The following is a 57,671-nucleotide window of genomic DNA, read 5'->3' on the forward strand; positions in this document are numbered from 1 at the left end:
TCGTTCAGCAAAATAATCTGTACGTTCCATTTGTTGTTCTAATTGATGTTTTGGACCATTTAAGATTAAATGTTGTTTTAGTTGCTCTAATAATCGCTCTTTTCTTTCTAGTAATTGCCTTGTGACAGCTAGCAAACGATATTTTCGTTCTGCGAGTCGTTCTTCTAAATCACGATAGTCTGGCACAGCTAGTTCAGCTGCGGCAGTTGGTGTTGCAGCTCGTACATCCGCAGAAAAATCACTTAGCGCAAAATCGGTTTCATGACCTACTGCAGAAATTACAGGCACATCGGAATCATACACTGCACGAACAACTGGCTCTTCATTAAATGCCCATAATTCTTCCAGAGAACCTCCACCACGCCCAATAATCATAACATCAATGTCATTCCGCTGATTTATCCGGCCAATGTTTTCGACTATTTTTTGGGCTGCTTTCTCCCCTTGAACTATTGTCGGATAAACAATCACCTCCACAGAAGGCATTCTCCGATGAATCGTTGTTAATATGTCACGTACAGCTGCACCAGTTTTTGAGGTAACAACTGCGACTTTAGACGGGAAAGAAGGAAGCACTTTTTTATGCGTTTCCGCAAAAAGTCCTTCCTTTTCTAATTGTGATTTCAATTGCTCTAATTGAACATATAGAGCTCCAACACCATCCGGTTCCATGTGTTCTGCATAAAACTGATAACGTCCAGCTTTTGTAAAAACACCAATTCGACCTGTGATAAGTACATTCATACCATCTTCAGGAACAAAACCAATTTTTTGAACTGCTTTTTGAAACATGACAGAACGAAGCATTGCAAATTCATCTTTTACCGTAAAATATAGGTGTCCACTCGCTGGTTGTTTTAAGTTAGAAATTTCACCGCGCACAAAAACTTGCTTCATGTAGGGATCCACTTCAAACTTTTTCTCAATATATTTGGTTATTGCTGCCACCGTCAAATATTTATCTTGCTCCATCATTTCACATCCAATTAATCAATTCATTTTCCAAATGCGTTTTGCTGCTTTTAATGTGTTCGCAAGTAGCATCGTGATTGTCATCGGACCAACGCCACCTGGAACTGGTGTAATAAATCCTGCTTCTTCTACCACGTCATCAAAGTCAACATCGCCACATAATTTATTATTTTCGTCGCGATCCATACCTACATCAATAACAATCGCACCAGGCTTAATATAGTCTTTTTTCACAAATTTAGCTAAACCTGTTGCCACAACAAGAATATCTGCTTCTTTCGCCACTTGTGGTAAATCTTTCGTACGGCTATGCGCAATGGTTACTGTCGCGTTTTCATTTAACAATAATTGTGCTACTGGTTTACCTACGATGTTGCTTCTACCAATAACGACAGCGCGTTTACCTTCTATTTGAGTGCCGGTCGATTTTATTAGTTCAATAATTCCTGCTGGTGTACAAGGAACAAAAGAATCTTTTCCGATAAATAAATTGCCTACATTTACCGGGTGGAAACCGTCCACATCTTTATCATAGCTAATAGTATCAATTACTTTTTCTTCTGAAATGTGTTCTGGTAGTGGTAACTGCACGAGTATGCCGTGAATGGTATTATCTTCGTTTAGTTCTTCTACAACAGATAGTAATTTTTCTTCTGTTACATTTTCTGGAAGCTCAATTAAAACGGATTTCATACCCGCTTCTTCTGTTCTTTTTTGTTTATTTCTTACATATGTACGGGATGCTTGATTATCGCCCACGAGCACAACAGCAAGACCTGGTTTCTTACCTTGTTTTACTAATTCAGCTACTTCTGTTGATACATTTTCTTGAATTTCTTTCGCTAATTTTTTGCCATCAATAATTTCTCCCATGAGTATTGCCCCCTTAAAAATACTTTCCACGTAATTATTCTTAAAAAATCACGAAATAAGGGAGTGCAAGAGAGTTCTCCTGCACTCAATCAAGTTTATTTATCCTCAGGTGCAATATTAGCAAGTACGCCATTAATAAATTTACTTGATTTTTCATCGCTGTAAATTTTTGCAATTTCGATAGATTCATTCAAACTAACTCTATTTGGTACATCTTCCAAATATTTAATTTCATATACACTTAAACGCAGTAAAGATAAATCAACTTTACTCAAGCGATCCATACGCCAATTATCTAAGTTAGGCTCAATGATAGCATCAATTTCAGCTTTATTGGCCATAACACCTTCTACTAAATTTTCCATGTAGTCGTCTTGCTCGTCTTCCATGATGTTTTTGATTGCTTGATCTAGCGACATTTCGTTTAGCTCTATTTGGAATAGTGCCTGAAGTGCTTTCTCGCGCGCCTCTCTTCTTTTCATTTTAAAGCTGCTCCTTTTGTTCCTTGAATTTTATAGTTCAAAATCATCGAAGGAAAGTGTTTCTGTTTTTTCAAATTGTACGCCAACGATATGCACGTTGATTTCAAGAACATTCAACCCTGTCATATTAAAAATAGTATCTCGAACAACATCTTGAATATTTTGAGCAACAAGTGGGATAATTGCTCCAAATAGAACAGAACAATAAAGTTCGATTAGAATACCTTCTTCAGTTAGTTCTACTTTTACGCCCTTACGATAGTTAACAGCACCACTAAATTTCTCGCGCATTTCTGTCGCAAAGCCGCCTTGCATGTAAGCAACATTTTCGATTTCACTTGCAGCAAGACCTGCAATTACGCCAATTACTTCAGGCGCAATCTCAATTTTGCCGAGCGGCGCATCATTTTGTTTACGTAAATCTTTTGTATAAGCCATTATTTAGCCCTCCTTAGAAAGATTCATTACATCATTTTGCTCCAAGAATTTTGTGTTGAAGTCGCCTGATAAAAATACGTCATTATCTAATACACGTAAATGGAATGGAATTGTCGAAGGAATGCCGTCAATTGCAAACTCGGACAATGCTCGTTTCATTTTTCGAATAACTTCTTCACGTGTTTCTGCATAACAAATTACTTTGGCAATCATTGAATCATAAAATGGTGGAATTTTGTAGTTTGGATACGCTGCCGAGTCAATTCGAACACCTAAACCACCTGGAGGAAGGTAAAATTTAATTTCTCCGGGAGCTGGCATAAAGTTTTTCTCAGGATTTTCAGCGTTAATCCGACACTCCATCGCCCAACCTGTTAATTTCACATCTGCTTGTTTAATTTGTAGTTCTTCCCCGGAAGCCACTAAAAATTGTTGTTTAACTAAATCAACTCCGGTAACAAGTTCCGTTACCGGGTGTTCTACTTGGATACGAGTATTCATTTCCATAAAGTAGAAATTATTTTCGTGATGATCATAAATAAATTCAATGGTACCTGCGCCAGAATAATTTACGGCTTTGGCAGCTTTGACAGCCGCTTTACCCATTTTTTGGCGTGTTTTTTCATCAATGGCAGGTGAAGGTGATTCTTCAATTAGCTTTTGCAAGCGACGTTGAATACTACAATCACGTTCTCCCAAATGAATCACGTTACCATGGTTATCAGCAAGCACTTGAATTTCTACATGACGGAAATCTTGAATGTATTTCTCAAGATAAACACCTGGATCTCCAAATGCTGCTTCTGCTTCTTGTTGGGTAGTTTGTATTCCAGAGATTAGTTTCTCTTCATTTTCTGCTACACGAATACCTTTACCGCCACCACCTGCTGTTGCTTTGATGATTACAGGATAACCGATTTTTTTAGCAATTTTTTTACCATCTTCCACATCAGCAACGATTCCTTGTGAACCAGGAACGATTGGAACACCAGCCTTACGCATAGTTTCGCGGGCAACGTCTTTTGTCCCCATTTGCGAAATAGCGGAAGCGCTTGGCCCGATAAACGTAATATTACAGTCTTCGCATAACTCAGCGAAATCTGCATTTTCGGCTAAGAAACCATAGCCAGGATGAATAGCATCACAGTTCGTTAAAACAGCAAGGCTAATAATATTGGACATATTTAAATAACTATCTTTTGTCGCCGCAGGACCTACACAATAAGCTTCATCCGCCAGCTGAATATGTAGCGCTTCTTTATCTGCTTCCGAATAAATCGCCACTGTCTCCACTCCAAGTTCTTTTGCAGCGCGAATGATACGGACAGCGATTTCACCACGGTTCGCTACCAGTACTTTTTTAATCATGTTTTTCGACCCCTTATTTTTTTCTAACTTTGAAAAGTGGTTGTCCAAATTCGACTAATTCGCCACTTGAAACAAGAATTTCTGCGATTTCCCCGTCGATATCAGCAGTGATTTCGTTGAATAATTTCATTGCCTCTACAATACATACAACGGACTGCGCGGATACTTTAGACCCAACGCTAACAAAATTAGCATCTTCTGGTGAAGCGGATGCATAAAAAGTCCCGACCATTGGAGATGTAATTACTTCTAAGCTCGCATCTTCCTCTGCACTTGCCTCAACTTGAGGAGCAACTGCTTGTGCTACCGGCGCTGCTTGAGCTGGTGTTTGTGTGGCAGCAATTGGAGCTTCTTGGACAGCTGCTGCAACAACTGTTTTATTCTTTTTAAGCAAAATCTTACTATCTTTCGTTTCTAACTCAAATTCATCTAGGGTTGACTCGTCAATCAGCTCAATTAGCTGTTTAATTTCATCTATTGATAACATACCTTTTACACTCCTTAATAATACTAAAAATAAAAAATTGCATGAATCACGCATTGTCCTTATTGTACCATACTTTTTATTCAAAAGGTGTACCGGAAGCGCTGAGGAATAGAAAAACAGCTGAAGAATTAACTCCAGCTGTAGTAAACGATTCTTGCTTACGCCCGAGAAACATACGCTGCTTCGGTTGTATTAATAACTAGTTTGTCTCCTTCATTAACGAAAAATGGTACTTGTACAACAAGACCAGTTTCAAGAGTGGCTGGTTTAGAACCGCCTGAAGAAGTATCACCTTTAATTCCAGGATCAGTTGCAGTAACAACTAATTCTACTGTGTTGGGTAAATCAATACCGATTGTTTCACCTTGGTACATGATAATATTAATTTCCATATTTTCTTTTAAGAATTTAAGCTCATGAGCAATTTGGTCTTCCGGAAGCTCAATTTGTTCATAAGACTCATTATCCATGAATACATGATTTGTGCCATCTGCGTACAAATAGGCCATTTTGCGATTGTCGATTTGCGCTTTTGCTACTTTTTCGCCACCACGGAATGTTTTTTCTTGGATTGCTCCTGTACGAAGGTTACGTAATTTGGAACGAACGAATGCTGCTCCTTTTCCAGGTTTTACATGTTGGAAATCTAGCACGCGCCAAATACCGTTATCTACTTCTATTGTTAACCCTGTTTTAAAGTCATTTACTGAAATCATGTTTTTCCTCCTGTAATTTGCAAAGTATCTTTATTTGGAGCATATTAAAACTGCTCATTCTTCCTTATTTAACCATAAAACACACAAAGTTACAAAGAAATTTTATAAAATAATCAATTCTTTTGGTGAATGAATTAGAATCTCATTACCTGTTTCAGTAATTAATAGATCATCTTCAATTCTAACGCCACCGATTCCTGGTAAATAAATTCCTGGTTCATCTGTCACAACATGTCCGACTTCCAGTTTTTGAGGGCTCTTAAAGGATAGATTTGGTCCTTCGTGAATTTCAAGTCCAATTCCATGTCCTAAAGAATGTCCAAATGCATCACCATATCCAAAGGAAGAAATATAATCACGTGCAATAGCATCTGCTTCAATCCCAGTCATGCCCGGTTTTAAGCTATCAATTACTTTTAATTGAGCATCTAAAGTGATTTGGTAAATTTCTTTTAATTTTTCTGCAGGTTCACCGACCGCGATTGTTCTTGTCATATCCGAACAATAACCATCATAATAACAACCGTAATCCATTGTGACGAAATCGCCAACTTCAATTTTTTTATCAGAAGCGACGCCGTGTGGTAAAGCCGAACGAACTCCGGACGCAACGATTGTATCAAACGATGATGAGGTAGCTCCAGCACGTCTCATAAAGAATTCTAGTTCATTAGATACTTCGATTTCAGCCATGCCTGGTTTAATAAATTGAATGATATGTGCAAAAGCTGCGTCAGCGATATCACATGCTGTGCGTATTGCTTTAAGTTCACTTGCAGTTTTCACTTTACGCATTTCTTCAAAGAAACCCGTAAGCGGGATTAACTGACGGTTAAATACGTGCTCCATTTGTTTAAACTCGGATACAGTCACATAATCCGCTTCAAAATGCAGTGTTTTTGTGTCGTTTTTAATTAATAAATCTTCTACTGCATCAAAAATCGGACCAGTATGTTGTATGATTTCATATCCTTCTGCTTGTTTCGCTGCTTGTTCTGTATATCTAAAATCTGTTACAAAATAAGCCTTGTCTGGTAAAATTAAAGCCACACCACTAGTTCCAGTGAACCCCGAAACATACCTTCTATTAAACTCACTTGTGACAAGGACTGCTTCTATCTTTTCCTTGCCCAGTGTTTCTTGAATTTTAGTTAATTTAGACATTTTTATTCCCCCACTTTTATCAAATTTTAGGCGTGCAAAAATCGCTTTATTAAACGCGTTCGAAACTATTTTATCACAATTTAGAAAAAATAACTTTTTTTAGGCGTTTAGCGCTATACGAAAAACTATTTTTAGCGTAAAATAACATATTAGTAAACATGAATAGGCTGGTGAAAACTTTGAGCAAACAAAACGTACCATCTTATGGTGGTCAAGCTGTAGTTGAAGGTGTTATGTTTGGCGGCAGAAAACAGACCGTAACAGCAGTTAGACGTATAGATGGTTCATTAGAATATTTTTATTTAGAAAAAAATAGTCCAGTTTGGGTTATGCGTATGAAGAAAATCCCTTTTTTAAGAGGGATTGTTGCATTAATTGAATCTAGCGCTATCGGTTCCAAACACCTTGCGTTCGCTACTGACCGGTACGACGAAGATCCAAATAATCCAGTGGAAGAAGAAAAAATTGAAAAGAAAGAATCAAAAGTCGCAATGTGGCTTGGTGTTGCCGTCATCGGTATTTTATCTTTTGTTTTTGCTAAATTTGTTATGACGCTTATCCCTGTGTTCTTAGCGGAATTATTCCGTCCAATTGTTCCAGGCGACACTGCCCAAGTATTTTTAGAAAGCTTTTTCAAATTAATTCTTCTATTAACCTATATTTTTGCTGTTTCTCAGACTCCGATTATTAAACGAGTTTTTCAATATCACGGTTCTGAGCATAAGGTGATTAATTGCTATGAAGAAAATTTACCTTTAACAGTTGAAAATGTACAAAAACAATCACGACTTCATTATCGTTGCGGTAGTAGTTTTATTTTATTTACGGTTATTGTTGGGATGTTTATTTATTTGTTAGTACCAACTGATCCTCTTTGGCTCCGTGTGGTCGACCGAATTTTACTTATTCCAGTCGTACTTGGCGTAGCATTTGAAGTACTTCAATTAACTAATAAATGCCGAAATATCCCTATCCTTAAATATTTAGGTGTACCAGGGTTATGGCTACAACTACTTACAACCAAAGAACCGTCTGATGATCAAGTGGAGGTTGCTATAGCATCCTTTAATGAACTTCTACGCGTTGAAAAAGAAGGCGCACCAGCAGATGCAGCTGAACCGGAGAATCTGGAACTTTTAGAATAGGAGTGGATTAATTTGAAGAAGTATCCCCTCATTGTTATTTTTTTACTTGCACTTGTTGGTATTGGGCTTTTAATGGATGGCTTTCAATCATTTTTTGTCTTAATTATTTCCGTTTTAATTGGAACGGTTATTTTTACCCTCCTACTGCGGCTTTTCACAAATAGAAAAACAGACAGTAATTACCAAAAAGCAGTGAAACAATCAAAAAATTTACATGATCCGAAGAAAAAAATGAAGAAAAAACGAAAATCTTCTTTCAAAGTGATTGATGGTGGCAAAAAATAAGTTATAATAGAAAAGGATGCTTTAAAAAAGCAGTTTTCAGGATGAAAGGGGTTTACACAATTGATTAGTTGGATTATAGCAATTATCATTCTGGTTATTCTTTTAGGATACGAAATTTACCAGTTTGTAATGCGACGTAAAGCACTAAAAGTTTTAACAGAAGAAGAATTTAAAAAAGGTTATCGTAAAGCACAATTAATTGATGTTCGCGAGCCAAATGAATTCGATGCTGGACATATTCTTGGAGCTAGAAATATTCCAGTTACCCAAATGAAAAACCGTACAACAGAAATTCGCCAAGATTTACCCGTTTACTTATATTGCCAAACAGCACAACGTAGTAACCGTGCAGCAATTATGCTTTATAAACGTGGATACAAACAAGTGTATCAACTTAAAGGTGGCTACCGTAAATGGACAGGAAAAACTAAGTCTAAATAAGAAAAAGAAGCCTTGCTACGAAACTTCGCAGCAAGGCTTCTTTTTATACTTCTTTTTGATAACGTAAAATCGGTTTTCTAGCAGCCCGTGTTTCATCTAGTCGTTTTACATAGGTGCTATGCGGCGCTTCTTGAACGATTTCAGGGTTTTCTTCTGCTTCTTTAGCAATTTTCAACATTGTATCGATGAAAGAATCTAATGTTTCTTTAGATTCTGTTTCTGTCGGTTCAATCATGATTGCTTCGCCTACAATTAACGGGAAATAAACAGTTGGCGGATGGAAATTATGATCTAGTAACCGTTTTGCAATATCAACGGTTCTTACACCAAGTTTCTTCTGTCTATTACCACTTAAAACAAATTCGTGTTTACATACTTGGTCAAATGGTAAATCATAGGCTTCTTGCAGTTTACGCATCATATAGTTAGCATTTAAAACGGCATATTCTGTCACCAATTTCAAGCCGTCTGGTCCCATTGTACGAATATACGTATATGCTCGAACATTAATACCAAAGTTACCATAATAAGGTTTCACGCGTCCAATAGAATCAGGATAATTGTAATCAAATGTGTAAATATCTCCTTTTTTCGTAAGGACTGGTGTTGGTAAGAATGGTATTAATTCCTTTTTCACGCCAATCGGACCAGAACCAGGGCCACCACCACCGTGAGGACCAGTAAATGTTTTGTGTAAATTTAAATGAACAACATCAAAGCCCATGTCTCCTGGTCGAACTTTCGCCATAATAGCATTTAAGTTGGCACCATCATAGTACAACTTCCCACCAGCTTCATGAACAATTTCCGCCATTTCGACAATATCTTTTTCAAAAAGACCAAGTGTATTTGGGTTTGTGAGCATTAGCGCGGCTGTATCTTCTCCAACAACTTTTTTCAAATCAGCTACATCAACAAGACCTTTTTCATTTGATTTCACTGTTACCACATCAAAGCCTGCAACCGCTGCTGATGCAGGGTTTGTCCCATGTGCGGAGTCAGGAATGATAACTTTAGTACGTTTTGTATCACCATTTTTTTCATGGAATGCACGAATAAGCATTAATCCAGTCCATTCACCGTGTGCTCCAGCGGCTGGTTGTAACGTCACTTCATCCATTCCTGTAATTTCCACTAAGCTTGTTTGTAAATCGTACAGTAGTTCTAGTGCACCTTGGACAGAGCTTTCTGGCTGATTTGGATGGATATTAGCAAAACCAGGAAAACGTGCAACTTTTTCATTGATTTTGGGGTTATATTTCATCGTACAAGAGCCAAGCGGATAAAAACCAGAATCCACACCAAAGTTATGATTGGATAAATTAGTATAATGGCGCATGATTTCAAGCTCACTCAGTTCAGGCAAATCTGCTGGTTCAGAACGAATATATGCTTGATCAAAATAATTACTGGCATTTGTTTCTGGAACATCGCTTTCTGGCAAACTAAAGCCAATTCTACCCGGAATAGAGCGTTCAAACACTAATGGCATCGTTTCTTCTAAATTCATTTTGCACCCTCCAAGCTCGCCACAAAGGCATCAATTTCCTCTTTTGTACGCATTTCTGTCACTGCTACAAGCATATGATTTTCGTATTTTTTTTCATAAAAACCAAGGTCATATCCACCAATAATCCCCTCATCTAAAAGCGATTCGTTCACTTCTTTGATTGGTTTCGAAAGCTTTACTACAAATTCATTGAAAAAGCCATCTGAAAATAGAACTTCAAAGCCATTTTCGCGGAATTTTTGTTTTGCATAATGAGATTTATCTAGATTTTGTTTTGCCATTTCTACAAGGCCTGTTTTTCCAAGTGTAGCCATTGCGACAGAAGAAGCTAAAGCATTCAAAGCTTGGTTAGAGCAAATATTAGATGTCGCTTTGTCACGGCGAATATGTTGTTCGCGCGCTTGTAATGTCAATACGTAACCACGCTTCCCATTTTCATCCACAGTTTCCCCAACTAAACGTCCAGGAACTTTACGCATTAATTTATTTGTTACTGCAAAGAATCCACAATGCGGTCCACCAAATGATTCTGGAATACCAAATACTTGTGAATCACCTACAACAATATCTGCACCAAATTCTCCTGGTGGAGTTAACAAACCAAGGGATAGCGGATTGCTTGAAACAAGTAATAAAGAATTATTTTCATGCACTAATTTTTCAAGTTCTGCCAAAGGTTCCACTTGACCATAAAAATTTGGATATTGTACAACAAAACCTGCGATATCATCTGAAAGAGCTTTTTTTAGTGCCTCGATGTCTGTTTTGCCATCTAGCTCTGGAATAACTTCTACTTCAATGTGTTGGCCAGTTGCATATGTTTTTAAAACATTGCTGCTCTCTGGATGAACTGCTCCAGAAATGAGAATTTTTTTTCGTTTTGTATGCCCGCTTGCTAGCATAGCCGCTTCCGCAAGAGCTGTTCCCCCATCGTACATTGATGAGTTCGCTAAATCCATTCCAGTAAGTTCTGCAATCATTGTTTGGAATTCAAAGATTGCTTGCAATTCACCCTGCGAAATTTCTGGCTGATAAGGCGTATATGCTGTATAAAATTCTGAACGAGAAATAACGTGATCCACAACTGTTGGAATGTAATGACTATAGACCCCCACTCCTAAGAAAGAGGCATAGTCTGCTGTATTGGCATTTTTAGAAGCGAGTTTCGATAATTCACGTAAAAGTGCGGGTTCTGATTTTGCAGGTTTTAAATCATAATCTCGTTTAAATCTAATTTTTTCTGGAATATCTTGAAATAAGTCATCAATTGACTTAACCCCTATTACATCAAGCATTTCCTTTTCATCTTGTTCCGTCATTGGTAAATAACGATGTTTCGCCATATTATTTCCTCCTTTTTACTTCGCGCGTTTATAAAATGGTGTTGGTACTATTTTTGCTTTTACTTTTTTATTTCTTATGCCCACTTCTACTTCTTGACCTAATTCTGTGTAAGCTGTATCAATTAAAGCGAGACCAATATTCGTTCCAAGTGTTGGTGATTGCGTCCCAGAAGTAACTACCCCGATTTCTTCCTCATTTAAAAATACTGGATAATCGTGACGCGGAATACCTCGTTCGATTAATTCAATGCCAACTAGTTTTCTTTTCAATCCTGCTTCTTTTTGTTTAATTAGAGCTTCTTTACCTATAAAATTTGCTTCTTTTTTCAATTTAACAGCAAAATTGAGGCCAGCTTCGAGTGGAGTAATATCTTTGCTCAATTCTTGTCCATAAAGCGCAAGTACAGCTTCTAATCGCAAAGTATCACGTGCACCTAAACCAATTGGAGCGACACCTTCCGCCAAAATTGTTTCAAATACTTTTCCTGCATCAGCGCTTGGCATATAAATCTCAAATCCATCTTCTCCAGTATATCCACTTCTTGAAATAATTGTTTTCACACCAGCTATATTCGCATCCAAAACAAATCCGAAGAAGCTGATGGAGCTTAAATCTACATCTGTTAGCTTAGAGAGAATTTTTTCAGCATTTGGCCCTTGCAGAGCTAATTGAGCATATTCCGAAGATACATTAGTAACTGAGACATCACCGCGTATATTTTTTACCATCCACTCAAAATCTTTATCTGTGTTTGCTGCGTTCACAACAAGTATGTATTCTGTTTCTGATTTTTTGTAAACCACTAAATCGTCCACTGTTCCCCCTGTTTCATAGCACATAATATTATATTGGGCTTTACCAACTTTTATTTTTTCAATATCATTTGATAACAAATATTGTAAATAAGAAGCACTGTCAGGCCCTTTCACCAAAATCTCTCCCATGTGAGACACATCAAATAACCCTGCGTCCGTCCGCACGGCCTCGTGTTCTGTTTTTATCCCAGCAAATTGCACTGGCAGATCCCATCCCCCAAAATCAATGGTTTTTGCACCATATTTTGCATAATAAGGGTGAATCGGTGTTTTTAGTAACTCTGTCATAATTATATCCTCCTTTTTCACATAACAAAAAGGCTTATAAAGTTCATAAGCCCTGTCGTAACATAAAAATGACTCCAGAGTTGCGTCCCGTAAACATCCTTTTGCCTGAGAGTTTCACATAATATATGCTTTCCCCGTCGGCGCTGCTTTTCGCAGTCTCTCTGTTTACATTCACCCGCTAATTCTATTATGTATTTGCCTTTTCTATAGCTTATCACGAGTTGTATTGTTCGGCAAATAATTAGTTTTATTCCTAAAAAATTCTTAATCCAACAGATTCGTTCGGAATGTAAGGGCTTTATCTCATTTTCACTTTCCAATTATACGTTTGTTATCTTTCGCACAAAGATTGTGAAAATCTAATAAAAATAAAAAAGTTTTTTCTATACTTAAAGGTAGCTTAAAAATATTTTTTACTAATGTTTTTTCTAAAATACTACTATTTCCAACTAAGAAAATCACTTTTTAGTTTTTTGTGAAAATAATTCTACAAAGGAATTTTATAATATACCGTAGAATATAACTTGTAAGGAGGTCATTATGCCACAAAAACTAATGGATCATATTACATCTCAAGCGCTTCGAGTCAATGCAAGTGATATTCATATTCATCCTTTAAAATATCGTTATTTGCTTCGTCTGAGAGTAAATGGGACACTGATACCCCTTCTCTATCTTTCATATGATACTGGAGAAAAGTTAATATCATTTCTTAAATTTCAAGCTGCTCTAGATATAAGCGAGAAACGCAAACCTCAATCCGGTAGCTATGAGAAAGAAATTAAATCCGAAAAAATAGCTCTAAGACTTTCTACTATGCCTAATAAAGACTTTCATGAAAGTATGGTAATTCGCATTTTCCGCTATAAATATCCAATCCCTTTTTTAAAGTCTTGTCTATTTCCTAAGGTAACTAAACAAATTTTGCACTTATGTAATAACCAAACTGGATTATTCCTTTTTTCAGGTAGTACTGGTAGCGGAAAATCAAGCTCAATGTATAGTTTAGTGTCAGCTATAGAAAAGCAAACTGAACTTCAAGTAATTACAATAGAAGACCCTGTTGAACATTATTCCCCTGGTTTTCTTCAAGTGGAAATTAACGAAAAAGCTGACATCACATATGCCCCTATCATTCGTTCCATTCTGCGTCACGATCCCGATATCCTTATTGTAGGAGAAATTCGCGACTTAGAAACAGCAAAAATAGTAGTAAGAGCTGCATTAACAGGTCATTTAGTATTTAGTACAGTTCATGCAGGTGATAGTTATGGAGTTTTACTGAGATTACTTGAGTTTGGTGTTAGCAAAGAAGAATTAGCTCAATGTTTGCTTGGTATAAGTTTCCAAAAATTATCTCATTTATATTGTGTCTATTGTGGTTCAAAATGTCATCCATATTGTAGCCATTTAAAAAGAAAAAGAACAGCCATCTATGAAATGATTACAAAAAATGATATACGAAATTATTTTGACTCAAATTATCAACAAAACAAACCTCAATATACATTAGACGAAATTTATCAGAAAGGGGTTATCTATGGCTTTTTTCCACCGGATTAATTGGAAAGATGATGGTGAATTTTTAATAAGAATTGCTATTTTACTTGAAAAAGGTTTTTCACTTGAGTCTGCAATTAGTTATTTAAGTATCACAACGCCTAAACATAGCGAGAGATATAGAGAAATTATCGCTTCTCTTGCAATTGGCAATTCTTTTTCTTTTGCTCTTCAACAAAGTAAGTTTCCAGAGTTTATTTGCTCACAGCTTCATTATGCTAGTAATCATGGTTTTTTTATTCAAACAATCCGAGAAACTGGCATTCATATGAAAAGAAAAGCCGAAGAAAAAAACGCCTTAATGAAAACATTTCAATATCCTCTCGTTTTATTTGCAACCGTTATCGTAGTATTTTTCTTACTTCGGATATTCCTTTTACCCAAATTCGAACTTTTATTTTCACAACTCGCTAGTAACGGATCTCTTGGAACCAGTTTCACTTATTTTTTACTTGAAAAAGTCCCCATTCTATTAGGTGCTATTTTGCTCTCTCTTTTTCTATTAGTAGGTTTTATTATTCGAAAACAAAATAAAAAATCAGCATATGAACAAGCCTGTTTTTATTGTCGTATTCCTTATATTAAGCAGTTTGTAAAGATTCATTATTCTCAATATTTTTCACGCGAAATAGGTTACCTATTAAAAAGCGGCCTTTCTATTACACATATTATACAATTATTTGCTCAAGAGGATTCTCCTGCTTTCTTCCGTTCTATAGCAAAACATATTATTCCTTCACTTGAAGCTGGCTTACCTTTAACAGATGCATTAGAAAAAATGCCTATTTTTGAAAACGAACTATATTACATTGCCTTACACGGTGAGAAAAATGGTAATCTAGCAGAAGAATTTTTATTCTATTATCAGCTATGCCATCAAAAAGTATTCCAAAAAACAGAAAAATTATTTTCATTTATCCAACCGATTATTTTTATAATTATCGGCATTTTAATCATATCTATTTATTTATCTATCTTGTATCCAATGTTTTCTATGGTAAATCAAATTTAGAGGAGGAGTTTTAATGTATAAAATTAAAATAGATTGGAAAGATGATCGAGGGTTTACTTTAGTAGAAATGCTTATTGTTTTATTAGTTGTCAGTGTATTGTTACTTCTAACCATTCCTAACATCGTTACACAGAGTAAGTCTATTAATAATAAAGGTTGTGAGGCTTTTATTTCGATGGTTCAGGGACAAGTTCAATCATATCAATTAGATAAGAATTCGATTCCTTCAGTAAGTGACTTAGTTAATGGTGGTTATTTGAAATCAACTCAAAAATCTTGCCCAAACGGAAATAGTATTAAGATAGATAGTTCAGGCAACGTTTCTGAGAATAAATGAAAAAGAATGCCTTTACCTTATTAGAAATGTTACTAGTCTTATCCATTAGCTTAACTATGATAACTCTAACTATTTATCCAATTTCAACCACTATCTCTGGACTTGCAGAAAGACAATTGTTAGAAGAAATAAAAGCCGCTATTTATCTTAGCCAAATAAATGCAATAACATCTAATCAAGATACAATTATTTCCTTTATTCCTGTTGAAAATCAATTCCTTGCAAGTTCAAACAAACAACCGGTTACCACTATTCCATTTGGTGATACATTAAATTTACAACACACAAAAGTTGAAAATTATCGTTTTTCGCACCTAGATGGAACTATCAATCGTTTTTCTACAATTCATTTTTCAGGCTTAAATAGAAGTTATAAGCTTGTATTCCAAATTGGGAAAGGACGTTTTCGGATTGAACAAGATTAATGGATTTTCGTTAGTAGAAAGTATAGTTTCTTTATTACTTTTCTCCCTTGTTTGTAGTTTTTTATTACCTATTTCTATGACTATTTTTCAAAAGCTTGATCAACAGAAAGAAACTAGTCAACTATATCAGCAAATCTTTGAGCATAGTGAGCTATTACGTTATAGAAGTGTTCCAATTCTTTTTAACGATGGACAAGTAAAAAGTTTTTATTATCAAGGAGGTGTCCAAATTTGTGCAAAAAAAAATAAAACCGAAAAATGTACGTTATAGAAAGAGCTCATCTGCCTTCACCTTACTGGAAACTATACTATCGATTATTATCGTTTTAAGTATTAGTTCTCTTATTCCTTTATTTTTTGAATGTTATCATAAAACTATCGAGCTTAGTAATCTTGATCAAACGAGTGAATGGCAGTTATTTTTGATGCAAACTCGTTTAGAACTAGAAAAAGCTACAAATATGCAAGTAAATCCGGAAAAACTATCTTTCAAAATAAATGATAACCTTGTTACTTATTCAAAATACAATAATATGCTACGACGACAAGTAAATGGTAAAGGACATGAGCCTCTACTGTACAAAGTAACTAATTGGCAAATTATGGAGGAGGAAACTCAACTTACTTTAAAAGTTGAGTTTTCCAATAATAAGTTTTATACTTCAAAATTCCCTTTAACGAAAGCGAATGAGTTTTAATGAAACACAATGGATTCACGCTACCCTTTACACTTTTCATAGCCTTTATTACGATTTTAATTGTTACAGGCAGTACCTCAATTTTTAAAACTCAAATTCAATATGAAAAACAACTTCAGAACTATTATTTAGCATCTGCAGAATTGAATTTAGCTTTGTTAGTAGCAAAGAATGATTCGAAACTAGCAAGCCAATTTAGCATAAAGTATGGTAACTCAATAATAAGATGTCAATCTACTAACGAAGCTTTATCTACTTTTACTTGCAACATTACTTTAGAAAATGGTTACACGCTCACAAAAACAACGAATCCATAAGCATGAATTCGTTGATTAAAAAGTTTTAGTTGGTGTATTAATTAAATTATACATTTTACCTGTTTTTGTATCAATAACCTTATCAAACAAATAACCATAGAGAACTAAATCACCCGTTTCATAAGATAAAATAGGTTGATTATCCGTTAATTCTAATACAGTAGTCTCCTTTTTGTTTGTTGGATCAACTTTTACTAATTTATATTCATGGGGGCCACTGCTAATTTTTTGACTTTTATAAGGCACGAAGGTTAAAAAAGTATTTTTATCGAAATTTGTATCAAAATAAGGGATAAAAGTTCCTAATTCATCATACTCTCTTGCTGCTTCATAAGAGAAAAAATTTTGAAAACCTATTGTCCTAAAAACATACAATAATTTTTCATTCGAAGATTTCTCAATCGTAAGTAAAACATTATCATGTACAGCAAATTGCATTATATTAGCAACAATTAAGCTTTTAGTAGCTTTATCTCTAATATCTTGTAAATATAAGTTTCCTAATTCATCATCTGGTTTATCTTTATTATTTGAAATAATCAAATTATCACCATACCAAGAAATAAAAGGAGATATTACATCTACATTATCAACTTGATTAGTCGTGTAATCCCAATTCTCAATATGAAAATTCCACTGAGGACTATAAGTTACAAACATTATTTTTTCAGGCGATTCATTATTCCAATAAAAAGTGGTTGTTAATGGTTTAGTATCTCTGGACGCTAGTATGGAACCATCATTTAATGCAATGATTCGCATAGTTGCTTTTTTATCTGATTCAGCAGAATAAAGCAATATGTTTCGATAATCCGGACTAATTTGGACTTCTGAAATAGATTCTTTTGTATTAAAGATAGCCCGTTTTTTTTCATTATAAATATTTAATTCTTCAAAGTAAGTTGTGCCATGTTTTTTTGTTTGTAACAAAACAGTATCTTTTGACAACCAACCAACGACACGTTGAAATTCTTTCGTTTTAATTTGAACACCCTGAACTTCTTTTGCAGTCTTTTTTGGCGTTTCTTTTTCCTCCGAGCAACCAAAAGAGATAAAAACCAAGCCCATTAACAAGGTAATTAGCAAAAAAGCATTTGATTTTTTCATCTCTGGCCTCCAATCTCTCTATGCTAAAATTTTACCCTTTTCATAGGAAGCTAAAACAATGCGTGATAGAAAGATCATCTTAAGTAAGATAAGCTACAATAATGGAGTGTTATTGTAGCTTATGAAAAGTATTAATCTTCAACTGGTAATGCTAACCAAGCAGCACCTATTATCCCAGCGTCATTCCCTTTTGTCGCGATAGATAATTTAGTAGATTCTTTAACTGCTGGAAATACCATAGTTTCAAAATAATTTCTGACAGGTGTTAAAAGTTGATCTCCTGCAGCCGAAACTCCCCCGCCAATAATAATTTTTTCGGGATTTAGCATATTACCTATATGACTAAGTGCTAGGGCTAAGTAGAAAGAAATTTTATCAATCGTTTCATTAGCTAATTTATCATTTTCAGCGCCCAATTCAAAAATCAACTTAGAAGTAATAGTAACTTGTTTGTCGATAGCTTCCTTAAGCGATGATTCGCCAGTGAATTCTTTTGCCAAATCTTTTGCTACGCGTACAATACCAGTTGCAGAAGCTACGGTTTCTAAACATCCTTTTTTACCACAAGTACAATCATAGCCATTCTCGGGGACAACTGTCACGTGACCAATTTCGCCTGCTGCGCCACGAATTCCGTGCAGAATCTTACCCTCTGCAAAAATTCCGCCACCGACACCTGTTCCAAGTGTTACGAACACAACATTCGCACCACCTTCGCCAGCACCTTTCCAGCGTTCACCTAATGCTGCAACATTCGCATCATTATCTAATTCTATTTTTAAACCAGTAATTTTTTCCAAGTCTTCGCTAACGTTTTGTTCTTCTGCCCAGCCAAGATTATATGCACCTTTAACTGTTCCTGTTTCATAATTCACTGTTCCAGGAGTTCCCATCCCGATACCATAAAAAATGTCATTATCTAGCTGTAAATCAGTTAACTTTTGATTAATAGAATCACCAATATCTTTCACAATATGGGCACCTTTATTCTCAATATTTGTATCAATAGTCCATTTTTCTTCAATGTCACCGTCTTTTGTTAAAATAGCTAATTTTGCAGTTGTCCCGCCTAGATCTACACCAATTAATTTTTTGTTCATTCTGCTGTTCTCCTTATAATCAATTTAATTTAAACTACTATTTTTTCGTTGTTCTTTGATTAATTCTTGTTTCAATATACTTCGAGCTCTAGCAAAAACTTCTCTATCTAAAATATTATGCTTAAAAAGTTCTGTGACTTCGTATTCCATCATTTCGATATCATATTGTCGCTTTCCTAAATAAACAATTATGCCATGCTTTCGTAGTAATTGAGCAACATCATAAACTGTTTTCACATTAAAAACCTCTTATTCTTTGCTTTTTTGTAACTCATCATAATAAGAATCAAAAAACGTATTACTGGATAATTGTTTAGCAGTATCGGCTTCTTTAAGGGCGCCCTCTATATTACCTTGTATTCTATAACAAAAAGATAAATAATAATGAGCTTCTGGGATATCTTTATCCAGACTAATTGCTTCATTCGCCATATCTTCTGCTTTATCTATTTGCTTATTTTGTAAAGCAATAGACGATGCATAAGTATAAGAATAGCCATCAGCACTTCCGCTTTCGATTAAATTATCTATAATTTTTGTAGCTTCTTTTTTGTTATGATCTTGCAAATATTGTTGAACTGCTATATTGGCTGGCATGGGATCATAAGGTTGTTCTCCTTTTTGGAAACCAAAATATAAAAAGAGAATAGTTATTGCAACAAGCGAAACTCCATATACAAGTCTACGCCAATGGAAAAATTGTTTCGGAAGCGATAATGCTCCTGCAAGTAAAAATCCGCCAACTAAGCCTCCAATGTGCCCAGCAATGTCAATTTGTGTAGAAAAGACATCTATTAATAAATTAATCGCTACTAAGGAAGCAATGCTTGTTCCAATTGTTTTTGCATAAAGATTTGGCTTTAATACAACTAAATATAGTAATGCACCCATTACAGCAAAAACTGCCGTGCTAGCTCCAACAGATAAATTCATATTTAACGTAAAACTCGCTATATTACCACAAATACCACCTAAAAGTAGTATAAGAATATATCGCCATTTACCATAAATACGCTCTGCCCATGCACCAACAATATAGAGCATTACTGCGTTTGATGCAAGGTGGATTAGACCACTATGAAGAAAAATAGGTGAAATAAAGCGCCACCATTCACCAGCATAAATAAGAGGGTTGAATTTCCCACCCCATTTAATTAAGTTAAAAGTATCGGTTGAACCACCTTGTAAGGTCACCCAAAGGAATGCCGCAACAATAAGCCCAATGAACGAATATGTGACAATTGGCTTAGAATTTCTAGCTACTTTTTGTTCTTCATTAACTTTAGCAGTAATATAAGTGATTACTTGCTCGCGTTCTTTTGCTACCATCTCTTTTGTTATTTCGTTTGAAAGGATAAATGTTTCTTCTGGTATATCTAATTTTTTAATTAGTAATTCTAGGTGCTCCTGCATTTGTTCGTTTGCAAGTAATATATTTTCTAATTTCACTTTTTCGTTTGGTGACGTAATGGTTTGTCCAAAAAAAGGCGAAATATCACCCATGGGCTCAAATGGAGTTATATAAATATTAATAAGAGGCAATTTTAAGCGTCCCATTTGCTTGCGAAGGTTTTCAGTTACATGTAATGTATGTGTCACATCACGTTCCACTACATTTACCCAACTTAATTCTTTCATTTGAATACGGATAACTGGTCTTTTTTTCTGGCTGATATTTTCTAACCAAAGTTCTTGTTTTTCCTCATGAAGATGGATTAAACGGTATTTTTCCACACCCAAGAAATAGTTAGTTAGGCGCCAGAAGACATATTGTTCTTGGAAGCTCAAAAAATTCCCTGCTTTCATTACAAATTATATTTACTACTATACGCAAAAATAGGGGCGTTGTAAACAATCCACCCTATTTTCTATAGAATTATTTTTCTTTATCCTTCAATCAGAATAGAAACTGGTTTATCATGGGGTTCTGGAGTGAATTCTATTTGTTGCTCATAAAAACACAAAGAGACTGTTTCTCCTTTAAAATCAGTTAAAAATCTATCATAGAATCCGCCGCCAAAACCTATTCGATAATGTGCTTTGTTAAAAACAACCCCTGGAACTAGTAACAACTCTATTGCTTCTTTTTCGACTGTTTCTGCTAATTCATTAGGCTCTAAAATACCAAATTTTGTTTTAATAAGCGGATGATTAGAATCCATTTTTTTAAATTCCATTTTTCTACTAGGATAAATTGTTTTTGGAATTAAAACGGTTTTTCCTTCTTTTTTAGCCTGGAGAATAATCGTTTCAGTTTCAATTTCAGGATGTCTTGCTAGTGTAATTCCGATTGTCTTTGCTTTGTTCCACTCTGGTAACAGAAATAATTTTTCTGCAAGTTTAATCGAGCGTTCCTGGTGCTCAAATTTATCAATACTATTTAAGTTTCGCAAAACTTTTTCTCGAATAAGGTGTTTGTCTTCCATCTTGACTTCCCCCTTTTTTATAATAAAAAAAGCAACAGAATGGAGATCCTGCTGCTTACTTAGTTTCGCGGTGTAAAGTTACACGGCGCAATCTTGGACAATATTTTTTTAATTCAATACGTTCCGGATTTTCACGCTTATTTTTAGTAGTGATATAATTACGATCACCGCATTCAGTGCATTCTAAAGTAATATTAACGCGCATTATTTTTCCCTCCAACTCTGACTGACGAATTTATTTACTAAACCTGTATAATAATATCATTTTTACACAGTTGTTGCAAGGACTCTATGCATTTTCTTTTTAATTTCTTTACAAAACCTTATTTCGGATGGTGTTTTATGTTAAATTATGCTATAACTAGTAGTAGAGTTTATGGAAGAGAGGTGTTTATAAAACCCATGACCACAGTCATAATTATCTTATTAATTGCTGCTATTGCGCTGTTTGTCATTTCATTTTTACAAAAAGGTGATAATAAGCAATTAGAAAAAGAACTAGAAGATGTTGCTGCTCAGTGGATGCAAGAAAACTTTGAATTAAAACAACGTGTCTCTGAATTAGAAAAAGCAATGAAAATGGATGCCCCTATCGTTGAGGTGGAGCAAGTTCCTGAAAGTCCTAAAGTTCGCGAATTAATGAAAAAACAAGTGATTACCCTTTATACTTCTGGAATAGTAACATCAGAAATTGCAGAACAATCATCCCTACCAAAAGAAGAAGTAGAAAAAATCATTGAAGAATATTTAAAACATTGATTTAAATTTTAAAGGAGGAGCCTATCTGTGAAGAAAAACTTACGGATGTTGGCATTAGGTTTCTTAATTTCTGCCGTTGTCTTACTGGTTTATAATCAGTTTTTTTCAACTCAGACCAAAGCAGAAGAAACTAAAGTCACATCAACAAAAACTGGTTCTGATGAAAACTCAAAAACATGGAAAAGCAAATATGAAAAATTATTAGCTCAACAAGAATTGGATAAGCAAGCAGAAGCAGATGCCAAGAAAAAAGCGGAAGAAGCTGCTAAAAAGAAAGCAGAAGAAGCTAAAAAAGTAAAAAGTTATAAATTAACGATTTCTAAAGGAGATCCTTCTTCTAAAGCTGGAGATGAACTTCAAGCAAATGGTATTATTAAAAGCGCTTCAGAGTTTGATAAATACTTAAGAGATAACAATTATGAAAAATACATTCGTGACGGTAGTTATACGCTCAAAAGTGACATGAATTATGAAACAATCGCAAAAATATTGACACATAAAAATTAGTTAAAAAAGGAAATAAGTCTAGAACTTATTTCCTTTTTTATGTTATTATTTAAGAAAGAAAGGATGATGAGATATGGAAAATGTAACAATGAAAAACCTCATAAATAATACGGGGGTATTTTACAAATAGAATGCTCCCTTTTTACAAAGGAGCGAAACAATTGATACTTGAAAAATATGGTTTTACAAGTTTTTTTGAAGAACAAAAAATTGCTACTACTTCTTCATATGGAAGAGTTACAGCAATATTCAGAGATTTTTATCGTGTTATAACAGAAAATGGGGAATTTTTAGCCACTCTTAAACGAGGGAATTTTTATGAATTGTCCTCTTCTAACCTGCCTGCTGTCGGTGATTTTGTGGAAGTAAGCAGTCAGAAACAAATTTTGTCTGTATTACAGAGGAAAACAATTTTTTCTCGAATGAATAAAGAATCAGAGGAACAATTAATTGCCGCAAACTTTGATTATGCGCTTATTGTAATGAGTTTAAACCATGATTTTAATTTAAATAGGCTAGAACGTTATTTAACGGTTGCTTGGGATAGTGGTGCTACACCAATTATCATTCTAACAAAAGCAGATTTAGTTGATGACCTCACTCCCTTCACACAAGAGCTCGAAACAGTCGCTTATGGCGTTCCCACTTATTATGTAGATAATTTATCACACCGCGGTTTTGAAGCTTTAGAGACTGATTTAAAGCCGAATAGTACCCTTGTTTTACTTGGATCATCGGGGGTTGGTAAATCTTCCTTTATTAATAGTCTTGCAGGAGCGGATTTGATGAAAACTTCAGGGATTCGCGAGGATGATAGTAAAGGAAAACATACAACGACTCACCGAGAAATGCATTTGCTTGCTAATGGTTGGATTATTATTGATACTCCTGGCATGCGTGAATTTGGGATTGGATTGAACCAAACAGGTCTAGAAACTACTTTTTCTGATGTAGAAGAACTAGGTGAAGGTTGCCGTTTTCATGATTGTTCCCATACAAATGAGCCAGGTTGCGCGGTTCAAGAAGCATTAGCAGATGGAACGCTTTCAGTACAACACTATGAAAATTGGCTGAAATTACAACGTGAAATGGCTTATCATGCTCGAAAAAACAGCCCCGCTTTAGCCAGGCAAGAACGAGATCGCCGGAAAACGATTCAAAAATCACTTCGAACACATTTAAAAACACGACCTAAAAGATAACACAAAAAAGCAAGTAGTTTTTAACTACTTGCTTTTTTGTATTATTTAGATTCTGGTTTTTTTGTTTTAGGATAGAATTTTTTCTCTGCTTGTGGTTTTTTGTCGCCTTCTGGTTGTTCTTTTTTCTCTAGCAATGCTTTACGTGATAAGTTAACGCGGCCTTGGTGGTCTACTTCAATAACTTTAACCGTTACTTCATCACCAAGCTTTAAGATGTCTTCCACTTTACCAACACGTTCATGTGCTAATTCAGAAATATGAACTAAACCATCTGTCCCTTTGAATAATTCAACAAATGCGCCAAATTTTTCAATACGACGAACTTTACCAGTGTAAACTTCTCCAACTTCTACTTCACGAACGATGTCTTCGATGATAGCAATTGCTTTACGGTTCATTGCTTGATCTTGTGAAGCGATGTAAACTGTACCATCTTGTTCGATATCAATTTTTACGCCTGTTTCTTCAATGATTGCATTGATTTGTTTTCCACCAGGTCCAATAACATCTTTAATTTTTTCTGGTTTAATATTAAGCGTAATAATTTTTGGAGCATACGCAGAAAGTTCTTCACGGGGTTCGCTAATTGTACTTGTTAAGTGTTCTAGAATATGCAAGCGCCCTTCTTTTGCTTGTGTTAATGCTTCGTCTAAAATTTGACGACTTAAGCCATCAATTTTGATATCCATTTGAAGTGCTGTAATACCATCTTTCGTTCCAGCAACTTTAAAGTCCATATCACCAAAGTGATCTTCCATACCTTGAATATCAGAAAGAATCGTATAGTCATCACCAAGTTTTACAAGACCCATTGCGATACCAGCAACTGGCGCTTTAATTGGAACACCAGCATCAAGCATTGCAAGTGTAGAACCACAAATACTTGCTTGAGAACTAGAACCGTTTGATTCAAGAACTTCTGATACTAGACGGATTGTGTACGGGAATTCCTCTTCGGAAGGAATAACATATTGTAATGCGCGTTCACCTAGCGCACCATGACCGATTTCACGACGCCCCGGCGCACGACGAGGGCCAGTTTCCCCAACACTAAATTGCGGGAAATTATAATGGTGCATGAATCGTTTATATTCTTCTGTGCCTAAACCGTCAATGATTTGGTGTTCACGAAGCGGCGCTAATGTACATACGCTTAGAGCTTGTGTTTGGCCACGAGTGAATAAACCTGAACCATGGACACGTGGAAGCATGCCAACTTCAGAAGAAAGTGGACGGATTTCATTTACTTTACGGCCATCTGGACGGATTTTATCTTGAGAAATCAAACGACGCATTTCGTCTTTTTCAATCATTTCAAGAATATGAGCTACTTCACCAAGAATTTCTGCTTCATTTTCTAATTCTTTTGCTTTATAGCTTTCTAAAATTTCTTCTTTTACTTCTTCAATTGCAGCTTCACGCGCTTTTTTCTCTTCTGTTTTGATAGCTGCTTTCATTTTGCCTTCACTTGCTGCTTTTACTTCGGCTTCAAGTTCAGGATCGCTTACGAAAAGTTCGATTTCGCGTTTTTCTTTACCAACAGCGGCGATAATTTGTTGTTGGAATTCACAAAGACGTTTAATTTCTTCATGACCAAACATAATTGCTTCAAGCATTGCTTCTTCTGAAACTTCTCTTGCTCCAGCTTCCACCATGTTGATTGCATCATATGTTCCAGCAACGGTTAAGCTAATATCACTTTTTTCTGCTTGTTCGATAGTTGGGTTGATAACGTATTTTCCATCGATACGACCCACATCCACACCAGCGATTGGCCCTTCAAATGGAATATCGGAAATAACTAATGCAACAGAAGAGCCAAGCATTGCTGCCATTTCTGGAGAACAATCTTGATCTACACTGAAAACAGTAGATGTAATTTGAACTTCATTACGGAAACCTTCTGCAAATAATGGACGAATTGGACGGTCAATTAGACGCGCTGTTAATGTTGCACGGTCACTTGGACGTCCTTCACGTTTTAAGAATCCACCGGGAACCTTACCAACGGAATACATTTTTTCTTCATAGTTAACTGTTAATGGGAAAAAGTCGCCAGGACGTGGCTTTTTCGAACCAACTGCAGCTGTTAAAACGACCGTATCGCCGTAACGAATTAAGGCTGCTCCACTTGCTTGTTTTGCTAATTGACCTACTTCGACAGATAATGTCTTACCCGCCCATTCTGTTGAAAATACTTGTTTTTCAGACATATTTTAATCTCCTTTGATTAGGAAAAACACGAACCAGAAACTTTACCATGCATAAGAATGTTCACGCACACTTTAGATTTTCTAAAGCACACATGAATCCAAAAACCTGCTAAAAATAGCGATTTTTGAAGCACGTTTTTGGATTCATGCGATAAAGTTTCATTTCTTCGGCGTGTTTTCCAAAATTTAGTATAGTTAATACTCAAAAAAAAGCGGGAACTTTTGGTATCCCGCTTTCGTCTGGTTTTTATCGACGTAAACCTAAACGTTTGATAAGTTCGCGGTAACGTTGAACATCTTTTTTACGTAGGTAAGTTAATAGGTTACGACGGTGACCTACCATTTTCATTAATCCACGGTAAGAGTGATGGTCTTTTTTGTGTACGCGAACGTGTTCATTTAAGCTATTGATTTCAGCAGTTAATACAGCGATTTGTACTTCTGGTGAACCAGTATCTGTATCATGGACACGGTACTCTGCAATAATTTCATTTTTGCGTTCTTGAGTTAAAGCCATTTCTTTCCACCTCCTTCTAAAATATCCCCAATTACTGAGCCAAGCGTCGGTGAGTCGCAAAAGCCAAGTAATGGTTCTTTTCGTACAGATTTAAAGATACACTATTTAGCCTCCAAAAGCAAGCAGAAATAGTCTTTTAATCCTCTAAATTAGCAAAAAATGCTCTTGTATCTTGTTCGTCTTTTTCTAGCTGAGCAATTAGACCTTCTACTCCGTTGAATTTAAGCTCTGGACGGAAAAATTGATACCATTCAATTTCTGCTTCTTCGCCGTATATTTCACGGTGGAAATCTAAAATATAAACCTCAATAGATAACGCTTGGTCATCTTTAAAAGTAATGTTATAACCAATGCTCGCCATACCTAAGTGAGTTTCTCCGTTCACACGGAATTTCACTGCATAAACACCAAGCTTTGGAATCAAGTAATCTTCTTTTACACGGATATTCGCTGTTGGAAAACCAATTGTTCTACCGCGTTTGTCCCCGTGGATTACAGTTCCTTTCGTTGTATAAGGATAGCCTAGTAATTGATTCGCTTCTTCTAGTTCCCCTTCTGAGATGGCACGTCTAATGTTTGTCGAACTTATTTTATCACTTGCAGCAGTTTGTTTATCGATAATAGTAACTTCAAAGCGACCATTAGCATATTTAGCCAAATCGGTCATTTTACCCTCACCTTTTTTACCATAAGAATAGTCGAACCCTGCTACCACATGTTCTACATGCAAAGCGACTAAATAATTATTTACAAAAGATTGCGGAGATAGTTCGGAAAATTGTGTTGTAAAGCGAACTACATACATAATATCTACGCCAAGTTCAGCCATTTTTTCTGCTTTATCTTCAAGCGGTGTGAGATATTTTACTTGTTTGCGGATATTGCTTAAAACTACAGATGGATGCGGATCAAAAGTTAACACTGCGGTTTGAAGTCCTTTTTGTCCAGCAATCTTTTTTGCTTGTTTAATGACTGCTTGATGTCCCAAATGAACGCCATCGAAAAAGCCAAGCGCCATTACTTTTTTTACGTCAGTCGACTCATCTATTGTAATCGGATGATGTAAGTATATCGTCTTCATTTTTTGCCACTTCTCCTCTAAATTTGAATTCCTTTAATATCATAATATAAGCAAGTTGCGGTCGCAATAACTATGCTTGATGTAACTCAATGACTTTTTCTGGTTTAAAGAGATCTTTTTTCTCTGGATGCGGTTTGTATATTGCTGTTAATTTATCTTTAAAAATAAGTGCGACACGAGGTTCATTTTCGACTGTTTGGAATAAAGATTTTGGTAATAATCCGCCGTTTAAAACTTTCGCGTGTATTTCTTCATTTATTTCTAATTTTGCCATTGATTCAATGCCTTTTTCAAGCGGATATAAAAAATCAGTATCATTTGCTTGCATCTTTTCATCAATTTCCGCCAAGGTTAGACAATCTTCTTTTTTGAAAAAGCCGCTACGGATCCGTTCTAGTTTGGACATATGGGCAGGATAACCTAGTAATTCGCCAATCATGACTGCAAGCGTGCGGATATAGGTTCCTTTTCCGCATGCAATTTCTAATTGAAACGTTGGATTAGTTTGATTTAGCGGACTGACGCCATCTAAACGGATTAATGAATAAATATCCACTTGTCTGGATGGTCTTTCTACCTCTATTCCAGCTCTTGCATATTCATACAACTTCTTGCCGTTAACCTTTACGGCTGAATACATTGGTGGAATTTGTGTGATATTGCCGGTTAGCTTTGTAAGGGTCGCTTGAAGTTCTTCTGCTGAAATTTCGGCTAAGTCTTTCGTTGCAATAGTTTCGCCAGTGGAATCTTCTGTTGTAGTCGATTTGCCTAGTGTTATTTCTGCTACATAGACTTTGCCTTCATCAGTTACATATTCAGCCAATTTTGTCGCACGTCCAATACAAATTGGTAGCACGCCTTCTACTTCTGGATCAAGTGTACCTGTATGACCAACTTTTTTTGTATGTAAAATTTTTCTTAATTTAAAAACGCAATCATGACTTGTCATCCCGCGTTCTTTCCATAGTGGGATAATTCCGTTCATCAAGCTCCTCCTTCTAAGAAAAAAAGTTTAAGGCAATTCCCACTTACATCCCGTTTGACTGAGAAGATAAAGGGACTGCCTTAAACTTTTATTTATTATTGATCGTTATTTAAGTCGCGAAGTAATTCATCGATTCGATTTCCGTAAGCGATGGAATTATCTATTTCAAAAGACATTTCTGGAACTTTACGAAGTCGAATACGGCGACCGATTTCAGAGCGGATAAAGCCATGCGCTTTCGCAAGTGCGAGTAACGTATTCTCTTTTTCCTTATCGGTACCAAGAATGGAAATGAACACCTTAGCTTCTTGTAAATCACCAGTAACATCTACTCCTGTTACAGTAACAAAGCCTAAGCGAGGATCTTTGATTTTACGATTTAAAATATCGCCCAATTCTTTTTTCATTTGCTCACTGACACGATTTGCTCGTACGTTCAAGTGTATTCACCTCTTTTATAACTTCTCCATAACTGTCTCAGCTCGCTCCCACTCAGGAAAAGAATCAAGAAAAGCAAGTACTTCTCTGGCTTCTTTTTCCGCTTGGATATGCGAGGAGGATACAACAGCAAAGCTAATTTCAGCTCGCTGCCATAAATCCTGATAATCTGTTTCAGCAATGGAGATATTGAATTTTTGTTTTGTTCTCGTTAAAATTCGTTGCAGTATAGCGCGTTTTTCTTTAAGGTTTTGTGGTTCCTGCATGAAAAATTCACTAATAACTGATTGAATCATTTTCTTTCAATTTCTTCCATAACGTATGCTTCAATTACATCATCTTCTTTAATATCGTTAAAGTTTTGAACTGTAATACCACATTCGTAACCTTTTGCTACTTCTTTCGCATCATCTTTAAAGCGTTTAAGTGTTGCAATTTCGCCTTCAAAAACAACGATTCCGTCACGGATAATACGAACGCCACTATCACGAGTTATTTTACCATCTGTTACGTAACAGCCGGCAATTGTACCCACTTTAGAAACATTGATTGTTTGACGAACTTGGGCTTGACCAATAATTTTTTCTTGGAATTCTGGGTCAAGCATCCCTTTCATTGCTGCTTCAATTTCATCAATTGCTTTATAGATAACACGGTGTAGACGAATATCTACGCTTTCGTTTTCTGCTGCTTCACGAGCTTGCGCTGTTGGACGAACATTAAATCCAATAATAATTGCATTAGAAGCTGCAGCTAAAGTAATATCTGATTCATTAATCGCACCAACGGCAGTATGAATAATTTTAACGTTAACGCCTTCTACGTCAATTTTGCGAAGTGACGCAGCAAGAGCCTCTACAGAACCTTGAACGTCTGCTTTAATAATAACGTTAACTTCTTTCATTTCGCCAGCTTTCATATGTTCAAATAAGTTATCTAAACTTACACGATTTGTTGCGGAGCGTTGTGCTACTAACGCACGACTTGCACGGGTTTCACCGATGTTTCTTGCTGTTTTTTCATCTTCAAAAACAACAAAGCGATCGCCAGCTTGTGGCACATCATTTAATCCAGTGATTTCAACTGGTGTGCTAGGTCCAACTTTTTTCACGCGGCGGCCTAGGTCATTAACCATGGCACGAACACGACCAAAAGTATTCCCTACAACGATTGGATCCCCGATATTAAGCGTTCCATCTTGTACTAGTAAAGTCGCAACTGGGCCACGACCTTTATCAAGTTCTGCTTCAATAACGGAACCGATGGCACGACGGTCTGGATTTGCTTTTAATTCTTCTACTTCAGAAACAAGTAAAATCATATCTAACAAGTTTTCAAGACCTTCACCAAATTTAGCTGAGATTGGTGCGAAAATAGTATCGCCGCCCCAAGCTTCTGGAACTAATTCATACTCAGTTAATTCTTGCATTACACGGTCTGGGTTTGCTTGTGGTTTATCAATTTTATTAACAGCAACAATAATCGGCATTCCCGCAGCTTTCGCGTGGTTAATCGCTTCAATTGTTTGTGGCATAACACCATCATCAGCTGCAACAACTAAAATAGTAATATCCGTGATTTGCGCACCACGAGCACGCATTGCTGTAAACGCAGCATGTCCTGGAGTATCTAAGAAAGTAATTTTTTTATCGTGAATTTCCAGTTGGTAAGCACCAATATGTTGTGTAATACCACCTGCTTCTCCTAAAGTAACTTTTGTATTACGAAGGGAATCTAGTAATGTTGTTTTACCATGGTCAACGTGTCCCATGATGGTAACAACTGGTGGGCGTTCAACAAGTTTTGACTCATCAACTGCTTCATTTAGTTCATTTTCAAAGTAGACATCTAAGTCTGTTACATCGACTTTGATTTCTTCTTCTACTTGCACGCCGTAATCATCACAAATTAATTCGATTGCATCTTTATCTAATGATTGGTTAATTGTTGCAACAACACCAAGCATAAATAGTTTTTTGATTAGTTCAGATGGTTCTCTGTATAATTTTTTCGCTAATTCCGCTACTGTTAAAGATTCACTGAAAACGATTTTTTCAGGAAGCTCTTTTGGTTTTGGCGGAGTTGGCGGTACTGTACTGTGGTTTAGTTTACCTTTTTTCTTCGTGTTACGGCCTTTATTGTTGAAATTACCGCCACGATTCGGACGATTGTTACCGCCTGGACGGTTTGAATTGCCGCCTGGACGATTATTATTATTGTTACGTTTCTGTCCACCAGCTTGTTGTTGGTTACCACTTGATTGTGTTTGGTTACTTGTATTTGCTGGTTTATTTGTCGCTGGTTTAGTACCTTGGCTTTTGTTCGCAGTTGCTGGTTTATTAGCTTGTCCTGCTGGTTTATTTGGTTTATTCGACTTTTCATTACTATTTGTCATATTTGGTTTGTTTGGCCCCTTACTATTTCCATTTTCGTTGCTAGTAGCTTCTTTCTTTGGTGCTTCGGCTTTTTTATTTGCGCCATCAATAGCATTATCTAATTGTCTTAATGCATTTTCATTAATAGTGGACATATGATTAGCCACTTCAATACCTAAGCCTTTTAATGCTTCAATGACTTTTTTACTTGATACTTGATGTTCTTTTGCGTATTCATATACACGAACTTTACTCATGTCGTACACCTCCGTATAAGATTCAACCGAGTAATTCTGCTAATTTAATAGCAAATCCTTTATCAAGTATTGCAACTATTGCACGTGTGTCTTTGCCGATTGCACCCCCTATCATTTCCCGGGTACCGGCTTTTTTCACGACAACATTGTAGTATTCACACTTGTTGCGGATTGTTTTCTCGGTTTTTTCTGATATATCTTCTGAAATGAGAACCATTTTTGCTTTCCCATTTCTAACTGCTTTTAGTACTAATTCTTCACCAGTAGTAATTTTACGTGCTCTGTTAGCGAGGCCTAATAAGGAAAGTGCTTTTTTATCCATTCGTAGGTTCCTCGAGAGACTTCATATAAGCAATCAGCTCATCATAAAAAGACTCTTGTTCTGGCATTTTTAGTTGATGAAAAATAGCGTTTTTCTTTTTCGCTTTTTCACACGCTTCTACACTTTTAACAATGTAGAAACCGCGTCCAGGTGCTTTGCCTGTAGGATCTATCGTAAGCGCTCCGTCTTTCGAATACGCAATACGAAGAAGTTCGCCTTTTGGCAAGCGTTCGCCGGTAATAATACATTTTCGAAGGGGGATTTTTTTATTACGCATGATAATTCTCCTTTTTACTCTTCATCTTCAGCAAAAGTTTCGCTTTCTGCTTCTTCTAAAGCAGGCGATTCTACACCATTACGTGGGTAGATACCTAGTTCAGTTGCAACTGTTTCACTTTTAATATCAATCTTCCAACCAGTTAATTTTGCTGCTAAACGGGCATTTTGACCGCGTTTACCAATAGCAAGAGATAACTGATAGTCTGGTACGATGACAGTCGTCGCTTGGTCTGCTTCGTTGACAATAACATCTAACACTTTGGATGGGCTAAGTGCATTAGCTACGAATGTGAAAGGATCTTCTGACCATTCTACAATATCGATTTTTTCGCCTTTAAGTTCATTGACGATTGTTTGAACACGCGCGCCTTTTGGCCCAACACATGCGCCAACTGGATCTACTTCTTCGTTTGCTGTGTAAACAGAGATTTTAGAACGATCCCCAGCTTCACGTGCAACGGATTTGATTTCTACAATACCATCATAGATTTCTGGTACTTCCATCTCAAAAAGACGTTTAAGTAGTCCAGGGTGTGTTCGAGATACAAAGATTTGCGGTCCTTTTGTAGTCTTTTCTACTTTTGTTAAATACACTTTAATGCGGTCATGTGCATGATAAGTTTCGTTTGGCATTTGTTCGTTTTGAGATAAAATGGCTTCGATTTTACCAAGGTTTACATAGATAAAACGAGAATCTTGACGTTCAACGATACCAGTCATAATATCATCTTCGCGGTCGATGAACTCATCGTAAATGATGCCGCGTTCCGCTTCACGAACACGTTGGGTTACAACTTGTTTCGCTGTTTGAGCTGCAATACGCCCAAAATCTTTTGGCGTTACTTCGAGCTCTACTACATCACCAGGTTTGTATACTGGATTTAGTTTATGCGCTTCTTCCATGGAGATTTCAAGACGAGAATCAAATACTTGTTCTACCGCTTCTTTTCTAGCTAAAACACGGATAGAACCATTTTCCATATTTAAATCTACGCGTACGTTTTGTGCATCTTTGAAGTTTCGTTTATAGGCAGAAGTAAGAGCAGCTTCAATTGCTTCTACTAAAACCTCTCTTGAAATACCTTTATCATGTTCTAACACATGAAGAGCATCTAATAATTCTGTGCTCATTTTTTATTCAGCTCCTTATTCTTTGCTTTTTAAAATTGAATTGCAAGTCTTGCTTTAGCTACTTTGTCTTTAGGAATTTCACAAGTGATTTTGCGTGTTTTATCCGTGATAGTAATAACGAGTGTTGCCCCATCATAACTAACAAGTGTTCCTTCCCACATTTTACGACCATCAATTGGTTCATATGAAGTAACGTGAACATATTTACTTACCGCATTTTCAAAATCTTGCTCTTTCTTCAGTGGACGTTCAGCCCCAGGAGAAGACACTTCTAAAAAGTAGTTTTGTGTAATGGGATCAGATTCATCCATTTTTTCGCTAACTTTTTCGCTTACAGCGGCGCATTCATCAATATCTACGCCACCATCTTTGTCAATAAAAATTCGTAAAAACCAATTTGGGCCTTCTTTTTCAAAGACAATATCTACAAGTTCTAGTTGAAGTTCGTCCGTGATTGGCGCAACAATTGCTTCTACTTGTTCTAGTACTTTACTCATTTCAGCCTCCTTAAGAGATACGCTTTTCCAGCTAATTCGTCCCCTATTTCTGCCACGGGTGACTCTTTGACAGATTTGCAAAACGAAAGCGTGGGCATTGGCCCACGCTTGGCTGAGTTATCGTAGTATTTCTTAAATAAGTTTATCACAAATTGTGACTACAAGCAAGTTTTGCTATATTTTAGAATAACGATAACTGATTTTGATCAGGCAACCCTTCCAAGCATCCTTGATCATCCATATACTGAATAATCGTTTTTGATACTTTGCCGCGCTGTTGTAAGTCTTCTTTGGATAAAAATTCTCCATTTTCGCGTGCAGCAACTATTTGTTTAGCTACGTTAGTACCAAGACTTGGAATTGCATTAAATGGGGGAATAAGAGAGTCTCCGTCAATAATGAACTCATCCGCAGACGATTTATACAAATCGACTTTTTGGAAATGGAAACCGCGAGCTAGCATTTCGTTCGCAATTTCTAAAACCGTTAGTAAATTTTTCTCTTTCGTTGATGCTTCCATTCCTTTATCATTTACTTCTTTCATAGTAGCTTTTACTGCTTCTTTTCCGTTTACCATCGATGTTAAATCAAAGTCATCCGCACGAACAGTGAAATAAGTCGCGTAAAAGAACAATGGATGATGTACTTTGAAATAAGCAATCCGAACTGCCATTAAAACGTAAGCAGCAGCATGGGCTTTCGGGAACATATACTTGATTTTTTTACAAGATTCAATGTACCAAAGCGGCACTTTATTTGCTACCATTGCTTCTTCCATTTCCTCGGTTAAACCTTTCCCTTTACGGACAGATTCCATAATTTTAAAGGCTAACGAACTTTCTAATCCTTGGTAAATTAAAAATACCATAATATCATCACGACAACCAATTACGTCTGGTAGTTCGCATGTTTTATTTTTAATTAATTCCTCCGCATTTCCAAGCCAAACATCGGTACCATGAGAAAGACCAGAGATTTGTACTAATTCAGAAAATGTCGTTGGTTTTGTTTGTTCTAACATTTGTCGTACAAAACGAGTCCCAAATTCGGGAATTCCAAGCGTCCCAGTTTTTGAATCGATATCTGTTGGTTTAACACCAAGCGATTCCGTAGAACCAAACAACTTCATCACATCTGGATCATCTGTTGGAATGGTTTTCGGATCAATTCCGCTTAAATCCTGTAACATCCGAATAGCGGTCGGATCATCGTGCCCAAGTATATCGAGTTTAAGCACGTTATCGTGAATCGAGTGGAAATCAAAATGGGTTGTTTTCCATTCCGAGTCCGTTGCATCTGCTGGGAACTGAACAGGAGTAAAATCATAAACATCCATATAATCAGGAATAACGATAATACCACCTGGGTGCTGCCCAGTAGTTCGTTTAACACCAGTACATCCAGCAACAAGGCGATCCACCTCAGCCCCGCGGATGGTCATATTCATATCACGTTCGTAATTCCGAACATACCCAAATGCAGTTTTTTCAGCAACTGTACCAATAGTACCTGCACGGAAAACGTAATCTTCCCCAAAAATTTCTTTTGTGTAGGCATGCGCTACAGGTTGGTAATCTCCCGAGAAGTTTAAATCTATATCGGGTACTTTATCTCCTTTAAATCCTAAGAATGTTTCGAAAGGAATATCTTGACCTTCTTTTTGATAAGGAGTTCCGCAGTGTGGGCAATCTTTATCAGGTAAATCAAAACCAGAACCAACCGATCCATCATCAAAGAACTCAGAGTCCTTACAATTCGGGCAAAGGTAATGTGGCGGAAGTGGGTTTACCTCCGTAATTTCTGTCATTGTAGCGACAAAAGAAGAACCAACTGATCCCCGGGAACCTACTAAATAACCATCTACGAGTGATTTTTTAACGAGTTTATGGGAAATAAGGTAAATAACCGCAAAACCATGACCAATAATACTTTTCAGCTCTTTTTCTAATCTTGCTTCTACAATTTCTGGTAACTTTTCCCCATATAATTGGTGGGCCATACCGTAACTCATATTACGAACTTCATCTTCAGCACCATCAATTTTTGGTGTGTATAGTTCATCTTTAATCGGTTTTAAATCATCCATCCAGTCTACTACTAAATTGGAATTTGTTATAACGATTTCTTTTGCTTTTTCTTCCCCAAGAAAGGCAAATTCTTTCAACATTTCATCTGTGGAGCGGAAATGAACATCTGGTAGTTCCGCACGATTAAGCGGATTAGCTCCACCCTGAGAATGAATCAAAATTTTACGGTATATTTTATCAACCGGATCTTTATAATGCACATTCCCGGTCGCAACGACAGGCTTCCCAGTTTTTTCACCAACACGGACAATGTTTTTCAATATTTCTTCTAACGCTTTTTCATCACGAACAAGCTCACGTTCTATTAGCGGAGCATATACTGGTTTCGGCTGAACCTCAATAAAGTCGTAAAATTCGGCTACTTTTTCAGCAGCTTGCATTCCTTTTTGCATCATCGCTTCAAATAATTCACCTTGACTACATGCTGTACCGATAATTAATCCTTCCCTCATTTTTTTCAACTGAGAGCGAGGAATTCGCGGTACGCGGTAGAAGTAGTTAATATTCGACATAGTGATTAATTTAAAAAGGTTTTTCAGTCCTACGTCCGTTTGTGCATAAATAGTTGCATGGAAAGGTCTAGCACGTTTGTACGCATCTCCTTCTCCCATATAGTCATTTAAGGAATCATGAAAATCAATATCATGCATTTCTTTTGCATCTTTAATTAATTTCCAGGCTAAATATGCGGTTGCTTCAGCATCAAATACAGCTCGGTGATGTTGCTCAAGAATAATATTAAATTTTTTCGTTAACGTATTTAAGCGATGATTCTTAAAGTGTGGGTACAGAAAACGAGCTAACTCCAGTGTATCGACAACTGCATTCTTTGCTTTTTCAATACCAACTTTTTCATAGGCGGTATTAATAAATCCCATATCAAAAGAAGCATTGTGGGCAACAAGGATGTCATCGCCGCTCCATTCCTTGAATTGTTTTAATACAACATCAATTGGATCAGATCCTTTGACCATATCATCTGTTATACCAGTTAGATTAATTGTCGTTGCAGAGAGTGGATGACCAGGATCAATGAATGCTTCAAATTTATCAATGATTTCGCCGTTTTTCATTTTTACGCCTGCAAGTTCGATAATAGTGTCATAAACAGCTGATAAGCCTGTAGTTTCAACATCAAATACACAATAAGTGGCATCTTGTAAAGCAATATGTTGATCGTTATAAGCAATAGGTACACCGTCATCAATAAGATTTGCTTCAATACCAAAGATAACTTTTAAGCCATATTTTTGACCTGCTCCGTATGCTTCTGGGAAGGATTGTGCAACCGAATGATCCGTGATAGCAATTGCTTTATGGCCCCAATCAGCTGCTTGTTTGAACAGTGAATCCACGGACGAAGTAGCATCCATTTGACTCATTGGTGAATGAAGATGAAGTTCTGCACGTTTTTCTTCCGCAGTATCAAGCCGTTTCACTCCTGCAATTTCGTTGATATCTTGAGCCATCATTATTAAATCGCGCACAAAAGTATCATTTTGGACACTACCTCTTACTTTCACCCACATTCCTTTTTTCAAATTTTGGAACATTGCTGCATCTTCATTATCACGCGAAAACATTTTTATAATCATCGAGCTAGTATAATCGGTAATTTTAAATTGCAATAAACTGCGTCCACTTCGGAGTTCGCGAATTTCTGTAGCAAAGATGAGACCTTGAACAGTAATACGACGTTCTTCATCATAGACATCACCAAGACGTTTGATTTCCTCGTCATCCTTGATTTTATACCCAATCTGGAATGGTCCAGTAAGGGGCGCCGCATTTCCACTGCCATTCTGTCCTTCTGCCTGACGTTTTTGCATTACTTGAACCGCTTCGGCAGCTTTTTTCTGATCTTCTTCTTGTTTTGCTTGTGCAAAAGCTTTATATTCATCGGTTTCTGATTGATCCAATATATGCATTTTCATTGCTAGTCGTGGAAAACCGGCTTTTCCGTAGTTTTCGAGAATCTTTGCTTGGAATCGTTGTTGAATCGTCGTTTCTTCCATATCATTATGAACAGCTACTTCAATAAAATGTGGCTCTTTAAATGTAGGTTTTTGCTCCAATAAAAGCTTTCCAATCATTGGCGATTGCTTTTCAATTGGCTCTACAATTAAGTTCCAATAATCTTGAATAAGCGTTTCGTTGATAGTCTGATTTTCTGGAACTATTTGCATTTCTGTTTCTGCAATTTGGCTAAATGTACGTTTCATTCCAATATCCATCATATGAAAGAGTGCGGCTGGGAAAATTTGTGGTACGTGCAAATGAAATTGCCATGTTTTATTTTTCTTATCAGCAACAAGTTTTTCGATTGTAGCATCTTTCGTAAATTCTTGGTAGGCTGTTACATCTTGTAAACCAATTTGTGTCATTAACAGCTGAAATCGTTCTTGTTTTTCTTCCTCTTTTGCAGTCATTCCGAATAACACCCCTTTATCCAAATTTATAAAAGCCAGATGTCCCTCATGACCCGTTTTTAAAAGGAACGAGTGGAGTTTCATCTGGCACAACTTTATCCGTAATTATTTATCTCCAAAAAGAATTGGTAGCGTATTTAGTAGCTCATCTTGACGAACTTCGATCATTTCGCCCGTTTTTCTAATTTTCACTTCCACAATACCTTCTGCTGCTTTTTTACCAACAGTAATACGAATAGGTAGACCGATTAAATCAGCATCCGCAAACTTAACGCCAGCGCGTTCAGCACGGTCATCTATTAATACGCTAAATCCAGCATCTTGTAGTGATTTATATAACGATTCTGCAAATGCAACTTGCTCTTCACTCTTCATATTAACAGGAATTAAGTGTAAATCAAATGGGCTAATTTGCTTATCCCATACAAGACCATTTTCATCATTCGATTGTTCCGCAATGGCAGATAAAATTCGAGATAAACCAATACCATAGCACCCCATAATAATTGGTTGTGCACGACCGTTTTCATCTAATATAGTTGCATTCATAGCTTCACTATATTTAGTACCAAGTTTGAAAATATGACCAACTTCAATACCTTCTGCAAACTTGATAACCCCTTGACCATCAGGAGACAAATCGCCTGCTTGAATCATACGCAAGTCAAAATAACTAGTAACTTCAAAATCACGATTTGGATTAACATTAATATAATGATACCCATCTTCATTTGCTCCAGCTACAGCATTAACAATATCTTTTACTGCATTATCAGCAAAGACGCGAATTTTTTCAGGAACACCAATCGGCCCTAAGGAGCCAAAATTAGCACCTAGTAATTCCACTGCAACATTTGGATCTACTAACTCGACATTTGTTGCATCTAAAGCATTTTTAATTTTAATATCATTTATTTCATGGTCACCACGAACTAAGACCATAATCACTTCATCATCTACTTGATAAAGCATTGATTTCATTGTTTTCTCAATAGGAACTTCTAAAAATCCAACAATATCAGCAATAGTTTTTTGATTTTCTGTTGCTACTTTTTCAAGTTCTTTCTCAAGTTCATGCGATTTTTTCTCCATATATAAAACTGGTGCCATCTCTGTATTTGCAGCATAATCAGAAGCATCGCTATAAGCAATGGTATCTTCCCCAATATCAGATAATGCCATAAATTCTTTGGATTCATTTCCGCCAATTGAACCAGAATCTGCAATAACAGAACGGAATTCAAGGCCGCAACGACTAAAGATATTAGAATAAGCTTGGTGCATTAGCTCAAATGTTTCATCTAAGCTTTCACTTGTCGCATGAAATGAATACGCATCTTTCATAATAAATTCTCGTCCGCGTAATAGACCAAAGCGAGGACGTTTTTCATCACGGAATTTTGTTTGGATTTGATATAACGTAATTGGTAAACGTTTATAAGATTTAATTTCATCTCGTAAAAGTGACGTAATCAATTCTTCATGGGTTGGTCCAAGCACAAAATCACGAGCGGCACGATCTTTTAGACGCATTAGTTCTGGACCATAATCAGCCCACCGACCAGATTCATGCCATAGTTCCGCAGGTTGAAGCGCAGACATAAGCATTTCTGCAGCGCCAATTGCTTCTAATTCTTCGCGGACAATTGCTTCAATTTTTCTTAATGTTAATGTTGCAAGTGGTAAATAACTGTAAATCCCACTCGCCACTTGTCTAATAAAACCAGCGCGAAGAAGTAATTGGTGACTCTTTACTTCCGCATCAGCTGGAACTTCTTTTAATGTTGGTATAAATGTCATCGTTTGACGCATTTAAAACACCCCTTTTTCCCTTTATTAGTCTTTCTCTTTTTAGAAAAATGCTCGTTGTATATCGTTCCATGTCACAAGTATCATGAGAACCATCAAAAGTGCAAATCCAGCAAAATGGATAATACCTTCTTTTTTAGGATCGATTGGTTTCCCGCGGACGAGTTCATATAAGAAGAACATCAAACGTCCTCCATCAAGTGCTGGAAGCGGTAATAAGTTAACAATTCCTAGGTTAATACTTAAAACAGCAGTCCAGTTTAATACTGTCATAAAGCCATATTGCACGACTTGTTGTGTACTCGTATAAATACCAACTGGGCCATTCAGCATGTCTAGTGAAAATCCACCAGTAAACATGTTACCAAGAATCGTAAATATTTGAACAATCCAACTCCATGTTTGTGTAAAGCCATTAGTTATTTTAGCAGTAAATGAAGTGTCCATCGGTGTTTCTACTCCGATTTTCCCAACATCTTTACCATTTTCTTTTTGCGTCGCCGGTTTCACATCAATATCTTGTGTTTTTCCATCGCGATCAATTTTGAAATCGAGTGTTTTCCCAGGATTTTCAGAAACACTTTGAACAATATCTGTCCAAGACTTTGTTTCTTTACCATTAATAGAAAGAACCTCGTCTCCTTTTTTAAGACCAGCTTCTGCAGCGGCCCCATCCGGCATAACATTACCAAGTGTATTATCGGTACTCGGAACCCCGCCCTGAATAAAAGCAAGTGCAGTAAAAATTAAGATGGCTAAAATAAAGTTAAACAATGGGCCTGCAAAAATAGTCATTGCTCTGTTTCCTAAAGATTTCGCATTAAAAGAACGGTCATATGGCGTAATCATTGTTTCGATTTTACCATCAATAACAAGTGCATTTCGTTCTACTTGATACCGAACTTTCTTCGTGTCATCATAGTCTTCATAACCTTCGATAAAAAGTTCCTTCTCTAAATCACAGAGAGAAACTTCAATTGGTTGTGCATTGACATATTGGTCCTTACCATTAACAATAATTTTGCTAACAGTTTCTTCCGGAGTTAACTCAAGCCCAACTCGGTAACCAGGTTTCAGCTCAATTTCTTCCCCGTCTTCTCCAGCCATTCTAACATATCCACCAATAGGTAATAAGCGAATGGTATACTGTGTTTCTTTTTTTCGGTAAGCAAAAATTTTCGGTCCGAAGCCAATCGAAAAATCTTTGACCATAATGCCAGCTCGTTTTGCAAACAAGAAGTGACCTAGCTCATGGAAAAATACAATCAGTCCGAAAACGAAAATAAAAGCAATAATAGTTGTCAAAATAGCTTCACCTCTATAAAAGTGTCTTTACATACGCACGTGTTTCTTGATCAACTTGTAAAATAGTATCCAAGTCAGGATTAGAAATACTTGTATGACGATTCATTGCATTTTCAACAAGTGCTTCGATATTATAAAAAGCGACTTGTCCATTTAAAAAGCCAGCGACAGCAATTTCATTTGCCGCATTCAAAACTGTCGGCATTGTTCCACCTATTTTACCAGCATTATACGCGAGTTTCAATGCCGGAAACCTTTCATAATTCACTTCTTCAAAATGAAGCGCTGAAAAATCAGTAATCCGGAATTCTTTTTCGTATGGAATAGAAAGCCTATTAGGATATGTTAATGCGTATTGAATAGGCATCCTCATATCCGGTGTGCCAAGTTGCGCAATAAAACTTCCATCTACAAATTGAACCATAGAATGAACAATACTTTCACGCTGAATAACTACTTCAATATCATCATAATCCACATCAAAGAGCCAGTGCGCTTCCATTACTTCTAACCCTTTATTAAACATCGTAGCTGAATCAATTGTTAATTTATTTCCCATGTTCCAATTAGGATGTTTTAAAGCTTCTTTTACGCTAACTTCCCTAAGTTGTTCCCGTGTTTTATCTCGGAAACTTCCGCCACTCGCAGTTAGAATAATTTTCTTAATTTTTTCTCGATTTTCACCGTTTAATGCTTGTAAAATAGCAGAATGTTCACTATCCACAGGTAATAAGGAGATATTTTTTTCTTTAGCAGCCTCTATAACTAAATGTCCAGCTGTAACAAGTGTCTCTTTGTTGGCTATAGCAATCGCCTTACCAGCTTCAATAGCATCTAGAGTCGGTAATAACCCTACACTGCCCATAACAGCATTTAATAGAACGTCCCCATCTAAGTATGTTGCTACTTCTCTAAGTCCGTCTAAACCATTAAAAAACTTCACATCAGGAAATTCAGCCTCTAGTGTCACACGGTCTCTCGTATGCCAAACAGCTACCATTTTTGGTTTAAATTCTTGAATAATTGCCCGTCCTCGTTCAATATTACGTCCAAAACTAAAAGCAACAAGTCGAAATTCTTCTGGATTTTCTCGAATAATTGTGAGTGTTTGCGTCCCAATAGAGCCAGTTGCACCAAGTAAAATAATATTTTTCATTATCCCATCTCCAATTAAATAATTTGAAGTATATGTAGCAGAGGTAATACGAATAACAAACTATCAAATCTGTCTAAAATACCACCATGTCCAGGTAGGATTTTTCCAGAATCTTTCACGCCGTAAAATCGTTTCAACGCTGACTCTACTAAATCTCCCAGTTGACCAAAAATAGATAAAAACACTAGAAGCGCTAAAACAAGGATTATGTTACCTGGTAAATCAGCAAAATAATAAAAACCTCCAGCAATAACAAGTGCACAAACTATCCCACCGATAAAACCTTCTATCGTTTTATTAGGACTAACATTTGGCGCTAATTTATGCTTACCAATTGCTTTCCCAATAAAATAAGCCCCCGTATCGGTTGACCACACAATAAATAATGCAAAAAGTACATACATTAATCCAGCTTCCCGAGTTAGCGCTAAGTAATGGAACCCAAATCCAGTATAAAAAGCAGCAACCATACAGATTCCGACTTGATCAAAATGGAATTTATTGCGAGAAAATACCGTATTAGCAAGTAAAAGAGCCATTAAAATAAAAATAACTTCCATTTCAGTAATATGCAGTTTATCTAAAAAATCCAAGTATCTATCTGGGACCACAACTAACCACATTAATAGTAATGTAATTATTCCATTCATTGAAAAAATACGTTGCTTTGTCATGACAAGTACTTCATATAAAGCAATAGTTGCAAGTAAAATACTTAATAATTCAAATGGCATCCCCCCGTAAACAACAAATGGAATGAAAAATATAAGCGCAACAACAGCAGTAATAATTCTCGTTTTCAATCTTTTTTCCTCCCTAGAGCCCTCCAAAACGACGCGACCGATTTTGATATTCAATAATCGCCTGCAAAAAATCTTCCTTTGAGAAATCAGGCCAATGTGTTTCTGTAAAATAAAATTCACTATAAGCTAGCTGCCATAACATAAAATTACTTAATCTCAGTTCTCCGCTAGTACGAATTAATAAATCAGGATCCCCAAGACCATGACTCATTAAATGATTATTTAATAATTCTTCTGTTAAATCTTCAGCTGATTTACCTTCTAATACGAGTTCTCTCATTGCTTCTTTTGCAGCGGAAATAATTTCAGAACGTCCACCGTAATTTAGTGCAAAGTTTAGGGTAAGCCCAGTACAATGAGCTGTATCAGCAATTGCTTTTTCTACTGCACGCATTGTGTGTTCTGGCAAATTTTCTCTATACCCCATCACATTAACACGAACGTTTTCTTCTATCAACTCTGGAACAAAAGAGTCAAAAAATTCTACAGGTAGCTTCATTAAAAAATCCACTTCATCTGTAGGTCGTTTCCAGTTTTCAGTTGAAAAAGCATAGAGTGTAAGCACATCAATGCCTATCGCATTTGCATACCTTGTAACTCGTTTAACAACATCCATACCTTCTTTATGCCCTGCAATCCTCGGTAAGAAACGTTTTTTGGCCCATCTCCCGTTTCCGTCCATTATAATGGCGACGTGACGAGGGATTGGCAAATCTTCTGCAAGTTCACTATTTAAAATATTTTCATCTTGTCGAAATAGCTTTTTAAACATCATAAATCCTCCAATTGATACACTTCTTAGAGCATGTCTATACCTATAATAACAAAAAAGAATCAATTAATGTACTAAAAATTCCATGTGAAAAGATGAGATTTTCATGAGAGAGATGGAATTGCCCATTAAAAAACATTCCTAACCCAACACATACGGAAAGAATTAGGAATGTCACTTCAACTTAAAAGCTATTAACCCTATTTGTTACTATTTGAAAAGTACCAATTAAACTTCTAAGATTTCCGCTTCTTTGTCTTTCGTGATGTTATCAATGTTTTTGATGCTTTCATCAGTTAATTTTTGAACATCTTCACCGTAAGAGCGTAAATCATCTTCTGTGATATCACCATTTTTTTCTAATTTTTTCAGTTCTTCATTTGCTTCACGGCGAATGTTACGAACCGCAACTTTGGCTTCTTCTGCTTCTTTTTTCACTTCTTTAACTAACTCTTTACGACGCTCTTCAGTTAATTGTGGAATTGATAAACGTAGAACAGAACCATCATTATTAGGTGTTAATCCTAAATCTGATTTTAATATTGCTTTTTCTATTTCACCTAAAATAGTTTTATCATAAGGTGTGATAAGCAACATTCTAGCTTCTGGGACGCTGATAGACGCCATTTGATTTACAGGTGTTGCTGCTCCGTAGTAATCAACTGTTAAACGATCAAGTAAAGATGCGTTTGCTCGACCTGCACGGATAGTACCTAATTGTCTTGTTAAAGCTTGTTCTGCTTTTTCCATTTTTTCTTTAGATTTAGTTAATACTTCTTTACTCATTATTTTTTCCCCCTGACAGTAGTCCCGATTTTTTCGCCTAAAATAACTCGCTTGATATTATTACCTTGTTCAGTAAACGAGAAGACGATTAATGGAATATCATTGTCCATACTTAAAGATGACGCTGTTGTATCCATTACTTCCAAACCATCTTTAATAACATCGAGATAAGATAATTCTTCATATTTTTTCGCATTTTCATCTACTTTTGGATCGGCATTGTAAACGCCATCGACATTGTTTTTCGCCATTAAAATGACATCCGCTTCAATTTCAGCTGCTCTAAGTGCCGCTGCAGTATCAGTGGAAAAGTACGGATTACCAGTTCCTCCTGCAAAAATAACTACACGCCCTTTTTCAAGATGACGAATCGCTTTACGACGGATATACGGCTCAGCAATTTGACGCATATCAATGGATGTCTGTACACGTGTTGCAACGCCAATATTTTCAAGAGAATCTTGCAAAGATAAGGAATTCATAATAGTTGCAAGCATGCCCATTTGGTCTGCTGCCGCACGGTCCATCCCCATTTCACTTCCAAGCTTCCCGCGCCAGATATTTCCGCCACCAACAACGATTGCTACCTCTACTCCTAATTCTACTACTTCTTTGATTTGAGCAGAAATTAAATTGACCACGCTCGGATTAATTCCAAAGCCATCATTTCCCGCAAGTGCTTCACCGCTTAATTTTAATACAACTCGTTTATAATCTGGGGTATCCATAATAGCCTCCAATTTCATATTCTATTCATAGATAGAAAACTTTTCCATCCACCATTATCTATTCTACTAAAAAGCTAGCTATTACAAAAGTGTTTTCTACTAAAAAGTGAAAAAACATTTTAAATTTCACAAAACGTCTATTTTTTTAATAGCTAAATTACTTGTTTTGTACTTTGAAAAATATTCAAAATCTTATTTTTTCACAATTAGGATGGTTTTGTAGCGTATCACCGTTTTTTTGTGATAAAATAAACATACAAATAGCTAAAAAATGAGCGATAATGACAAAACACATAGGAGCTTTAGATTTTAATGGTTAAATGGAACAAAATTTATACATATAGCGAAAGCATTGAAGAATGGGGAAAACAAACAATTATAGAAATGCCCTCTTATAGTGAATATGCGGGTTATTTTTTCTTATTACCGCGAAAAATGGTGTTTTCTGTTTCGTCTGATTATAATTATTTTTATTTTCCAGATACATGGATTTTTACATTAAAGAAACATATAGAAAAAAGAAGCATAGATGCAGCCACAATGATGCTTCTATTTAAACAAGAAAGTGAAGAAATAATGCAATATTTTCAAACAAAGAAAGTAAATGATAGTATTGTAAAAATTCGTACACATATCCCTAAAAAAATTGAAAAAGATGTGATAATTGCAAATGACCTTATTAGACAACCAAATACAAGCAATACAGAAACTTAAACATTATAATGTCGGCGCTTTATTTATGAAACCCGGCACAGGTAAAACACGTATAGCCTGTGAGCTAATCAAGGAAGCAAACCCAGATTACATCTTATGGATTACTCCTTTTCAAACAAAAGAAAATCTTGCTGCAGAAATTCAAAAATGGGGTTATGATTTCCCACAAGATATTGTCGGTATTGAATCCCTCTCCAACTCTGATTACTTATATCTGAAATACAGAGAAAAATTAAAAAACGCTTCTAATAGTTATATTATTATGGATGAAAGTTTAAAAATTAAAAATAAACATGCACTCCGCACACAAAGAGCTATTAAACTTTCCAGGTTAGCCAACTATCGACTAATTATGAATGGGACTCCATTCAGCAAAAATATTTTAGATTTATGGTCGCAACTAGAATTTCTCTCCCCTAAAATATTGAACTTAAGTTTTTCCCAGTTCAAAAAAACATTTTGCGAATATGTAACTATTACCCAAATAACGAAAGATAAGCAGCAATCGATGGACATTATTAAGAAATATCATAATTTAGATTATTTATATCAATTAATTGCTCCGTTTATATTCTCTTCTTCGCTAGAATTAAAAGTCAATTGGCATTATATTCGTCACGATTTCAGTATTGACAACGAACTTTTGGAAAAATATTATGAAATAAAAGATGATTACCTCCAAAAAGCAGCTGCTTATACAATTAATATTAACTTTTTGGAGATGTCCCAAGTGATGCAACATTGTTACTGTCTCTCCTCAGAAAAATTCACTATCGTAGAATCTTTAATTGCGGGTAAAGAAACTACCACCATCATTTTTTGTAAATATAAGCGATCCGAAGAAGCTCTTATTAAAGCATTTCCTAATATTAAAATCACAACCTTTGCAAAATCTTCTTACGGACTTAATTTACAATATTATAATCAAATTATTTATTTTGACAAAACATTCGATTATTCCCAGCGTGATCAATCAGAGCGTCGAATATACCGTACCGGTCAAACTGAAGACTGTTACTACCATGATTTAAGTGGCAATGTTGGTCTAGACACATTGATTGATTCAAACATATCTAAGAAAACGAGTTTGTTACAAGAATTTAAAAAAGAACTCTCACAAAAAAATTCTTTTGAGGTGATTATGGATGCTTTCTAAAACAGTCTTTGATGCTTCCCAAGAAAGAATGGAAGTAATTTTTTCCGAATTCGATAACATCATTGTGTCATTTTCTGGTGGTAAAGATAGTGCTGTGATGCTTCATTTAATGATTGATTATATAAGAAAAAATAATATTCAAAAGAAAATTTACGTATATCATATGGACTATGAAGGTCAATACACAGCCACAAGTGATTTTGTAGCTGAGATGTTAACGAGTAACTTAGACATTATTGAACCGCTATGGTGTTGCCTCCCTATTGCCGCCCAATCAGCAGTTTCGATGTATACCGACCACTGGATTCCTTGGGAAAAATCAAAACAAGCTATTTGGGTAAGAGAAATGCCTGATTATCCAGCTGTCATAAATGAGGACAATGCCCCTTTTGATTTTGATTTTCATACAATTTGGGATTATGAATTCAACAAAAAAATTATCCACTGGTTGCATACTAAAAATAATGCTAAAAAAACAATTGCTTTAATTGGTATTCGACAACAAGAATCACTTAATCGCTATAATGCAATTCATAAAAAAGAACGCATGTATAAAAACTATAATTGGACAACTGAAATTTCTAAAAATATATATAATGCCTATCCGATTCATGATTGGCTAGTAGAAGATATTTGGACGGCTAATGCCAAATTCAACTGGTCATACAACAAAATTTATGATTTGTTTTACCATGCTGGATTAACATTGAATGATATGCGAGTCGCTAGCCCTTTTAATGATTCCGCAACAGAAAGTCTTAAGTTATACCGTGTAATTGAACCTGCAACTTTGGTCTAAATTAGTCGGTCGCGTAAACGGAGCCAATTTCACAGCTATTTACGGCGGAACTTCTGCGATGGCTTGGAAAGAAATTAATTTACCACCAAATCATACTTGGAAATCTTATTTAGAATTTTTACTTACAACTTTACCAAGCTACACAAGAGAACGTTATTTAAAAAAATTTAAAACAAGCATCAATTATTGGACCGAAAAAGGTGGCGCTTTAAAAGTAGAGACTGTACAAGAATTAAAAAATTTAAATGTACAAGCTGACTTCCTAGGAAAACCTCAAAACAAACGTACATATACAAACCCTATGGAAGTCGTTCGTTTTAAAGAATACCCAGATGATTTGAAGATTAAAGAATTTGCTAGCGTACCTACATATAAAAGAATGTGTATCGCTATTTTAAAAAATGATTATACCTGCAAATATATGGGTTTTGGTCAGACTAAGCTTGAATTAGAGAAAAGAAAACATGCATTAGAAAAATATAATAATATTTTATGAGGTGATATAATGAAATATCAAAGTCCAGTATACAACGTCACTCCTATTCACTACACTAAACTTCAAGCAAATAATTATAATCCAAATACCGTTCCAGCAACCGAACTAAAACTTCTTGAAAAATCTATTTGGGAAGATGGGTTTACACAACCAATTGTTTGCTATCCCTTGGAAAACTCTGGTAAATATGAAATAATTGATGGATTTCATCGTTATACTATCATGAAATCTTCTAAACGAATCCGCGAAAGAGAAAATGAATTACTACCTGTAGTGATTTTAGAAAAAGATACCGTAAATCGAATTGCTTCTACTATTCGCCACAATCGTGCTCGAGGATTTCATAATGTAGAACTTATGTCTTCTATCGTTGGCGAATTAGCAGAGAGCGGCATGTCAGATAGTTGGATCATGAAAAATATCGGAATGGATGCAAATGAAATCTTACGCTTAAAACAAGTGAGTGGCCTTGCTCACCTCTTCTTAGATAAAGAATTTAGTAAAGCTTCTGATTAATTGAGGAAAAGAGGAATTAAAAATGAAAGAAAATAAATACGATGACAAAGAATTTTTTGAACAATATAGTCAAATGCCACGTTCTAAAAACGGCCTTGCTGCTGCCGGGGAATGGCATGAATTTAAAAAACTTCTCCCAGACTTTAATCAAAAGACAGTGCTTGATTTAGGCTGTGGTTTTGGTTGGCACTGTATTTATGCAGCCGACCATGGCGCAAAGAAAGTAGTTGGAATTGATTTATCTGCGCGCATGTTAACTGAAGCAAAACAAAAAACTACTTCAAGTGCAGTTAGTTATCAACAAAAAGCGATAGAAGACATGGATATTGAACCAGAAATATATGATGTTATCATGAGTTCACTCGCTATTCACTACGTCAGTTCCTTTCAAGACATTTGTCAAAAAGTCCATACTAATTTAAAAACAGGTGGCGAGTTTATTTTCTCTGTCGAACATCCAGTTTTTACTGCGGATGGCAGACAAGATTGGTACACTGACGAAACTGGTAATAAGTTACACTGGCCAGTTGATCGCTATTTCAACGAATCTATTCGAACAACTCATTTTCTTGGTGAAGATGTAAAAAAATACCATCGCACCCTTACGACTTATATCCAGACGCTCCTTCAAAATAATTTTGATCTTAAAAGTGTTATCGAACCAGAACCAGCTCCAGAACTTAAAAATTTACCAGAAATGCAAGATGAATATCGTCGCCCAATGATGTTAATTATTTCAGCAACTAAAAAGTAATCAAAAAACCCTTCTAGTTTTATAGAAGGGTTTTACTTTGTTAAAATATTATTTCTTTGCTTTTTTTGGTTTTTCTTTTTCTTGCTGTTTGTTCATCGCGCTCATCATTTGATTGATTTTCTTTTGGGATGGTTTTTGACCCATTTGCGCCATCATCATTTGTAACATTTGTTCGTTAATTGGCGGATTGTTTTTTAAATAGCTCATCATATAACGTCTTGCAATAAAGAATCCTCCCGCAAGTCCAGCTAGTAAACAAATAATGCCGACAAGAATGTAAATCCACATAGTCTCTTTTCTCCTCCTTGAAACAAAATCCTCTTTTATTGTACTTGATTTATATTAAACAGACAATACTTTTCAAGAAAACTTATCATCTAGATCAATTTATCAATAAAAGCTGCAAACAACCTCGTAATTATACCATTAATGGTACCACGGCGCAATCTAAAAAAAGCATAAAAAAACAGACCGCTCTAGAAAAACTAGCAACGGCCTGATTGTTTAATTAAAGTGATTTTACTGTATTAACTACGTTTTCAACAGTAAAGCCGTAATTCTTAATAACTGTTTCGCCTGGAGCAGAAGCACCAAACTTGTCAATTCCGATTACTTTACCATCTAAACCAACATAGCGTTCCCATCCAAAGCTAGCACCCATCTCGACTGCTACACGTTTTCTAACAGCATTTGGTAAGACACTTTCTTTGTATTCAGCTGATTGTTGTTCAAATAGGTCAAATGATGGCACACTGACAACAGATACATCTTTTCCTTGAGCTTGAAGTTCTTTTTGAGCTTCAACAGCTAAGTTAACTTCCGAACCACTTGCTAGAATAATCGCCTCTGGTACATCAGCTTTAGCCGGTGAAATAACATAAGCACCTTTTTTTACACCTTCTGCAGATAACTTAGCAGAATTTGGTAACGTAGGTAATCCTTGACGTGTAAGGACAAGTACATGTGGAGTATCTGTAGAAGTAATCGCTAGTTTCCAAGCTTCTACTACTTCATTCCCATCAGCAGGACGGATGACAGAAAGACCCGGCATAGCGCGTAAACTTGCAAGTTGTTCAATCGGCTCATGTGTTGGGCCATCTTCCCCTACTGCAATACTATCATGTGTCATTACGTAAGTTACTGGTAAATGTTGAATGGCAGATAAACGAATCGCAGCACGTACATAGTCAGAGAATACAAAGAATGTACCTCCGTATACTTGTAGTCCGCCGTGGAGAGCCATACCATTTAACGCTGCACCCATTGCAAATTCACGAACTCCAAACCAGATATTTCGTTCTGCAGGAGTTTTTTTAGTGAATTCACCGTCTGTTTTGATTGTTGTATTATTAGAACCAGCAAGGTCAGCCGAGCCACCAAAAATAGTAGGAATTTTTCCAGCTAATGCATTAATAACTTCTCCGCTTGAAGCACGACTAGCAAGTGCTTTAGAATCGTCATAAACTGGAAGATCCGCATCCCAATCAGCTGGTAACTTGTTATTTAGGCTATCTTCTAATTGCTCAGCAAGCTCAGGGTACTTCGCTTTGTAAGAAGCAAATAATTCATTCCAAGCAGTTTCAGCTTTTTCGCCACGTTCGCCAATAGTTTCTTTGAAGCGAGCAGTAACCTCTTCAGGAACAAAGAATTTTTCTTCATAATTCCAGCCATATGCTTTTTTCGCTTCTAAAATACCTTCATCACCAAGTGGAGCACCGTGAACTTTACTTGTACCTGCATTTGGAGCACCAAAACCAATAACAGTTTTCACTTCAATCATTGTAGGTTGTGAAGTATTTTGTTTTGCCTTTTCAATAGCAGCTAGAATTTCTGCTGTATCATTACCATCTTTAACTAATAAGTGCTCCCAGCCATAAGCTTCAAAGCGTTGTTTTACATTTTCAGAGAATGATTTGTCTAAATCACCATCTAGAGAAATATCATTGGAATCATATAAAACAACTAGTCTTCCAAGTTGTTGATGACCTGCATAGGAAGCCGCCTCAGATGCAACACCTTCCATTAAATCTCCATCTCCGCATAGCGCATAAGTATAGTGATCCACGACTGGGAAACCATCTTTATTATATTTTGCTTCTAAATGTCTTTCTGCCATAGCCATACCAACAGCCATCGCAATACCTTGACCAAGTGGACCAGTAGTTGCATCTACACCGTCAGTATAACGATATTCTGGATGACCCGGAGTTTTACTTTCCCATTGACGGAAATTTTTAAGGTCTTCAATTTCTAATTTGAAACCACTTAAATGTAATAAACTATATAAAAGCATTGAGCCGTGTCCAGCAGAAAGTACAAAGCGATCCCGGTTAAACCAATGGGAATTTTTAGGGTTTGTGTTTAATACGCGAGACCAAAGAGCATAGGCCATTGGCGCTGCTCCCATTGGTAAACCTGGGTGACCAGAATTTGCTTTTTGAATTGCATCCATTGATAATGTACGAATTGTATTAACTGCTAAACTATCTGTGTTATCGAACAAATGAAACATCCTCTCTCTTCAATATAATTTTAACTACTTTTAATAATAAGCCTAAAGAGCAATTAATACAACTAATAATTGCTTTAAATTGCTTAATTGATTGGTATTTTTGTTCATTTGCGCGAAAATGTTCATTTGGTGCTAACTATTACTTCTTATTCTTTCTCATTTGTTTTATTTTATGCGGTGTTACATCATTTCCTTTAGGGTCGATAATCGTTGTATTTTCAATTGTACCTTTCATATGTGTACGAAATGATTTAATATATTCTTTTCTTAATTTTTCTTGTTCCTTTTTTTCCTCGGTTGTTAGTGTTCCAGCTTTTTTCTTTTTAGAAAGCTCATTAATTCTATCTATTTTAGCTTTTTCTAGCATTAAAAAATTCACCCTTTTCTGCATTATAATAAAATAAGGAAGTAGTATAATCACTACTTCCTTTATTATATCATAAACGATATAAAAATCGTTTCTACTGGTTTGCTAATTGAATAGTGCTATCACTTTTTTGTAACTTTGTTTCGTGTACTGGTATAACTACGGAATCCCCAGCTTTCACATGCCCATCGGTTAGATTGTTTTCTTTTTCGACCCATGATACAAAATCAGCTTTAGGCATGTCGCTTTTCGCTGCATATTGGTCAGCAAGTGCCCAAACGGAATCTCCTTCATTTACATCCACTTCTGAATACTCACTACCACTTCCAATAACAGTACACATTAAAATAATACCTAAAACTATACAAGTTAATACAAATATAATAGAAACATAAAATTTATCCCAAATTAATTTTAATGTCATTAAAAACCCCTCCAAAAAAGAATATATGTTCGCTTTTCTATATTATAGAACAACCGTTCGCTTATGTCAATAAAAAAACGAACCTTTGTTTGCATATTGGTTTTTCTTTTGCTATACTTGATTTATAAAATAACCATTAACTTAATGAGGTGAAACCATGAAAATATCTAAACGCCAACAAGATATATATGAATTTATTAAATCAGAAGTAAAAGAAAAAGGTTATCCACCCTCTGTACGCGAAATTGGGGAAGCAGTCGGACTTGCTTCTAGCTCTACAGTTCATGGGCATCTTGCTCGCCTTGAAGGTAAAGGCTTAATTAGACGTGACCCAACCAAGCCTCGTGCGATTGAAATATTATCTTTAGAAGACGAAGCAGAAACACCAAATGTTGTAAATATTCCTATCATAGGAAAGGTAACAGCCGGAATGCCTATCACAGCAATTGAGAACATCGATGAATATTTCCCCTTGCCAGAATACATGGCAGCTGGCGAAACGAATGTATTCATGTTAGAAATTGACGGTGAGAGCATGATAAATGCTGGAATTCTTGATGGCGATAAAGTAATCGTTAGACAGCAAAGTTCCGCAATCAATGGAGAAATCGTCGTAGCCATGACGGATGAAAATGAAGCTACATGCAAACGTTTCTATAAAGAAGCTAATCATTTCAGACTACAACCCGAAAACGACGCTTTAGAACCTATTCTTTTAAATAACGTTACTATTCTTGGAAAAGTAATCGGACTTTATAGAGATATTCGCTAATTTTATTTGGTAAACAGGTGGTTTTTAAGATGATTTATTTTGAAACAGTAAGGCTTATCGCAAGAGATTATTTAGTAAGTGATTATCTTCCTTTTAGCCAAATGAACGCAGATAAAAAAGTAATGAAATTCTTCCCAGCCACATTAACTCAAAAAGAAAGTAATGCACTACTTGATAGAAATCAAGAAGAACTAAATTCCCTAGGATATGGTCTTTTTGCCATCGAAGTTAAAACTACTAGTGAATTTATCGGATTTACCGGGTTTCATGAAGCGACATTCAAAGCAGAATTTACCCCTTGCACCGAAATTGGTTGGCGATTAAAGCGTAGTGCGTGGAACCAAGGATATGCTACTGAAGCCGCATTAGGTGCATTATCGTTTGCTAAGGGTATCAGTGCTATCAACGAAATTTACAGCTTTACCGCAACCTGCAATAAAGCTTCCGAACAAGTTATGAAAAAAATCCATTTGACAAAAGTAGCTAATTTCGAACATCCTGCTTTAGTAAATGGCGATCCACTAAAACCTCATGTGCTTTATAAGGCATAACAAAACCCCCGTACGCTTAATTAAAAGTGTACGGGGGTTTTTCAGTTCCAAATAAGTAGTGATAAGTACAATCCTACGAGCGTAATGAACAAAACAGGAATAGTAATTACAATGCCAATTTTGAAGTAAGAGCCCCAACTTATCTTGATACCTTTCTGTGCTAACACATGTAACCAAAGTAAAGTAGCGAGCGAGCCAATCGGCGTTATTTTAGGACCTAAATCTGAGCCTATAACATTAGCATAAACCAATGCCTCTTTCATCACCCCAGTAAATGAAGTATGATCGATTGCAAGTGCATTTATCATAACAGTAGGCAAATTATTCATGACAGATGATAGTATCGCAGCTATAAAACCCATTCCAATTGTCCCAGCAAATAAGCCAAAATCCGCAACATAAATAATAGCTTCTGATAACAGTTTGGTTATTCCAACATTTTGCAAACCATACACAACTACATACATACCAATGGAGAAAAATACAATATTCCAAGGCGCTCCTTTTAAAATGGCTTTTGTTGAAACTGAGTGACTTTTTGCTCCAACAAATAAAAAAATAAAAGCAACTAGTAAGGCAATAAATGACACTGGTATCTCTAAAAAACTACTCAAAAAATAGCCTACCACAAGAATGAGAAGGATTCCCCACGAAATGCGAAACATCTTTTTATCTTTAAGCGCTGAAACCGGTTCTCGAATTGCTCTCGCATCATACTTTCTAGGTAATGCTTTTCGGAAATAGATATATAAAATAATGATGCTAGCAACTAAAGAAAAAACAGTGGGAATCCACATGATAAGTGCGTATTGCGAAAAACTAATTCCAAAAAAATCAGCCGAAACTATATTGACTAAATTACTAACCACAAGAGGTAAAGATGTCGTATCTGCAATAAATCCACTTGCGATAATAAACGGAAATACTTTTTTCTCATCAAAATTCAGTGCTCGGACCATCGCTAAAACAATCGGAGTCAAAATCAGTGCCGCTCCGTCATTTGCAAATAGCGCTGCAACCAAAGCTCCCAAAACAGAAATTAGAATAAACATCCATAATCCATTTCCTTTTGATAGCCTTGCCATATGTAATGCCGCCCACTCAAAAAAACCAATTTCATCTAAAATTAGGGAAATAATAATAATAGCAATAAAAGCGAGTGTGGCATTCCATACTATCCCTGTAACAGTTACAACATCTGATAAGGTGACAACACCAAGTAATAATGCAATTAACGCTCCGCCGCATGCTGACCATCCAATTGATAAATTTCTTGGCTGCCAAATCACGAAAAAAAGCGTTAAAACAAATACTAAAATAGCTAGAGTAATCTGCATTTCTTCCCCTTTCCCTAATGAAACCTCCCTTTCATTAGCACAATTTTAAATATAAGCCTCTATTTGCCAAACATCAAATATTTGATATCCGTTATTAAAATAAAAAAAGCTCGTTTCCAGTTTTTAAGAAACGAGCTTCAAACTATTAATAAATTTCAAGATATTGTTCGCGTTCCCAAGGGTGAACTGCTGTGCGGAACATATCACACTCAATCGTTTTTGCTTCAATAAAGTGTTCGAAAATGTGCTCACCTAAACCATCACGTATGATGTCGTCTTTTTCAAGTTCAATTAGAGCATGACCTAAGCTTTCTGGTAGATCATAAATGCCAGTTGCTTCACGTTCTTCTTCATTCATGCCGTAAATGTTACGATCAACCGGTGCTGGAGGAGTTAATTCGTCTTTAATTCCAGATAAACCAGCTTTAAGTAATACCGCCATTGCTAAATACGGATTAGCAGATGGGTCAACGCTACGTAATTCCAGACGTGTGCTTAATCCACGAGAACTTGGAACACGTACTAGCGGACTACGATTTTTACCTGACCACGCAATGTAACATGGTGCTTCATATCCTGGAACCAATCGTTTGAATGAGTTAATTGTTGGATTTGTAACAGCAGTATAGCCACGAGCATGTTTCAACATCCCTGCTAAGAAATGATAAGCTGTTTGGCTCAATTCTAGTTCGCCACTTTCATCGAAGAAAGCATTTCCTTTTTCATTAAATAGCGACATATTGAAATGCATTCCAGAACCATTTACACCAAAGAGTGGCTTCGGCATGAATGTTGCGTGTAAACCATGTTTACGAGCAATTGTTTTTACGACTAATTTAAATGTTTGGATACTATCACACGCTGTAACGGCGTCTTCATATTTAAAATCAATTTCGTGTTGACCTGGAGCTACTTCATGGTGAGAAGCTTCGATTTCAAAGCCCATCTCTTCTAATTCAAGCACGATATCACGTCGACAGTTTTCACCTAAATCTGTTGGTGCTAAATCGAAATAACCACCACTATCATTTAATTCAAGCGTCGGACGACGATTTTCATCTAATTTGAATAGGAAAAATTCTGGCTCAGGCCCTAAGTTAAATTCTGTGAAACCTAGTTCTTCCATTTCTTTAAGTACACGTTTTAAGTTAGCGCGCGGGTCTCCGGCAAATGGAGTCATGTCAGGATTATAAATATCACAAATCATTCTTGCAACTTTTCCTTTTTCAGCTGTCCATGGGAACACAACCCAAGTATCTAAGTCTGGGAATAAATACATATCAGACTCTTCAATTCTTACAAAGCCTTCAATGGAGGAACCGTCAAACATGATTTTGTTATCTAGTGCTTTCTTTAGTTGGCTAACAGGAATTTCCACATTCTTAATTATCCCGAGAATATCCGTGAACTGTAAACGAATAAATTTTACATTTTGTTCATCTGCGAAGCGGAAAATGTCTTCTTTTGTATATTTTGCCATAATCTAAATTCCTCCTAAATAATCTAATTATATTAACTTCTAAAT

The 57,671-nt window shown here is 36.1% G+C and carries 61 protein-coding genes, 1 pseudogene and 1 riboswitch (1 of these 63 only partly in view); of the genes and pseudogenes, 20 read left to right on the plus strand and 42 right to left on the minus strand.

Annotation, left to right across the window (positions count from 1 at the left end):
• The 8 genes from xseA to HCB45_RS07660 form a co-directional block, all read right to left on the minus strand.
• On the minus strand, positions 1–972 hold the 5' portion of the coding sequence (gene xseA, locus HCB45_RS07625) for an exodeoxyribonuclease VII large subunit (RefSeq protein WP_185318695.1). The gene continues 381 nt to the left of window position 1, outside the view; 972 of the gene's 1,353 nt are visible here — the first part of the coding sequence; its start codon is at positions 970–972; its stop codon lies beyond the left edge, outside the window.
• Between the two features lie 18 nt (positions 973–990).
• On the minus strand, positions 991–1,845 hold the full coding sequence (gene folD, locus HCB45_RS07630) for a bifunctional methylenetetrahydrofolate dehydrogenase/methenyltetrahydrofolate cyclohydrolase FolD (protein ID WP_185318694.1): 855 nt from the start codon (positions 1,843–1,845) through the stop codon (positions 991–993).
• Positions 1,846–1,940: 95 nt separating this feature from the next.
• On the minus strand, positions 1,941–2,327 hold the full coding sequence (nusB, locus tag HCB45_RS07635) for a transcription antitermination factor NusB (protein WP_185318693.1): 387 nt from the start codon (positions 2,325–2,327) through the stop codon (positions 1,941–1,943).
• A 30-nt stretch (positions 2,328–2,357) separates the two neighbouring features.
• Positions 2,358–2,765 (minus strand): Asp23/Gls24 family envelope stress response protein, encoded by a 408-nt coding sequence (locus HCB45_RS07640; protein WP_185318692.1) that lies wholly within the window; start codon positions 2,763–2,765, stop codon positions 2,358–2,360.
• A gap of 3 nt (positions 2,766–2,768) precedes the next feature.
• Positions 2,769–4,133 (minus strand): acetyl-CoA carboxylase biotin carboxylase subunit, encoded by a 1,365-nt coding sequence (accC, locus tag HCB45_RS07645; protein WP_185318691.1) that lies wholly within the window; start codon positions 4,131–4,133, stop codon positions 2,769–2,771.
• 13 nt (positions 4,134–4,146) lie between these two features.
• Positions 4,147–4,620 (minus strand): acetyl-CoA carboxylase biotin carboxyl carrier protein, encoded by a 474-nt coding sequence (gene accB / locus HCB45_RS07650; protein WP_185619466.1) that lies wholly within the window; start codon positions 4,618–4,620, stop codon positions 4,147–4,149.
• Between the two features lie 158 nt (positions 4,621–4,778).
• Positions 4,779–5,336, minus strand: a complete 558-nt coding sequence (gene efp, locus HCB45_RS07655) for an elongation factor P (RefSeq protein ID WP_003722482.1) — start codon at positions 5,334–5,336, stop codon at positions 4,779–4,781.
• Between the two features lie 102 nt (positions 5,337–5,438).
• Positions 5,439–6,500 carry a M24 family metallopeptidase gene (locus HCB45_RS07660; RefSeq protein WP_185619468.1) on the minus strand — a complete coding sequence of 354 codons (1,062 nt, stop codon included), beginning with the start codon at positions 6,498–6,500 and terminating at the stop codon, positions 5,439–5,441.
• A gap of 179 nt (positions 6,501–6,679) precedes the next feature.
• On the opposite strand from HCB45_RS07660, the gene HCB45_RS07665 reads away from it, so the two are divergent.
• The 3 genes from HCB45_RS07665 to HCB45_RS07675 are packed head-to-tail and all read left to right on the plus strand — an operon-like array spanning position 6,680 to position 8,371.
• On the plus strand, positions 6,680–7,645 hold the full coding sequence (locus HCB45_RS07665; protein WP_185318687.1) for a DUF1385 domain-containing protein: 966 nt from the start codon (positions 6,680–6,682) through the stop codon (positions 7,643–7,645).
• A 12-nt stretch (positions 7,646–7,657) separates the two neighbouring features.
• The gene (locus HCB45_RS07670; protein ID WP_185318686.1) at positions 7,658–7,930 is read left to right on the plus strand and encodes an AC76 family protein; all 273 of its coding nucleotides are present in this window, start codon (positions 7,658–7,660) and stop codon (positions 7,928–7,930) included.
• Between the two features lie 60 nt (positions 7,931–7,990).
• Positions 7,991–8,371 (plus strand): rhodanese-like domain-containing protein, encoded by a 381-nt coding sequence (locus HCB45_RS07675; protein WP_003738872.1) that lies wholly within the window; start codon positions 7,991–7,993, stop codon positions 8,369–8,371.
• A 43-nt stretch (positions 8,372–8,414) separates the two neighbouring features.
• Here HCB45_RS07675 and gcvPB read toward each other — a convergent pair whose 3' ends face one another.
• Genes gcvPB through gcvT form a run of 3 tightly spaced genes read right to left on the minus strand, consistent with a single transcriptional unit; the run spans position 8,415 to position 12,328 of the window.
• Positions 8,415–9,881: an aminomethyl-transferring glycine dehydrogenase subunit GcvPB gene (gene gcvPB / locus HCB45_RS07680; protein ID WP_185318685.1), complete on the minus strand. Its 1,467-nt coding sequence runs from the start codon at positions 9,879–9,881 to the stop codon at positions 8,415–8,417.
• Entirely contained in the window at positions 9,878–11,224 is a 1,347-nt protein-coding gene (gene gcvPA / locus HCB45_RS07685; protein WP_185619470.1) for an aminomethyl-transferring glycine dehydrogenase subunit GcvPA, read from the minus strand. The genes gcvPB and gcvPA overlap by 4 nt, the downstream gene beginning before the upstream one ends.
• 15 nt (positions 11,225–11,239) lie before the next feature.
• Complete coding sequence (gene gcvT, locus HCB45_RS07690) at positions 11,240–12,328, minus strand: glycine cleavage system aminomethyltransferase GcvT (protein WP_185619472.1); 1,089 nt, start codon at positions 12,326–12,328, stop codon at positions 11,240–11,242.
• 83 nt (positions 12,329–12,411) lie between these two features.
• A riboswitch (glycine riboswitch) is annotated at positions 12,412–12,503 on the minus strand.
• A gap of 365 nt (positions 12,504–12,868) precedes the next feature.
• On the opposite strand from gcvT, the gene comGA reads away from it, so the two are divergent.
• From comGA to HCB45_RS15255, 7 genes are read left to right on the plus strand one after another with little or no spacing between them, the layout of a single operon-like run.
• A complete protein-coding gene (comGA, locus tag HCB45_RS07695) occupies positions 12,869–13,891 on the plus strand; it encodes a competence type IV pilus ATPase ComGA (protein WP_185619474.1) in 1,023 nt (340 codons plus the stop codon).
• On the plus strand, positions 13,869–14,900 hold the full coding sequence (gene comGB / locus HCB45_RS07700; protein ID WP_185619476.1) for a competence type IV pilus assembly protein ComGB: 1,032 nt from the start codon (positions 13,869–13,871) through the stop codon (positions 14,898–14,900). The genes comGA and comGB overlap by 23 nt, the downstream gene beginning before the upstream one ends.
• Before the next feature lie 13 nt (positions 14,901–14,913).
• On the plus strand, positions 14,914–15,237 hold the full coding sequence (gene comGC / locus HCB45_RS07705; protein ID WP_185318680.1) for a competence type IV pilus major pilin ComGC: 324 nt from the start codon (positions 14,914–14,916) through the stop codon (positions 15,235–15,237).
• On the plus strand, positions 15,234–15,662 hold the full coding sequence (gene comGD, locus HCB45_RS07710) for a competence type IV pilus minor pilin ComGD (RefSeq protein ID WP_185318679.1): 429 nt from the start codon (positions 15,234–15,236) through the stop codon (positions 15,660–15,662). The genes comGC and comGD overlap by 4 nt, the downstream gene beginning before the upstream one ends.
• Entirely contained in the window at positions 15,649–15,933 is a 285-nt protein-coding gene (gene comGE, locus HCB45_RS07715) for a competence type IV pilus minor pilin ComGE (RefSeq protein ID WP_185318678.1), read from the plus strand. The genes comGD and comGE overlap by 14 nt, the downstream gene beginning before the upstream one ends.
• The gene (gene comGF, locus HCB45_RS07720) at positions 15,896–16,360 is read left to right on the plus strand and encodes a competence type IV pilus minor pilin ComGF (RefSeq protein WP_185607736.1); all 465 of its coding nucleotides are present in this window, start codon (positions 15,896–15,898) and stop codon (positions 16,358–16,360) included. The genes comGE and comGF overlap by 38 nt, the downstream gene beginning before the upstream one ends.
• Complete coding sequence (locus HCB45_RS15255; protein WP_185323087.1) at positions 16,360–16,677, plus strand: competence protein ComG; 318 nt, start codon at positions 16,360–16,362, stop codon at positions 16,675–16,677. Before comGF ends, HCB45_RS15255 begins: the two co-directional genes overlap by 1 nt.
• Before the next feature lie 15 nt (positions 16,678–16,692).
• Here the strand turns inward: HCB45_RS15255 and HCB45_RS07725 are convergent, their stop codons facing one another.
• From HCB45_RS07725 to rpmG, 6 genes are all read right to left on the minus strand, one after another.
• The gene (locus HCB45_RS07725; RefSeq protein ID WP_185318676.1) at positions 16,693–17,784 is read right to left on the minus strand and encodes a YqgU-like beta propeller domain-containing protein; all 1,092 of its coding nucleotides are present in this window, start codon (positions 17,782–17,784) and stop codon (positions 16,693–16,695) included.
• Positions 17,785–17,915: 131 nt separating this feature from the next.
• Complete coding sequence (locus HCB45_RS07730; protein ID WP_185318675.1) at positions 17,916–18,884, minus strand: ROK family glucokinase; 969 nt, start codon at positions 18,882–18,884, stop codon at positions 17,916–17,918.
• Between the two features lie 24 nt (positions 18,885–18,908).
• A complete protein-coding gene (locus HCB45_RS07735; protein WP_003762076.1) occupies positions 18,909–19,121 on the minus strand; it encodes a YqgQ family protein in 213 nt (70 codons plus the stop codon).
• A gap of 12 nt (positions 19,122–19,133) precedes the next feature.
• Complete coding sequence (locus HCB45_RS07740; RefSeq protein ID WP_185619478.1) at positions 19,134–20,672, minus strand: rhomboid family protein; 1,539 nt, start codon at positions 20,670–20,672, stop codon at positions 19,134–19,136.
• Between the two features lie 98 nt (positions 20,673–20,770).
• Entirely contained in the window at positions 20,771–21,310 is a 540-nt protein-coding gene (locus tag HCB45_RS07745) for a 5-formyltetrahydrofolate cyclo-ligase (protein ID WP_185619481.1), read from the minus strand.
• Between the two features lie 55 nt (positions 21,311–21,365).
• A complete protein-coding gene (gene rpmG / locus HCB45_RS07750) occupies positions 21,366–21,515 on the minus strand; it encodes a 50S ribosomal protein L33 (protein WP_003719608.1) in 150 nt (49 codons plus the stop codon).
• Between the two features lie 197 nt (positions 21,516–21,712).
• Here rpmG and HCB45_RS07755 point away from each other — a divergent pair, with 197 nt between their 5' ends.
• The 3 genes from HCB45_RS07755 to rsgA all read left to right on the plus strand — a co-directional run bounded on the left by HCB45_RS07755 (position 21,713) and on the right by rsgA (position 23,778).
• Positions 21,713–22,069: a hypothetical protein gene (locus HCB45_RS07755; RefSeq protein ID WP_185318672.1), complete on the plus strand. Its 357-nt coding sequence runs from the start codon at positions 21,713–21,715 to the stop codon at positions 22,067–22,069.
• Positions 22,070–22,096: 27 nt separating this feature from the next.
• Complete coding sequence (locus HCB45_RS07760; protein ID WP_185318671.1) at positions 22,097–22,576, plus strand: endolytic transglycosylase MltG; 480 nt, start codon at positions 22,097–22,099, stop codon at positions 22,574–22,576.
• A gap of 161 nt (positions 22,577–22,737) precedes the next feature.
• The gene (gene rsgA / locus HCB45_RS07765) at positions 22,738–23,778 is read left to right on the plus strand and encodes a ribosome small subunit-dependent GTPase A (protein WP_185318670.1); all 1,041 of its coding nucleotides are present in this window, start codon (positions 22,738–22,740) and stop codon (positions 23,776–23,778) included.
• A gap of 41 nt (positions 23,779–23,819) precedes the next feature.
• Here the strand turns inward: rsgA and pnp are convergent, their stop codons facing one another.
• The 19 genes from pnp to pyrH all read right to left on the minus strand — a co-directional run bounded on the left by pnp (position 23,820) and on the right by pyrH (position 45,748).
• Entirely contained in the window at positions 23,820–25,991 is a 2,172-nt protein-coding gene (gene pnp, locus HCB45_RS07770; protein WP_185318669.1) for a polyribonucleotide nucleotidyltransferase, read from the minus strand.
• A gap of 247 nt (positions 25,992–26,238) precedes the next feature.
• The gene (gene rpsO, locus HCB45_RS07775) at positions 26,239–26,508 is read right to left on the minus strand and encodes a 30S ribosomal protein S15 (protein WP_003719603.1); all 270 of its coding nucleotides are present in this window, start codon (positions 26,506–26,508) and stop codon (positions 26,239–26,241) included.
• A 136-nt stretch (positions 26,509–26,644) separates the two neighbouring features.
• Entirely contained in the window at positions 26,645–27,589 is a 945-nt protein-coding gene (locus HCB45_RS07780; protein ID WP_185619483.1) for a bifunctional riboflavin kinase/FAD synthetase, read from the minus strand.
• Between the two features lie 70 nt (positions 27,590–27,659).
• A complete protein-coding gene (gene truB, locus HCB45_RS07785) occupies positions 27,660–28,574 on the minus strand; it encodes a tRNA pseudouridine(55) synthase TruB (protein ID WP_185619485.1) in 915 nt (304 codons plus the stop codon).
• Positions 28,575–28,669: 95 nt separating this feature from the next.
• A complete protein-coding gene (rbfA, locus tag HCB45_RS07790) occupies positions 28,670–29,014 on the minus strand; it encodes a 30S ribosome-binding factor RbfA (protein WP_003719600.1) in 345 nt (114 codons plus the stop codon).
• A 15-nt stretch (positions 29,015–29,029) separates the two neighbouring features.
• Complete coding sequence (locus tag HCB45_RS07795) at positions 29,030–29,308, minus strand: DUF503 domain-containing protein (protein ID WP_185318666.1); 279 nt, start codon at positions 29,306–29,308, stop codon at positions 29,030–29,032.
• A complete protein-coding gene (gene infB / locus HCB45_RS07800; protein ID WP_185619487.1) occupies positions 29,305–31,644 on the minus strand; it encodes a translation initiation factor IF-2 in 2,340 nt (779 codons plus the stop codon). The genes HCB45_RS07795 and infB overlap by 4 nt, the downstream gene beginning before the upstream one ends.
• A gap of 22 nt (positions 31,645–31,666) precedes the next feature.
• A complete protein-coding gene (locus tag HCB45_RS07805) occupies positions 31,667–31,966 on the minus strand; it encodes a YlxQ family RNA-binding protein (RefSeq protein WP_003729918.1) in 300 nt (99 codons plus the stop codon).
• Positions 31,959–32,243, minus strand: a complete 285-nt coding sequence (rnpM, locus tag HCB45_RS07810) for an RNase P modulator RnpM (RefSeq protein ID WP_185619489.1) — start codon at positions 32,241–32,243, stop codon at positions 31,959–31,961. Before rnpM ends, HCB45_RS07805 begins: the two co-directional genes overlap by 8 nt.
• 14 nt (positions 32,244–32,257) lie before the next feature.
• Positions 32,258–33,376 carry a transcription termination factor NusA gene (nusA, locus tag HCB45_RS07815; protein WP_185318663.1) on the minus strand — a complete coding sequence of 373 codons (1,119 nt, stop codon included), beginning with the start codon at positions 33,374–33,376 and terminating at the stop codon, positions 32,258–32,260.
• 29 nt (positions 33,377–33,405) lie between these two features.
• Positions 33,406–33,873 carry a ribosome maturation factor RimP gene (rimP, locus tag HCB45_RS07820; protein ID WP_185318662.1) on the minus strand — a complete coding sequence of 156 codons (468 nt, stop codon included), beginning with the start codon at positions 33,871–33,873 and terminating at the stop codon, positions 33,406–33,408.
• A 181-nt stretch (positions 33,874–34,054) separates the two neighbouring features.
• Positions 34,055–38,389 (minus strand): PolC-type DNA polymerase III, encoded by a 4,335-nt coding sequence (locus tag HCB45_RS07825; RefSeq protein ID WP_185318661.1) that lies wholly within the window; start codon positions 38,387–38,389, stop codon positions 34,055–34,057.
• Between the two features lie 105 nt (positions 38,390–38,494).
• Entirely contained in the window at positions 38,495–40,201 is a 1,707-nt protein-coding gene (locus tag HCB45_RS07830; RefSeq protein ID WP_185619491.1) for a proline--tRNA ligase, read from the minus strand.
• A gap of 39 nt (positions 40,202–40,240) precedes the next feature.
• Positions 40,241–41,503 carry an RIP metalloprotease RseP gene (rseP, locus tag HCB45_RS07835; protein WP_185607734.1) on the minus strand — a complete coding sequence of 421 codons (1,263 nt, stop codon included), beginning with the start codon at positions 41,501–41,503 and terminating at the stop codon, positions 40,241–40,243.
• A 13-nt stretch (positions 41,504–41,516) separates the two neighbouring features.
• Positions 41,517–42,659, minus strand: coding sequence for a 1-deoxy-D-xylulose-5-phosphate reductoisomerase (locus HCB45_RS07840; RefSeq protein WP_185318658.1), 1,143 nt, complete (start codon positions 42,657–42,659; stop codon positions 41,517–41,519).
• A gap of 14 nt (positions 42,660–42,673) precedes the next feature.
• A complete protein-coding gene (locus tag HCB45_RS07845; RefSeq protein ID WP_185318657.1) occupies positions 42,674–43,462 on the minus strand; it encodes a phosphatidate cytidylyltransferase in 789 nt (262 codons plus the stop codon).
• Positions 43,463–43,475: 13 nt separating this feature from the next.
• Positions 43,476–44,234 carry an undecaprenyl pyrophosphate synthase gene (gene uppS, locus HCB45_RS07850; RefSeq protein WP_185318656.1) on the minus strand — a complete coding sequence of 253 codons (759 nt, stop codon included), beginning with the start codon at positions 44,232–44,234 and terminating at the stop codon, positions 43,476–43,478.
• Between the two features lie 228 nt (positions 44,235–44,462).
• On the minus strand, positions 44,463–45,020 hold the full coding sequence (gene frr / locus HCB45_RS07855) for a ribosome recycling factor (protein WP_185318655.1): 558 nt from the start codon (positions 45,018–45,020) through the stop codon (positions 44,463–44,465).
• On the minus strand, positions 45,020–45,748 hold the full coding sequence (gene pyrH, locus HCB45_RS07860; protein WP_185318654.1) for a UMP kinase: 729 nt from the start codon (positions 45,746–45,748) through the stop codon (positions 45,020–45,022). The genes frr and pyrH overlap by 1 nt, the downstream gene beginning before the upstream one ends.
• Positions 45,749–46,060: 312 nt before the next feature.
• Here pyrH and HCB45_RS07865 point away from each other — a divergent pair, with 312 nt between their 5' ends.
• The 5 genes and pseudogenes from HCB45_RS07865 (at position 46,061) to HCB45_RS07885 (ending at position 50,183) form a co-directional block, all read left to right on the plus strand.
• Positions 46,061–46,462, plus strand: coding sequence for a hypothetical protein (locus tag HCB45_RS07865; protein ID WP_185318653.1), 402 nt, complete (start codon positions 46,061–46,063; stop codon positions 46,460–46,462).
• The gene (locus HCB45_RS07870; protein WP_185619493.1) at positions 46,413–47,618 is read left to right on the plus strand and encodes an SNF2-related protein; all 1,206 of its coding nucleotides are present in this window, start codon (positions 46,413–46,415) and stop codon (positions 47,616–47,618) included. The genes HCB45_RS07865 and HCB45_RS07870 overlap by 50 nt, the downstream gene beginning before the upstream one ends.
• Positions 47,608–48,913: pseudogene (locus HCB45_RS07875) on the plus strand (phosphoadenosine phosphosulfate reductase). Before HCB45_RS07870 ends, HCB45_RS07875 begins: the two are co-directional and overlap by 11 nt.
• Positions 48,914–48,922: 9 nt before the next feature.
• The gene (locus tag HCB45_RS07880) at positions 48,923–49,429 is read left to right on the plus strand and encodes an IbrB-like domain-containing protein (RefSeq protein ID WP_185318650.1); all 507 of its coding nucleotides are present in this window, start codon (positions 48,923–48,925) and stop codon (positions 49,427–49,429) included.
• Between the two features lie 22 nt (positions 49,430–49,451).
• Positions 49,452–50,183 (plus strand): class I SAM-dependent methyltransferase, encoded by a 732-nt coding sequence (locus tag HCB45_RS07885; RefSeq protein WP_185318649.1) that lies wholly within the window; start codon positions 49,452–49,454, stop codon positions 50,181–50,183.
• Positions 50,184–50,231: 48 nt separating this feature from the next.
• On the opposite strand, the gene HCB45_RS07890 is transcribed toward HCB45_RS07885, so the two are convergent.
• The 4 genes from HCB45_RS07890 to yneA form a co-directional block, all read right to left on the minus strand.
• A complete protein-coding gene (locus HCB45_RS07890) occupies positions 50,232–50,471 on the minus strand; it encodes a YneF family protein (RefSeq protein WP_003723442.1) in 240 nt (79 codons plus the stop codon).
• Between the two features lie 220 nt (positions 50,472–50,691).
• A complete protein-coding gene (gene tkt / locus HCB45_RS07895) occupies positions 50,692–52,686 on the minus strand; it encodes a transketolase (RefSeq protein WP_185607810.1) in 1,995 nt (664 codons plus the stop codon).
• 148 nt (positions 52,687–52,834) lie between these two features.
• Positions 52,835–53,062: a DUF896 domain-containing protein gene (locus tag HCB45_RS07900; RefSeq protein WP_185318648.1), complete on the minus strand. Its 228-nt coding sequence runs from the start codon at positions 53,060–53,062 to the stop codon at positions 52,835–52,837.
• A 94-nt stretch (positions 53,063–53,156) separates the two neighbouring features.
• Positions 53,157–53,486, minus strand: a complete 330-nt coding sequence (yneA, locus tag HCB45_RS07905) for a cell division suppressor protein YneA (protein WP_185318647.1) — start codon at positions 53,484–53,486, stop codon at positions 53,157–53,159.
• A gap of 157 nt (positions 53,487–53,643) precedes the next feature.
• Between yneA and lexA the strand changes: the two genes are divergently transcribed.
• Positions 53,644–54,258 carry a transcriptional repressor LexA gene (lexA, locus tag HCB45_RS07910; RefSeq protein ID WP_003723438.1) on the plus strand — a complete coding sequence of 205 codons (615 nt, stop codon included), beginning with the start codon at positions 53,644–53,646 and terminating at the stop codon, positions 54,256–54,258.
• Between the two features lie 29 nt (positions 54,259–54,287).
• Positions 54,288–54,809 carry a GNAT family N-acetyltransferase gene (locus HCB45_RS07915; protein ID WP_185318646.1) on the plus strand — a complete coding sequence of 174 codons (522 nt, stop codon included), beginning with the start codon at positions 54,288–54,290 and terminating at the stop codon, positions 54,807–54,809.
• A 41-nt stretch (positions 54,810–54,850) separates the two neighbouring features.
• Here the strand turns inward: HCB45_RS07915 and HCB45_RS07920 are convergent, their stop codons facing one another.
• On the minus strand, positions 54,851–56,146 hold the full coding sequence (locus HCB45_RS07920; protein ID WP_185318645.1) for an arsenic transporter: 1,296 nt from the start codon (positions 56,144–56,146) through the stop codon (positions 54,851–54,853).
• A gap of 145 nt (positions 56,147–56,291) precedes the next feature.
• Positions 56,292–57,626 carry a type I glutamate--ammonia ligase gene (gene glnA, locus HCB45_RS07925; RefSeq protein ID WP_185318644.1) on the minus strand — a complete coding sequence of 445 codons (1,335 nt, stop codon included), beginning with the start codon at positions 57,624–57,626 and terminating at the stop codon, positions 56,292–56,294.
• Between the last annotated feature and the right edge of the window lie 45 nt (positions 57,627–57,671).

The sequence above is a fragment of the Listeria farberi genome, from assembly GCF_014229245.1.
In the GTDB taxonomy this organism is placed as follows: Bacteria; Bacillota; Bacilli; order Lactobacillales; family Listeriaceae; genus Listeria; species Listeria farberi.

Bases quoted from the DNA above. Each gene is read 5' to 3' on its own strand.
- folD (WP_185318694.1), bottom strand. From the start codon at position 1,845: ATGGGAGAAATTATTGATGGCAAAAAATTAGCGAAAGAAATTCAAGAA.
- nusB (WP_185318693.1), bottom strand. From the start codon at position 2,327: ATGAAAAGAAGAGAGGCGCGCGAGAAAGCACTTCAGGCACTATTCCAA.
- HCB45_RS07640 (WP_185318692.1), bottom strand. From the start codon at position 2,765: ATGGCTTATACAAAAGATTTACGTAAACAAAATGATGCGCCGCTCGGC.
- accC (WP_185318691.1), bottom strand. From the start codon at position 4,133: ATGATTAAAAAAGTACTGGTAGCGAACCGTGGTGAAATCGCTGTCCGT.
- accB (WP_185619466.1), bottom strand. From the start codon at position 4,620: ATGTTATCAATAGATGAAATTAAACAGCTAATTGAGCTGATTGACGAG.
- efp (WP_003722482.1), bottom strand. From the start codon at position 5,336: ATGATTTCAGTAAATGACTTTAAAACAGGGTTAACAATAGAAGTAGAT.
- HCB45_RS07660 (WP_185619468.1), bottom strand. From the start codon at position 6,500: ATGTCTAAATTAACTAAAATTCAAGAAACACTGGGCAAGGAAAAGATA.
- gcvPB (WP_185318685.1), bottom strand. From the start codon at position 9,881: ATGAATTTAGAAGAAACGATGCCATTAGTGTTTGAACGCTCTATTCCG.
- gcvPA (WP_185619470.1), bottom strand. From the start codon at position 11,224: ATGGCGAAACATCGTTATTTACCAATGACGGAACAAGATGAAAAGGAA.
- gcvT (WP_185619472.1), bottom strand. From the start codon at position 12,328: ATGACAGAGTTACTAAAAACACCGATTCACCCTTATTATGCAAAATAT.
- comGA (WP_185619474.1), top strand. From the start codon at position 12,869: ATGCCACAAAAACTAATGGATCATATTACATCTCAAGCGCTTCGAGTC.
- comGB (WP_185619476.1), top strand. From the start codon at position 13,869: ATGGCTTTTTTCCACCGGATTAATTGGAAAGATGATGGTGAATTTTTA.
- comGC (WP_185318680.1), top strand. From the start codon at position 14,914: ATGTATAAAATTAAAATAGATTGGAAAGATGATCGAGGGTTTACTTTA.
- comGD (WP_185318679.1), top strand. From the start codon at position 15,234: ATGAAAAAGAATGCCTTTACCTTATTAGAAATGTTACTAGTCTTATCC.
- HCB45_RS15255 (WP_185323087.1), top strand. From the start codon at position 16,360: ATGAAACACAATGGATTCACGCTACCCTTTACACTTTTCATAGCCTTT.
- HCB45_RS07725 (WP_185318676.1), bottom strand. From the start codon at position 17,784: ATGAAAAAATCAAATGCTTTTTTGCTAATTACCTTGTTAATGGGCTTG.
- HCB45_RS07730 (WP_185318675.1), bottom strand. From the start codon at position 18,884: ATGAACAAAAAATTAATTGGTGTAGATCTAGGCGGGACAACTGCAAAA.
- HCB45_RS07745 (WP_185619481.1), bottom strand. From the start codon at position 21,310: ATGGAAGACAAACACCTTATTCGAGAAAAAGTTTTGCGAAACTTAAAT.
- rpmG (WP_003719608.1), bottom strand. From the start codon at position 21,515: ATGCGCGTTAATATTACTTTAGAATGCACTGAATGCGGTGATCGTAAT.
- HCB45_RS07755 (WP_185318672.1), top strand. From the start codon at position 21,713: ATGACCACAGTCATAATTATCTTATTAATTGCTGCTATTGCGCTGTTT.
- pnp (WP_185318669.1), bottom strand. From the start codon at position 25,991: ATGTCTGAAAAACAAGTATTTTCAACAGAATGGGCGGGTAAGACATTA.
- rpsO (WP_003719603.1), bottom strand. From the start codon at position 26,508: ATGGCTTTAACTCAAGAACGCAAAAATGAAATTATTGCAGAGTACCGT.
- HCB45_RS07780 (WP_185619483.1), bottom strand. From the start codon at position 27,589: ATGAAGACGATATACTTACATCATCCGATTACAATAGATGAGTCGACT.
- truB (WP_185619485.1), bottom strand. From the start codon at position 28,574: ATGAACGGAATTATCCCACTATGGAAAGAACGCGGGATGACAAGTCAT.
- HCB45_RS07795 (WP_185318666.1), bottom strand. From the start codon at position 29,308: ATGATTCAATCAGTTATTAGTGAATTTTTCATGCAGGAACCACAAAAC.
- infB (WP_185619487.1), bottom strand. From the start codon at position 31,644: ATGAGTAAAGTTCGTGTATATGAATACGCAAAAGAACATCAAGTATCA.
- HCB45_RS07805 (WP_003729918.1), bottom strand. From the start codon at position 31,966: ATGGATAAAAAAGCACTTTCCTTATTAGGCCTCGCTAACAGAGCACGT.
- rnpM (WP_185619489.1), bottom strand. From the start codon at position 32,243: ATGCGTAATAAAAAAATCCCCCTTCGAAAATGTATTATTACCGGCGAA.
- nusA (WP_185318663.1), bottom strand. From the start codon at position 33,376: ATGAGCACAGAATTATTAGATGCTCTTCATGTGTTAGAACATGATAAA.
- rimP (WP_185318662.1), bottom strand. From the start codon at position 33,873: ATGAGTAAAGTACTAGAACAAGTAGAAGCAATTGTTGCGCCAATCACG.
- HCB45_RS07825 (WP_185318661.1), bottom strand. From the start codon at position 38,389: ATGACTGCAAAAGAGGAAGAAAAACAAGAACGATTTCAGCTGTTAATG.
- HCB45_RS07830 (WP_185619491.1), bottom strand. From the start codon at position 40,201: ATGCGTCAAACGATGACATTTATACCAACATTAAAAGAAGTTCCAGCT.
- HCB45_RS07840 (WP_185318658.1), bottom strand. From the start codon at position 42,659: ATGAAAAATATTATTTTACTTGGTGCAACTGGCTCTATTGGGACGCAA.
- uppS (WP_185318656.1), bottom strand. From the start codon at position 44,234: ATGTTTAAAAAGCTATTTCGACAAGATGAAAATATTTTAAATAGTGAA.
- frr (WP_185318655.1), bottom strand. From the start codon at position 45,020: ATGAGTAAAGAAGTATTAACTAAATCTAAAGAAAAAATGGAAAAAGCA.
- pyrH (WP_185318654.1), bottom strand. From the start codon at position 45,748: ATGGATACCCCAGATTATAAACGAGTTGTATTAAAATTAAGCGGTGAA.
- HCB45_RS07865 (WP_185318653.1), top strand. From the start codon at position 46,061: ATGGTTAAATGGAACAAAATTTATACATATAGCGAAAGCATTGAAGAA.
- HCB45_RS07880 (WP_185318650.1), top strand. From the start codon at position 48,923: ATGAAATATCAAAGTCCAGTATACAACGTCACTCCTATTCACTACACT.
- HCB45_RS07885 (WP_185318649.1), top strand. From the start codon at position 49,452: ATGAAAGAAAATAAATACGATGACAAAGAATTTTTTGAACAATATAGT.
- HCB45_RS07890 (WP_003723442.1), bottom strand. From the start codon at position 50,471: ATGTGGATTTACATTCTTGTCGGCATTATTTGTTTACTAGCTGGACTT.
- HCB45_RS07900 (WP_185318648.1), bottom strand. From the start codon at position 53,062: ATGCTAGAAAAAGCTAAAATAGATAGAATTAATGAGCTTTCTAAAAAG.
- yneA (WP_185318647.1), bottom strand. From the start codon at position 53,486: ATGACATTAAAATTAATTTGGGATAAATTTTATGTTTCTATTATATTT.
- lexA (WP_003723438.1), top strand. From the start codon at position 53,644: ATGAAAATATCTAAACGCCAACAAGATATATATGAATTTATTAAATCA.
- HCB45_RS07915 (WP_185318646.1), top strand. From the start codon at position 54,288: ATGATTTATTTTGAAACAGTAAGGCTTATCGCAAGAGATTATTTAGTA.
- HCB45_RS07920 (WP_185318645.1), bottom strand. From the start codon at position 56,146: ATGCAGATTACTCTAGCTATTTTAGTATTTGTTTTAACGCTTTTTTTC.
- glnA (WP_185318644.1), bottom strand. From the start codon at position 57,626: ATGGCAAAATATACAAAAGAAGACATTTTCCGCTTCGCAGATGAACAA.